Origin of the sequence: Marinobacterium nitratireducens (genome assembly GCF_014645375.1) — a bacterium.
Classification (GTDB): Bacteria; Pseudomonadota; Gammaproteobacteria; order Pseudomonadales; family Balneatricaceae; genus Marinobacterium_A; species Marinobacterium_A nitratireducens.
Window position 1 is genome coordinate 1 of sequence record NZ_BMLT01000020.1, and the last position, 53379, is coordinate 53379.

Annotated in this window: 45 protein-coding genes; 16 read left to right on the top strand and 29 right to left on the bottom strand. The window is 62.9% G+C overall.

All coding sequences use genetic code 11. The features are described from left to right. Positions 1-197: 197 nt before the first annotated feature. Positions 198-4100 carry a phosphoribosylformylglycinamidine synthase gene (purL, locus tag IEX85_RS22650; RefSeq protein WP_188862919.1) on the bottom strand — a complete coding sequence of 1301 codons (3903 nt, stop codon included), beginning with the start codon at positions 4098-4100 and terminating at the stop codon, positions 198-200. Positions 4101-4211: 111 nt separating this feature from the next. Between purL and mltF the strand changes: the two genes are divergently transcribed. Beyond that, on the top strand, positions 4212-5681 hold the full coding sequence (gene mltF, locus IEX85_RS22655) for a membrane-bound lytic murein transglycosylase MltF (protein WP_188862920.1): 1470 nt from the start codon (positions 4212-4214) through the stop codon (positions 5679-5681). A 60-nt stretch (positions 5682-5741) separates the two neighbouring features. Here the strand turns inward: mltF and tadA are convergent, their stop codons facing one another. From tadA to IEX85_RS22675, 4 genes are all read right to left on the bottom strand, one after another. Further along, positions 5742-6248: a tRNA adenosine(34) deaminase TadA gene (tadA, locus tag IEX85_RS22660; protein WP_188862921.1), complete on the bottom strand. Its 507-nt coding sequence runs from the start codon at positions 6246-6248 to the stop codon at positions 5742-5744. Between the two features lie 814 nt (positions 6249-7062). Continuing rightward, positions 7063-8814, bottom strand: coding sequence for a dihydroxy-acid dehydratase (locus tag IEX85_RS22665; RefSeq protein WP_188862922.1), 1752 nt, complete (start codon positions 8812-8814; stop codon positions 7063-7065). Positions 8815-8929: 115 nt separating this feature from the next. Continuing rightward, positions 8930-11059: a PQQ-dependent dehydrogenase, methanol/ethanol family gene (locus tag IEX85_RS22670; RefSeq protein ID WP_188862923.1), complete on the bottom strand. Its 2130-nt coding sequence runs from the start codon at positions 11057-11059 to the stop codon at positions 8930-8932. Between the two features lie 28 nt (positions 11060-11087). After that, positions 11088-12521: an aldehyde dehydrogenase family protein gene (locus IEX85_RS22675; RefSeq protein ID WP_188862924.1), complete on the bottom strand. Its 1434-nt coding sequence runs from the start codon at positions 12519-12521 to the stop codon at positions 11088-11090. A 610-nt stretch (positions 12522-13131) separates the two neighbouring features. Here IEX85_RS22675 and IEX85_RS22680 point away from each other — a divergent pair. Next, positions 13132-14628: a UxaA family hydrolase gene (locus IEX85_RS22680; protein ID WP_188862925.1), complete on the top strand. Its 1497-nt coding sequence runs from the start codon at positions 13132-13134 to the stop codon at positions 14626-14628. 102 nt (positions 14629-14730) lie between these two features. Here IEX85_RS22680 and curA read toward each other — a convergent pair whose 3' ends face one another. Beyond that, on the bottom strand, positions 14731-15774 hold the full coding sequence (curA, locus tag IEX85_RS22685) for an NADPH-dependent curcumin/dihydrocurcumin reductase (RefSeq protein ID WP_188862926.1): 1044 nt from the start codon (positions 15772-15774) through the stop codon (positions 14731-14733). 272 nt (positions 15775-16046) lie between these two features. On the opposite strand from curA, the gene IEX85_RS22690 reads away from it, so the two are divergent. Next, entirely contained in the window at positions 16047-16739 is a 693-nt protein-coding gene (locus IEX85_RS22690) for a cupin domain-containing protein (RefSeq protein ID WP_188862927.1), read from the top strand. Positions 16740-16767: 28 nt separating this feature from the next. Here the strand turns inward: IEX85_RS22690 and IEX85_RS22695 are convergent, their stop codons facing one another. Genes IEX85_RS22695 through IEX85_RS22705 form a run of 3 tightly spaced genes read right to left on the bottom strand, consistent with a single transcriptional unit; the run spans position 16768 to position 19138 of the window. Next, positions 16768-17547, bottom strand: a complete 780-nt coding sequence (locus tag IEX85_RS22695; RefSeq protein ID WP_229722074.1) for an acetoin reductase — start codon at positions 17545-17547, stop codon at positions 16768-16770. A gap of 12 nt (positions 17548-17559) precedes the next feature. Continuing rightward, on the bottom strand, positions 17560-18573 hold the full coding sequence (locus IEX85_RS22700; RefSeq protein WP_188862928.1) for a zinc-dependent alcohol dehydrogenase: 1014 nt from the start codon (positions 18571-18573) through the stop codon (positions 17560-17562). A 58-nt stretch (positions 18574-18631) separates the two neighbouring features. Continuing rightward, the gene (locus tag IEX85_RS22705) at positions 18632-19138 is read right to left on the bottom strand and encodes a 2,4'-dihydroxyacetophenone dioxygenase family protein (protein WP_188862929.1); all 507 of its coding nucleotides are present in this window, start codon (positions 19136-19138) and stop codon (positions 18632-18634) included. Positions 19139-19351: 213 nt separating this feature from the next. On the opposite strand from IEX85_RS22705, the gene IEX85_RS22710 reads away from it, so the two are divergent. After that, the gene (locus IEX85_RS22710) at positions 19352-20362 is read left to right on the top strand and encodes an AraC family transcriptional regulator (RefSeq protein ID WP_188862930.1); all 1011 of its coding nucleotides are present in this window, start codon (positions 19352-19354) and stop codon (positions 20360-20362) included. Positions 20363-20573: 211 nt separating this feature from the next. Here IEX85_RS22710 and IEX85_RS22715 read toward each other — a convergent pair whose 3' ends face one another. From IEX85_RS22715 to IEX85_RS22725, 3 genes are all read right to left on the bottom strand, one after another. Beyond that, the gene (locus IEX85_RS22715; protein WP_188862931.1) at positions 20574-21533 is read right to left on the bottom strand and encodes a SphA family protein; all 960 of its coding nucleotides are present in this window, start codon (positions 21531-21533) and stop codon (positions 20574-20576) included. Positions 21534-21955: 422 nt separating this feature from the next. Beyond that, on the bottom strand, positions 21956-23602 hold the full coding sequence (gene ilvD / locus IEX85_RS22720) for a dihydroxy-acid dehydratase (protein ID WP_229722075.1): 1647 nt from the start codon (positions 23600-23602) through the stop codon (positions 21956-21958). A gap of 17 nt (positions 23603-23619) precedes the next feature. Continuing rightward, the gene (locus IEX85_RS22725) at positions 23620-24384 is read right to left on the bottom strand and encodes an SDR family oxidoreductase (protein ID WP_188862932.1); all 765 of its coding nucleotides are present in this window, start codon (positions 24382-24384) and stop codon (positions 23620-23622) included. A gap of 237 nt (positions 24385-24621) precedes the next feature. On the opposite strand from IEX85_RS22725, the gene IEX85_RS22730 reads away from it, so the two are divergent. Then, positions 24622-25338 carry a Crp/Fnr family transcriptional regulator gene (locus tag IEX85_RS22730; RefSeq protein WP_188862933.1) on the top strand — a complete coding sequence of 239 codons (717 nt, stop codon included), beginning with the start codon at positions 24622-24624 and terminating at the stop codon, positions 25336-25338. A 110-nt stretch (positions 25339-25448) separates the two neighbouring features. Here IEX85_RS22730 and guaA read toward each other — a convergent pair whose 3' ends face one another. Both guaA and guaB read right to left on the bottom strand, forming a co-directional pair. After that, positions 25449-27029: a glutamine-hydrolyzing GMP synthase gene (gene guaA / locus IEX85_RS22735; protein ID WP_188862934.1), complete on the bottom strand. Its 1581-nt coding sequence runs from the start codon at positions 27027-27029 to the stop codon at positions 25449-25451. A 101-nt stretch (positions 27030-27130) separates the two neighbouring features. After that, complete coding sequence (gene guaB, locus IEX85_RS22740; RefSeq protein WP_188862935.1) at positions 27131-28600, bottom strand: IMP dehydrogenase; 1470 nt, start codon at positions 28598-28600, stop codon at positions 27131-27133. Between the two features lie 558 nt (positions 28601-29158). On the opposite strand from guaB, the gene xseA reads away from it, so the two are divergent. The 3 genes from xseA to IEX85_RS22755 all read left to right on the top strand — a co-directional run bounded on the left by xseA (position 29159) and on the right by IEX85_RS22755 (position 32068). Beyond that, positions 29159-30508 carry an exodeoxyribonuclease VII large subunit gene (gene xseA / locus IEX85_RS22745; RefSeq protein WP_188862936.1) on the top strand — a complete coding sequence of 450 codons (1350 nt, stop codon included), beginning with the start codon at positions 29159-29161 and terminating at the stop codon, positions 30506-30508. Between the two features lie 59 nt (positions 30509-30567). Continuing rightward, positions 30568-31191, top strand: a complete 624-nt coding sequence (gene bamJ, locus IEX85_RS22750) for a BamJ family beta-barrel-assembly machinery protein (RefSeq protein WP_188862937.1) — start codon at positions 30568-30570, stop codon at positions 31189-31191. Between the two features lie 112 nt (positions 31192-31303). Then, positions 31304-32068 carry an alpha/beta fold hydrolase gene (locus IEX85_RS22755; protein WP_188862938.1) on the top strand — a complete coding sequence of 255 codons (765 nt, stop codon included), beginning with the start codon at positions 31304-31306 and terminating at the stop codon, positions 32066-32068. 123 nt (positions 32069-32191) lie between these two features. Here IEX85_RS22755 and bioD read toward each other — a convergent pair whose 3' ends face one another. From bioD to bioB, 5 genes are all read right to left on the bottom strand, one after another. Further along, the gene (gene bioD / locus IEX85_RS22760) at positions 32192-32878 is read right to left on the bottom strand and encodes a dethiobiotin synthase (protein WP_188862939.1); all 687 of its coding nucleotides are present in this window, start codon (positions 32876-32878) and stop codon (positions 32192-32194) included. A 230-nt stretch (positions 32879-33108) separates the two neighbouring features. Continuing rightward, positions 33109-33897, bottom strand: a complete 789-nt coding sequence (gene bioC, locus IEX85_RS22765) for a malonyl-ACP O-methyltransferase BioC (RefSeq protein ID WP_188862940.1) — start codon at positions 33895-33897, stop codon at positions 33109-33111. After that, complete coding sequence (bioH, locus tag IEX85_RS22770) at positions 33894-34670, bottom strand: pimeloyl-ACP methyl ester esterase BioH (protein WP_188862941.1); 777 nt, start codon at positions 34668-34670, stop codon at positions 33894-33896. The genes bioC and bioH overlap by 4 nt, the downstream gene beginning before the upstream one ends. Beyond that, positions 34667-35833: an 8-amino-7-oxononanoate synthase gene (gene bioF, locus IEX85_RS22775; protein ID WP_188862942.1), complete on the bottom strand. Its 1167-nt coding sequence runs from the start codon at positions 35831-35833 to the stop codon at positions 34667-34669. The genes bioH and bioF overlap by 4 nt, the downstream gene beginning before the upstream one ends. 3 nt (positions 35834-35836) lie before the next feature. Further along, the gene (gene bioB / locus IEX85_RS22780; protein ID WP_188862943.1) at positions 35837-36880 is read right to left on the bottom strand and encodes a biotin synthase BioB; all 1044 of its coding nucleotides are present in this window, start codon (positions 36878-36880) and stop codon (positions 35837-35839) included. Between the two features lie 102 nt (positions 36881-36982). Between bioB and IEX85_RS22785 the strand changes: the two genes are divergently transcribed. Both IEX85_RS22785 and IEX85_RS22790 read left to right on the top strand, forming a co-directional pair. Continuing rightward, complete coding sequence (locus IEX85_RS22785; RefSeq protein WP_268238110.1) at positions 36983-37696, top strand: ComF family protein; 714 nt, start codon at positions 36983-36985, stop codon at positions 37694-37696. Between the two features lie 65 nt (positions 37697-37761). Next, positions 37762-39396: a Na/Pi cotransporter family protein gene (locus tag IEX85_RS22790; protein ID WP_188862945.1), complete on the top strand. Its 1635-nt coding sequence runs from the start codon at positions 37762-37764 to the stop codon at positions 39394-39396. A 14-nt stretch (positions 39397-39410) separates the two neighbouring features. Here IEX85_RS22790 and IEX85_RS22795 read toward each other — a convergent pair whose 3' ends face one another. Further along, positions 39411-40442 carry an NADP-dependent oxidoreductase gene (locus IEX85_RS22795; protein WP_188862946.1) on the bottom strand — a complete coding sequence of 344 codons (1032 nt, stop codon included), beginning with the start codon at positions 40440-40442 and terminating at the stop codon, positions 39411-39413. A gap of 274 nt (positions 40443-40716) precedes the next feature. Here IEX85_RS22795 and IEX85_RS22800 point away from each other — a divergent pair, with 274 nt between their 5' ends. From IEX85_RS22800 to IEX85_RS22820, 5 genes are all read left to right on the top strand, one after another. Then, positions 40717-41460 (top strand): sulfite exporter TauE/SafE family protein, encoded by a 744-nt coding sequence (locus tag IEX85_RS22800; protein WP_188862947.1) that lies wholly within the window; start codon positions 40717-40719, stop codon positions 41458-41460. Positions 41461-41576: 116 nt separating this feature from the next. Continuing rightward, positions 41577-42290 carry a tRNA (N6-threonylcarbamoyladenosine(37)-N6)-methyltransferase TrmO gene (gene tsaA, locus IEX85_RS22805; protein WP_188862948.1) on the top strand — a complete coding sequence of 238 codons (714 nt, stop codon included), beginning with the start codon at positions 41577-41579 and terminating at the stop codon, positions 42288-42290. Between the two features lie 118 nt (positions 42291-42408). Further along, positions 42409-43698, top strand: coding sequence for an adenosylmethionine--8-amino-7-oxononanoate transaminase (gene bioA, locus IEX85_RS22810; protein WP_188862949.1), 1290 nt, complete (start codon positions 42409-42411; stop codon positions 43696-43698). A gap of 180 nt (positions 43699-43878) precedes the next feature. After that, positions 43879-44406, top strand: coding sequence for a glycine zipper 2TM domain-containing protein (locus IEX85_RS22815; RefSeq protein ID WP_188862950.1), 528 nt, complete (start codon positions 43879-43881; stop codon positions 44404-44406). 244 nt (positions 44407-44650) lie between these two features. Then, complete coding sequence (locus tag IEX85_RS22820) at positions 44651-45082, top strand: acyl-CoA thioesterase (RefSeq protein ID WP_188862951.1); 432 nt, start codon at positions 44651-44653, stop codon at positions 45080-45082. Here IEX85_RS22820 and dnaB read toward each other — a convergent pair. The 9 genes from dnaB to IEX85_RS22865 all read right to left on the bottom strand — a co-directional run bounded on the left by dnaB (position 45079) and on the right by IEX85_RS22865 (position 51995). Next, positions 45079-46476: a replicative DNA helicase gene (dnaB, locus tag IEX85_RS22825; protein ID WP_188862952.1), complete on the bottom strand. Its 1398-nt coding sequence runs from the start codon at positions 46474-46476 to the stop codon at positions 45079-45081. The two genes, IEX85_RS22820 and dnaB, sit on opposite strands and share 4 nt — an antisense overlap. Positions 46477-46705: 229 nt before the next feature. After that, positions 46706-47152 (bottom strand): 50S ribosomal protein L9, encoded by a 447-nt coding sequence (gene rplI / locus IEX85_RS22830; RefSeq protein WP_188862953.1) that lies wholly within the window; start codon positions 47150-47152, stop codon positions 46706-46708. Between the two features lie 39 nt (positions 47153-47191). After that, the gene (locus tag IEX85_RS22835; RefSeq protein WP_188862954.1) at positions 47192-48040 is read right to left on the bottom strand and encodes a hypothetical protein; all 849 of its coding nucleotides are present in this window, start codon (positions 48038-48040) and stop codon (positions 47192-47194) included. An 18-nt stretch (positions 48041-48058) separates the two neighbouring features. Beyond that, positions 48059-48286, bottom strand: coding sequence for a 30S ribosomal protein S18 (gene rpsR, locus IEX85_RS22840; protein WP_188862955.1), 228 nt, complete (start codon positions 48284-48286; stop codon positions 48059-48061). 34 nt (positions 48287-48320) lie between these two features. After that, positions 48321-48737: a 30S ribosomal protein S6 gene (rpsF, locus tag IEX85_RS22845; RefSeq protein ID WP_188862956.1), complete on the bottom strand. Its 417-nt coding sequence runs from the start codon at positions 48735-48737 to the stop codon at positions 48321-48323. A 368-nt stretch (positions 48738-49105) separates the two neighbouring features. Continuing rightward, positions 49106-49516 carry an OsmC family protein gene (locus IEX85_RS22850; protein WP_373290945.1) on the bottom strand — a complete coding sequence of 137 codons (411 nt, stop codon included), beginning with the start codon at positions 49514-49516 and terminating at the stop codon, positions 49106-49108. Positions 49517-49540: 24 nt separating this feature from the next. Next, positions 49541-50350 carry an indole-3-glycerol phosphate synthase TrpC gene (gene trpC / locus IEX85_RS22855; RefSeq protein ID WP_188862958.1) on the bottom strand — a complete coding sequence of 270 codons (810 nt, stop codon included), beginning with the start codon at positions 50348-50350 and terminating at the stop codon, positions 49541-49543. Next, positions 50347-51390, bottom strand: a complete 1044-nt coding sequence (gene trpD / locus IEX85_RS22860) for an anthranilate phosphoribosyltransferase (protein ID WP_188862959.1) — start codon at positions 51388-51390, stop codon at positions 50347-50349. Before trpD ends, trpC begins: the two co-directional genes overlap by 4 nt. Before the next feature lie 11 nt (positions 51391-51401). After that, positions 51402-51995, bottom strand: a complete 594-nt coding sequence (locus IEX85_RS22865; RefSeq protein WP_188862960.1) for an aminodeoxychorismate/anthranilate synthase component II — start codon at positions 51993-51995, stop codon at positions 51402-51404. 215 nt (positions 51996-52210) lie between these two features. On the opposite strand from IEX85_RS22865, the gene IEX85_RS22870 reads away from it, so the two are divergent. Continuing rightward, positions 52211-53290, top strand: coding sequence for a zinc-binding metallopeptidase family protein (locus tag IEX85_RS22870; RefSeq protein WP_188862961.1), 1080 nt, complete (start codon positions 52211-52213; stop codon positions 53288-53290). Positions 53291-53379: the final 89 nt, after the last annotated feature.

Below are 53379 nucleotides of genomic sequence, written 5' to 3' on the forward strand. Positions count from 1 at the left end.
CACTCGCCGATGGGTTACACGACGCCCGGGACCTGCCGAAGCCGGATATCCCGTGGTAATGCGTCGTTCCACCCATCCTACGACGCGGCCGGAAGCAAAGCCTCCCTCAAGCACGCTATCTGAGTTACAGGTTACGTGTAACTCGTAACCCGCAACCCGTAACCCGTAACCCGTAACGCGTAACGCGTAACGCGACCCTACCCCACCCAGACGCGGGCGTTGCGGAACATCCGCATCCAGGCTCCGTCTTCCTGCCACTCGTCCGGCGCCCAGGAGTTCTGCACCGCGCGGAATACCCGCTCGGGGTGCGGCATCATGATGGTGACACGGCCGTCCGGCGTCGTGACACCGGTGATACCGACCGGCGAGCCGTTCGGGTTGGCCGGATAGCGTTCGGTGGTCTGACCGCGGTTATCGACATAGCGCAGCGAGACGTTGCCGGCGCCCTGCAGACCGATCAGATGCGACTCGTCACGGAACTCGGCACGTCCCTCGCCGTGGGCGATGGCGATCGGCATGCGCGAGCCTTCCATGCCCTGCAGCAGAATGGACGCACTGCGCTGCACTTCGACCATCGCCACACGGGCTTCGAACTGCTCGGACATATTGCGCACGAAGTGCGGCCAGAGCTCAGCCCCGGGGATCAGCTCGTGCAGGTTCGACAGCATCTGGCAGCCGTTGCAGACGCCCAGCGAGAAGGTGTCGTCACGGTTGAAGAAGGCCTCGAACTGCTCGCGCGCACGGGCGTTGAACAGGATCGACTTGGCCCAGCCCTCGCCGGCGCCGAGAACGTCGCCGTAGGAGAAGCCGCCGCAGGCGACCAGCCCCTTGAACTCCTCCAGGGCGCGACGACCGCTGATAATATCGCTCATGTGCACATCGACGGCGGCAAAGCCCGCGCGCTCGAAAGCCGCGGCCATCTCGACCTGACCGTTGACACCCTGCTCGCGCAGCACCGCGATGCGCGGACGGCTGCCGGTATTGATGAACGGCGCCGCGACGTCTTCGTTGATATCGAAGGTCAGCTCGGCGCCCAGACCCGGATCCTCGGCATCCAGCAGTGCGTCGAATTCCTGCTGCGCGCATTCGGAGTTGTCGCGCAGCGCCTGGATACGGTACGAGGTTTCCGCCCAGCAGCGCTGCAGCTCGACACGGGAAGCGCTGTAGACCTCCTCGTCATCGAAGTAGATGCACAGCTGATCGTCCGGATTCAGGGTACCGACCACCTTGGCGATCTCGCCAAGGCCCGCGGCGTTGAGCTCGGTCAGGACCTGCTCGGTGTCCGCACGGCGCACCTGCACGACCGCGCCCAGCTCCTCGGCGAACAGCGCCGCCAGCAACTCGGTCTCGTCGCCGGCCAGCAGATCGAGGTTGACGTCGACACCGGTATGGCCGGCGAACGCCATTTCCGCCAGGGTTGCCAGCAGACCACCGTCGGAGCGGTCGTGATAGGCCAGCAGCAGCCCCTGTTCGTTGAGCTCCTGAACGGCGGCGAAGAAGGCGGCCAGCTGTCCGGCGTCATCCACGTCCGGCACGCCCTGGCCGACTTCATTGTAAACCTGCGCCAGCGCCGACAGACCCAGACGGTTCTGGCCGTTACCCAGATCCAGCAGGATCAGGTCGGTTTCGCCCTTGTCGGTACGCAGCTGCGGCGTCAGCGTCTTGCGCGCGTCCAGCACCGGCGCGAAACCGGTGATGATCAGCGACAGCGGCGCGGTGACGCTCTTCTGCTCGCCCTCGTCCTCCCAGACGGTGCGCATCGACATCGAATCCTTGCCCACCGGCACGGTGATGCCCAGTTCCGGGCACAGCTCCATACCCACGGCACGCACGGTGTCGTAGAGCTTTTCGTCCTCACCCGGATGGCCGGCAGCGCACATCCAGTTGGCCGACAGCTTGATATCGGAGATATCGCCGATACGGGCGGCCGCCAGGTTGGTCAGGGTCTCGCCGATCGACATGCGTCCCGAAGCCGGCGCATCGATCAGGGCCAGCGGCGTGCGCTCGCCCATCGCCATGGCTTCGCCCGCACAGGTGTCGTAGGCGGCGGTGGTGACGGCGCAGTCGGCCACCGGCACCTGCCAGGGGCCGACCATCTGGTCGCGCGCGACCTGGCCGGTAATGCTGCGATCGCCGATGGTAATCAGGAAGCTCTTGGACGCGACCGCCGGCAGACGCAGCACGCGCTCGACGGCATCCGCCAGTTCGATGCGGGTGGTGTCGAAGGCGGGCACCTCGTAGGCCACGCGCTCGACGGAACGGTGCATCTTCGGCGGCTTGCCGAACAGCACGCTCATCGGCAGATCGACCGGCTTGTTCTCGAAGTGACTGTCGCCGAGGGTCAGGTGGTGTTCTTCGGTGGCTTCGCCGACCACCGCGTACGGGCAGCGCTCGCGCTCGCAGATGGCCTCGAAGCGCGCCATATCCTCCGGCTTCACCGCCAGCACGTAGCGCTCCTGGGCTTCGTTGCACCAGATCGCCAGTGGCGTCATGCCCGGCTCGTCGTTGTTGACGTTGCGCAGCTCGAAATCGCCGCCGCGACCGCCATCCTTGACCAGCTCCGGAAAGGCGTTGGACAGACCGCCGGCACCGACGTCGTGGATAAAGGCGATCGGGTTGGTATCGCCCAGCTGCCAGCACTGATCGATGACTTCCTGGCAACGGCGCTCCAGCTCCGGGTTGTCGCGCTGGACGGACGCGAAGTCCAGATCTTCCGACGAAGTGCCGGAGGACATCGACGACGCCGCGCCGCCACCCAGGCCAATCTGCATCGCCGGACCGCCGAGACAGATCAGTTTGGCACCGACCTCGATCTCGCCCTTCTCGACGTGATCGGCACGGATGTTGCCCATGCCACCGGCGATCATGATCGGCTTGTGATAACCGCGGACCTCTTCGCCCGCGGCGCCGTTGACCCGCTGCTCGAAGGTGCGGAAGTAGCCGTTCAGCGCCGGACGGCCGAATTCGTTGTTGAAGGCGGCGCCACCGATCGGGCCCTCGATCATGATGTCCAGTGCCGAGACGATGCGGTCCGGCTTGCCGTAGGCGGACTCCCAGGGCTGTTCGAAGCCGGGAATCTTCAGGTCGGAGACGGTAAAGCCGGTCAGGCCCGCCTTGGGCTTGCCGCCGCGACCGGTGGCGCCCTCGTCACGGATCTCGCCGCCGGAACCGGTCGCGGCACCCGAGTGCGGCGCGATCGCGGTCGGGTGGTTGTGGGTTTCGACCTTCATCAGGATGTGGATATCTTCCTGATGGTAGCCGTATTCGCGGGATTCCGGATTCGGGAAGAAACGCCCCGCCCGGCTGCCGGTGACGACGGCGGCGTTGTCCTTGTACGCCGACAGCACGTTCTCGCCGCCCTGCTCGTAGGTATTCTTGATCATGCCGAACAGGGACTTGTCCTGCTGCACGCCGTCGATATCCCAGCTGGCGTTGAAGATCTTGTGGCGACAGTGCTCGGAGTTGGCCTGGGCGAACATCATCAGCTCGACGTCGGTCGGGTTACGGCCGAGTTCCTCGAAGCTCTTCACCAGGTAGTCGATTTCGTCTTCGGCCAGCGCCAGGCCCAGACGACCGTTGGCCTCGACCAGGGCATCGCGACCGCCCGCCAGGATGTCGACCGTCGACAGCGGCCGCGGCGCCTCCTCGATGAACAGCGCCGACGCCGCATCGACCGAATCCAGCACCGCCTCGACCATGCGGTCGTGCAGCTCGGCGCGCACCAGATCACGCTGCGCTTGATCCAGCGCTGCCGATGCCTGAATATAGTACGCCACACCGCGCTCCAGGCGCTTGACCTCGGCCAGCCCGCAGTTGTGGGCGATGTCGGTGGCTTTCGACGACCAGGGCGAAATGGTCCCGGGCCGCGGTACGACCAGCATCAGCTCACCTTCCGGCGCACCGCTTTCGGCTTTGGGGCCGTAGCGCAGGATTCGGTCCAGCACTTCCTGCTGGGCTGCGGTCAGGTCCTGCTTGAGGTCCGCAAAGTGCACGTACTCGCCGTACAGCGCAGTGATTGCCGGAACCTTGGATTGCAGGGAGGACAGCAGCTTGTCGTGACGGAATGCAGAAAGAGCAGGCGCTCCACGCAGTACGAGCATGTCGATCTCGAGCCTCTTTGAAAGTGAGTCTGGACGTACAGGAATGACAAAACAAAAACAGGCTCCGAATTTTACCCGAAAGCGGCTGCCGTATACCAGAAAAGCCCGACAATGATGCTGAAAGTGCACCGCCGTAAACATACCCTCGCCCTGCTGTGCGCGCTGGTGCTGCTGAGCCTGCCTGCGCTGGTGAGCTACAACAGCCAGAACCGGCTCGAGATGATCCAGGAACGCGGCGTGCTGCGACTGGCCACCTTCAACACGCCCTCGGACTACTTTCTCGACAAGGGCGAGCCCGCCGGCTTCGAGTACGAACTGGTGCAGGCTTTCGCCCGCGATATCGGCGTGCGCGTCGAACTGCACCTGGCCCGCAGCCCCGAAGAGCTGATCCGCCTGGTACAGCAGCGCGACGTTCATCTCGCCGCGGCGGGGCTCACGGTAACGCCCGAGCGGCAGCAGCGCGTCGCGTTCGGCCCGAGCTACCTCGAAAGTGCAACCGCCGTCATCTACCGCGAGATCCGCGGCCGCAAGCCGCCCAAGGGCATCGAGGACCTGGTGGGCAAACGTATCCTGGTCGCCGCCGGCAGCCGCTACGGCGAGTTGTTGCAAGCCTTTCAGCAGGAGTATCCGGATCTGCACTGGGAGGAGACCGACCAGCTCGGTATCAGCGACCTGCTGTCGATGGTGGACGATGACGAAATCGACTACACCCTGGTCGACAGCATCCGCTTCGACGGTCAGTACGCTTTCTATCCCGGGGTGAAAAAAGCCTTCGAGGTGGAAGCGCCGCAGCCGCTGGCATGGATGATCGCGCGCCGGCAGGACGACGCCCTGGCCCAGGCGCTGGAGACCTTTTTCACCAAGCCCGAAACCCAGTCGCTGATCGCCGAGCTGAAAGCGCGTTACTTCCAGCGCCGCAACAGTCTCAACTACTTTGACACCCTGACCTTCAAGCGCGACCTGCGCGAGCGCTTCCCGCGCTACGAGCAGTATTTCTACATCGCCGAGCAGGAAACCGATATCGACTGGAACCTGCTCGCCTCGGTCGCCTATCAGGAATCCCACTGGGACCCCGGTGCGGTGTCACCTACCGGCGTGCGAGGGATCATGATGCTGACCCATGCCGCCGCCTCGGAAGTCGGCGTCGATGACCGCACCGACCCCGTTCAGAGCATCATCGGCGGCGCCCACTACCTGGTCAGCGTCAAGAAGAAGATCCCGGACCGCATACCGGAGCCCGACCATACCTGGTTTGCGCTGGCCGGCTACAACGTCGGCTTCGGCCACCTGGAGGACGCCCGCGTTCTCACCCAGCGCGGCGGCAAGAATCCCGACCGCTGGAACGACGTGCGCGAGTTCCTGCCGCTGCTGACCAAGGAGAAGTACTACAGCACCGTCAAACTCGGTTACGCCCGCGGCTACGAGCCGGTGCAGTACGTCGCCAACATTCAGAAGTACATCAAGCTTTTGCAGTGGGAAAAGCGGCTGGACCGCATCCGCCACAACCGCGAAAGCGACGCCTCCGGAGCAACGCCCGTACCGGAAATCCCGCTGAGCGAAACCCTGCCGCCGGCGCTATAGCAAGCTCTGCCCTTGCCCGCTCAGCAAGTCGCCAAGGGGATTGGTGGGGCAAGGGCAGAGCTAGCCACCGTCGCGCGCGCGCTTCAGCGCTTTCTGCTGCGCCCGGCGACGGCGAAAGAAGGCGCTGATGCGCTCGCTGCAGCGCTCGGCCTCGATACCGCCCGTTACCTCGACCCGGTGATTCATCCAGCTTTGCTGCAACAGTTGCCCGTTGCTCGCCACGGCGCCGGACTTGGGCTCGCTGGCGCCGTAGACCAGACGCCGGATGCGGGCATGCACGATTGCCCCGGAGCACATGGTGCAGGGTTCGATGGTGACGTACAGGTCCGCCCCCACCAGCCGGTAGTTGGCCACCGTCGCCGCGGCATCGCGCAGCGCCATGATCTCGGCGTGAGCCGTCGGGTCCTGACCGCTGATCGGGTGATTCCAGCCGCGGCCGATCACCCGCCCGTCCAGCACCACGATAGCGCCCACCGGCACCTCGTCCGCCGCCTCGGCGTGATCGGCCATGGACAGCGCCTCGCGCATCCAGTAGCGATCCTGCAGCAGCTGTTGCTCGATTGTCATGGGCAGCTCCCTTCAGCCGCCACAGCGGGGAAGACGCCATCTCCTGACCGAAAACCGCCAACGGAAAACATGCAAAGATTCACAGTGTACATAGTGGGCAATAAAAAGGTTCATCGCGCTTTAGCGGAAACACGTAAATCGTAGGATGGGTGGAGCGACGCATCGGTACGGCGTATCCGTCACTGATGCGACCAGGGCCTCGCGCAACCCACCTTGGGCGTCGGTTCGGCACGAAACTTGTAGCCGCCCCCTTGATGGGTTCCCTGATATTTGCTCCTGCAATATCAGGATTCCCACAGTCCCTGGTAGTTGCGCCGCGTCAGCCTCACGGAAAGCGTTAAGCAGGGCGCCAGTGCGGCTCCACCCATCCTACCTTTGGCACCTGGTTTCAAACTAATGTGCGAAGAAACATTAAAAAAGGCAGCTACAGCGACCTATCTTAACCCGGTAAAGGTACACCGGGGTAATTCAGTCACCATAGCTGCCTGGCAGGAGCAGCCTGAGCAGCGACAACGTCGCAGCCAGGGAACCTGCGAACAAGTCCCATTTGGTCTCTGCGGGCCCTGAAGCGTGCAGCTGCAAGGCGCAGTGTGCAGGGAATACCCTAAAGGGCACTTTGGCCGTAGTCCTTTTCAAGCGCTGCAACACAGCAGATGCATGCTTCAGGGCCCGCCCTTCGGGGCTTGCAGCGCGAACCGGACTCTTTGTTGCCGCTTCTCGACAGGCCACCAGCATGCCTTCGAAACGGCGCCTCGATTCCGGATCGCGCTGTAAGCCAGAGCCTCATTGGGACTTATTCGCAAGTTCCCTAGCCTTACTTCTCGTCTTTCAGCGCTTCGTTACGCCAGTCCACGTTGCCGGAGTGGGTCACCGCGCCCCTGGTGGCAGGTCCGACGCAGGCAACGTACTTCTGCGCGTAGCCGGCAGCCGCGATATAGGCCTTGCCGCTGCGATCGGATTCCTTGAACGCCGCCCGGCGCGCCGCCAGGACATCGTCCGCCACCTCGAGGTTGAGGGCCTTGCCTTCTACATCGACGGTGATGGTATCACCCTCCTCGACCAGCGCAATCAGGCCGCCCTTGGCGGCTTCAGGCGTCACGTAACCCACGCAGAGGCCGCGCGAGGCACCGGAGAAGCGGCCATCGGTCACCAGCGCGGTGGACTCGCCCTTGCCCATGCCGTACAGCAGCGCGGTCACGGTCACCAGCTCGCGCATGCCCGGGCCGCCGACGGGGCCTTCGTTGCGCACGACGATGACATCGCCATCCTGGATCTCGTTGGCCAGCACGCTCTGCAGGCAGTGCTCCTCGGACTCGAACACCCGTGCGGGGCCCGTGAAACGCGTCACTTCAAGGCCCGCATTCTTGATCACGGCACCGTCCGGCGCCAGATTGCCCTTGAGCACGCTCAGACCACCGCCCTGGGTCCGCGGCTCGGTGATCGGCATGACGATCTTGCCGTCCGCGTCCGGCGCATCGGCCAGCGCTTCGGCCAGGGTAGTGCCGGTGCTGGTCAGGCAGTCTCCGTGCAGGTAGCCGCCGTCCAGCAGCTGCTTGAGAATCACCGGCACACCGCCGATCTCATGCAGATCCGCGTACAGGTACGGGCCCGACGGGCTCAGGTGGGTGATCAGCGGCGTGCGCTCGAACACCGCCGCAACGTCGTCGATGGTGAACTCGATCCCGGCTTCGTTGGCGATCGCCGGAATGTGCAATGCGGCGTTGGTCGAACCGCCGGTGGCCGCCACCGCGGCACAGGCGTTTTCCAGGCTCTTGCGGGTGACGAGGTCACGCGGCAGCGGGAAGTTCGCCTCGACCGTTTTCATCAGCTGGCGTCCGGCCTGGCGCGCCATTGCGCGGCGCTGGGAGTAGACCGACGGAATGGTGCTCGAGCCCAGCGGCGCGAAACCGAAGACTTCGGCGACCATGCCCATGGTATTGGCGGTAAACTGGCCGGCGCAGCAGCCGGAGGCTGGCCAGGCCGCGCGGGATACGGCTTCGAGCTCTTCCAGGGTGCTCTGCTTGGCGATCAGCTTGCCGGTGTATTCACCCACCGTCTTGACCTCGGCGGGCTTGCCCTTGAAGCGGCCGGGCAGCGCCGGACCACCGTTGAGGAAAGCGCCTGGCACGTTAAGGCGCGTCAGCGCCATCATCATGCCGGGGAAGTTCTTGTCGCAGGCACCGATGCACAGCAGGCCATCGTACTGGTGCCCGCGCATCACGATCTCGATACTGTCGGCGATCGCCTCACGCGACATCAGGGAAAAATGCATGCCGGTGTGGCCGTTGACCAGGCCGTCGGAGACCGAAATGGTGGTGAATTCGCGCGGCGTGCCGCCTTCGCGGTAGATCCCGCGTCGCGCCTCTTCCGACACTTCCGCCAGGCGGATGTTGCAGGGGCTCATCTCGCCGTGGCTCGATACCACGCCGACGAACGGCTGGCTGATATCCTCGTCATCCAGTCCCATGCCACGCAGCATGGCGCGGGCCGCCGCCTTGACGGGGCCGGTTTTCATCACTTCGGAACGGTAGGGACGCTTCGCGGCGCCTTTGTTATCGTTTGACATTGTTTCTCTCCAGTGGGGTGAGGCACCAAAAAAAAGGTCCAGCACTACGGAAGGACCTTTTGTCGGTTTCAACTGTTCATCGTTGCAGAGGATTCATGGCAGTTGCCGGCAGAACCTAGTTCTGCTCGGCAACATGCCCGTTCTCGGCATTACGCTTGAGCAACTCATCACGCCAGTCATGACTGCGCTGGATGATGTACTGGTGGATCTTTTCCACCTGCTCCACGCTCAGAATGGACCCGAACGGCGGCATACCCTTGTCAGAACGCAGACCATAGACGATGGGCAGAAACTGCTCGTGCGTCTCCGGTGTGATGTAACGCAGGTCGGGAATGATATCCGCGCTGAGCGCCGACAGGCCGTGACAGACGCCGCAGTGGTTGGCGAAGAGCTCCTTGCCTTCGGCCAGTGTCGCGGCATCGGCGGTCACCGGCGGCGGCGACGGCAGCTCGAGCTTGCGACGCTTGACCGGCGGCATTTCCGCGTCGCCACCGAGCTTGAACACGTAGAGGCGCGAGTCCGGCACCACTCCGGTACGATAGGCCAGTGCGCCGAAGGTGATCGGGAAGGCACCACCCCAACCGGCGTTGAACGCCACGTACTGCTCACCGTCTACCTCGTAGGTGATCGGTCCTGCCACCACGCCGGTCGAAACCGGCTGCTCCCACAGCTTCTTGCCGGTGTCGGCGGTGTACGCCACCACACGACCGTCGGCGGTGCCCTGGAATACCAGGTTACCGGCCGTGCTCAGGGTGCCGCCGTTGTGGACATGCTCATAAGGCACCGTCCAGCGGGCTTCCTGCTTCACCGGGTCCCAGGCCACCAGGTTGCCGCGGTATATCTGCGCCAGGGCGTCGATATCCTTCAGCGTCTCCGGCACGTGCGGGATATGCATACCGAGATTGGGAACACCGGGCCTCGGCGCCTTGGCCTCGTCTTCCGTCAGCGGCGAGAAGTACTCCATCGTCACCTGCTGCGGAATGTAGACCAGGCCGGTATTCGGGTTATAGCTCATCGGCGGCCAGTTATGGGCGCCCTGAGATCCCGGGAAGATAGTCTTCGGCTCATTGTTGGTCCAGTAGTCCGCCGCCTCGTAGTCCACGATCGGGCGACCGGTTTCCGGATCGATACCCTTGGCCCAGGTCACGTGACCGTACTTCTCGGCGGAGATGAACTCGCCGGTGGCGGCATCCAGCACGTAGAAGAAGCCGTTCTTCGGCGCCTGCATCACGACCCGGCGCTCTTCGCCGTCGATCTCGAGCGTGGTGACGATAATGTGCTGCGTCGCGGTATAGTCCCAGGCCTCACCCGGCGTGGTCTGATAGTGCCAGACGTACTCGCCGGTCTTCGGGCGGATCGCCACGATGGACGACAGGAACAGGTTATCGCCGCGAGCCTCGGAGCGCAGCTTGTAGTTCCAGAAAGAACCGTTGCCGACGCCGATGTAGAACAGATCGAGATCCGCATCATAGGCCATGGAGTCCCAGGATGTACCGCCACCGCCCTGCTTCCAGTACTGATCGCCGAACCAGGTCTTGCGGATCATGGTGATGGTATCGGTTTCGTCACCGAGGGCGGGGTCGCCCGGAACGGTGAAGAAACGCCAGGCCTGCTTGCCGGTCTCGGCATCGTAGCCGGTCACATATCCGCGCACACCGAACTCGGCGCCACCGTTACCGATAATCACCGTGCCATTGGCCACGCGCGGCGCGCCGGAAATGGTGTAGTTGCGATCCGGATCGATCTTGGTGTTGACGGACCAGGCCAGCTCGCCGGTCTTGGCATCGAGCGCTTCGAGGCGGCCGTCGTATACACCGACGTACACCTTGTCGCCCCAGACCGCCACACCACGGTTGGCGGCATCGCAGCAGCCGCGGGCCTGATAGCCGCGCCAGACTTCCGGGTCGTACTTCCACAGCAGCTCGCCGGTCTTGGCGTCGAGCGCGAAGACCATGCTGTAGGCACCGGTGGTGTACATCACACCATCGACCACCACAGGCGTGGCTTGCACGACCCGGTCCAGCGGGTACTTGAAATTCCACGCCAGCCCCAGATCACCGACGTTATCGTCGGTGATCTGCTGCAGTGCCGAATAGCGGTCCTCGCCATAGTTGCGGCCGGTTCCCATCCAGTTACCCGGTTCGGAGTCGGCCGCCGCCATGCGCTCGGCGGTTACCGGCGCCGCCAAAGCGGCGGGCGCACAGCAGGCCAGCACAAGCGCAGGCAGAAGCTTTTTATAATTCATATTCAGACACTCTCGTTATCGTGCTGAATCACTGAGCCGGGTTGTCACCAAGGACAGCCTTGACTTCCAGGAATTCCTCAAAGCCGTGCAGGCCCCACTCACGACCGATACCGGACTGCTTGTAACCGCCGAACGGAGCGGCCGGATCAGGACCTGCGCCGTTGAGGTGAACGTTACCGGTGCGCATACGACGGGCCACCCTGCGGGCACGCTCGATATCGCCGGAAGTCACGTATCCGGACAGACCGAACGGGGTATCGTTGGCGATGCTGATCGCGTCGGCTTCGTCCTTGTACGGGATAACACAGAGAACCGGACCAAAAACTTCTTCGCGCGCGATGGTCGCCTGGTTGTCGCAGGTCAGGATCGTCGGCTTGGTGAAGTAGCCACGCTCGATCCCTTCCGGCAGCCCCGGACCACCGCAGACCAGCTTGGCGCCTTCTTCGATACCGTCCTTGATCATGCCCTGAACCTTGGCGAAGTGCGGTGCACTGGCCAGCGGTCCCATGGTGGTCGCGGCATCCATCGGATCGCCGACCACGATGGCGGCAGCGGCCTTGGCGGCGATGGCTTCGACTTCTTCCAGGCGATCGGCCGGCACCAGCAGACGGGACGGTGCGTTGCAGCTCTGGCCGGAGTTGCGCATCATGGTTTCAACGGCGTTGGTGATGGCCGATTCGAAGTCGGCATCGTCCAGGATGATGTTGGCGGACTTGCCACCCAGCTCCAGTGCCAGACGCTTGACGGTATCGGCCGCAGCCTTGGAAATCATCTGCCCGGCACGGGTGGAACCGGTGAAGGACACGATATCGATATCCGGATGCGAGGTCAGCGGCGCGCCGACGCCCGGACCGTCACCGTTGACGAGGTTGAAGACACCCGCCGGAACACCGGCTTCGTGCAGCACTTCAGCCATGATGTAGGCATCGAACGGCGCGACTTCGCTGGGCTTGAGCACCATGGTGCAGCCCGCAGCCAGGGCCGGAGCCACCTTGCAGGCAACCTGGTTGGCAGGCCAGTTCCACGGCGTGATCAGGGCGCAGACGCCGGCGGCCTCGTGAACGATGGTAGTAGTACCCTGCTGCGTTTCGAACTCGTAGTTCTTCAGCACTTCCAGGGTGGTCATGAAGTGCATCAGCGGAGCCGCCGACTGCAGCGGCTTGGACACGCTTTCCAGCGGTGCGCCCATCTCTTCGGTGATCGCGAGTGCCATTTCGCCCATGCGGGTCTGATAAACGGCGATGATCTTCTCGAGAACCGCGATACGTTCTTCGCGGGTGGTCTGGGACCAGCTGTCGAAAGCGCGACGCGCAGCGGCTACAGCCAGCTCGACATCTTCGGAAGCGCCCAGAGAAATGACGCCGGCCACTTCTTCGGTAGCGGGGTTGATAACATCAAAGTCGGCTGCTTTGACGGGGTCGACCCACTGGCCGTCGATGTAGAATTTGCGGTAATCACGCATGGCTATGATGCTCCGTTGATCCCGATGGCTGCCGGGGCACCGTCGCCCCAGGATCTACCACCTGGAATGTTATTGTTGATCGGGTGTATCCAAGACTAGACCAGAAGACGACCCTCAACCGCCTGTTGCCGGATTTGCACAGCAACATCCCAAAGCCGCTAACTGACAGGCCATTGCCCGACTCGGGGGTCTTTGGCAGGCCAGCGGAGGCAACTTTATCTGCACGCTAAAACGGGCGGTCGTCCAGAAGCCCTAATCGAGGGACCATGCTAAGTGCGGCGGGCACCTCATTCTTGACGAATTATGCCGAGAAATTGACATTTCACGCGCGCGGAATTTTCAGAGCCGGTCCCGTCGCACGGTTACAGCATTCAAAGCTCAGCCAGGCGGAGTCCGCGTCCGCTAGTTTTTTTACTCTATTTTTTTGCCATAGGCTGCAACCTTTTCGCCGGCCCTGAAACAAACTTTATCGTAGCGGTTGTTCTTCGTAGCGCAGCGTGCAATGGCGCCCGACCGCGGTGCGCTCGCACCTGTCCGGCCGGCCCAGATCCGCCATTGCAGACACAAGAACTGCACGTGTTGAGCAACGACGACTTAGAGAGCTGAAAGCATGAGCAACAACGCCTATATCGAACTCCATACCAATGACGATGTGCTGATTGCGCGCAGGGACGTCGCCAGCGGAAGCGAACTGCCGGACGGTACTCTGACCCGCGCCGACATTCCGTCGGGTCACAAGGTCGCACGCCGCGCCATCGCGAAGGGCGCTCCCGTACACCGCTACAACCAGGTGATCGGCTACGCCAGTGCAGACATCCAGCCCGGCGATCACGTGCACAGCCACAATCTGGAAATGGGTGAGGTGACGCTCGATTACGCTTTCTGCCGCGATGCGAAACCCGTCGCTCCGGATACTGAGCAGCGCACCTTTATGGGCATTCGCCGCGCCGATGGGCGTGTCGCCACGCGCAATTACATTGCCGTTATCTCCAGCGTCAACTGTTCGGCCACAGCGGCCAAGATGATCGGCGAGCACTACCGAAACGCCCTCGCCGACTTCCCCAACGTCGACGGCGTGCTGACGCTGACGCACAAGAGCGGCTGCGGCCTCGACCACCCGCTCGAAGGCATCAACTCGCTCAAGCGCGCGCTCTCCGGTTACGTTCGGCACCCGAACATCGCCCACGCCATCGTGGTCGGCCTCGGCTGCGAGATCGCCAACCTCGGTGATGTGCTGGGCGGCGCACCCGGCGATTCCTATTCCATCCAGACCGAGGGCGGCACCCAGAAGCTGGTCGAGAAAGTGATCGGCCGTATCGACGAGCTGTTGCCCCAGGTAAACGCGGTTCAGCGTGAGCCCGTGCCGCTTTCCGAGCTCAAACTCGCCATGCAGTGCGGTGGCTCGTCGGGCGTTTCCGGCATCAGCTGCAACCCGGCGCTCGGCTACGCCGTCGACCTGCTGGTGCGCCAGGGCGGCACCGCCATCCTGTCCGAAACCACGGAATGCTATGGAGCCGAGCACCTGCTGACCGCGCGCGCCGCCAGCGAGGAAGTGGGCCAGAAGCTGGTCGAGCGCATCAAGTGGTGGGAGAGCTTCTCCGCCAAGAACAATCTGGTTATCAACAACAATCCGTCGCCGGGCAACAAGGCGGGCGGTCTGACGACCATCATCGAGAAGTCCCTGGGCTCCATCGCCAAGGGGGGCACGACCAATCTCAACGAAGTCTACGGCTACGCCGAGCAGGTCGAAGCCGGCAAGGGCCTGGTGTTCATGGACGCCCCGGCCTTCGACCCCGTCGGTGCGACCGCCCAGGTCGCCGGCGGCGCCAATATCATGGTGTTCACCACCGACCGCGGCTCGGCTTTCGGCTGCAAGCCCGCGCCGTCGATCAAGCTGGCAGGCAGCAGCGGACTGTTCAACCGCATGCCGGATGACATGGACATCAACGCCGGCACCATTCTCGACGGCGACGAGTCGGTCGAGGAAGTCGGTCGTCGCATTTTCGAGCGCATCATCGAGGTCGCCTCCGGAGAGCACTCCAAGAGTGAAGCGCTGGGCTACGGTGAAGAAGAGTTCTGCCCCTGGGATATGGGCGTGATTCTCTGATTCTCACACCGTTGCGACAACCCAAACAGGCCACCAGGAGGTGGCCTGTTTGGGTTTACGTCTGTGCTGGCCGAAGATGACCGTCGGGGCTTCGCCGGTCGGTCATGCCAGTTCGTCTTCGCCGACCCGCACCACCAGCTTGCCGAAGTTCTCGCCCTCGAGCAGACCGCGCAGCCCATCGGGCGCATTCTCGAGGCCGTCGATGACCTGCTCCAGATAGTCGATCCTGCCCTCGGCGACCCACCTTGCCATCTGCCCGGCGAACTCGGGGTAGCGATCGCCGTAGTCGTCGAAAATGATGAAGCCCCTGACGGTCATGCGCTTGACCAGTATGGTGCTCATCAGCAGGCTGAGACGATCCGGCCCGTCGGGCAACGCGGTATCGTTATAGTGGGCAATCAGACCACACACCGGCACCCGGGCTCCGGTGTTCAGCAGCGGCAGCACGGCATCGAACACATGCCCCCCGACGTTCTCGTAGTACACATCGATACCGTCCGGGCAGGCCGCGGCCAGTTGCTCGGCGAAGTCCCCGGCGCTGTGATCCAGGGCGACATCGACGCCGAGGGCCTCCAGTCGCCGACGCTTTTCCTCCCCCCCTGCGATCGCCACGACCCGACATCCCTTGATCTTGCCGATCTGCGCCACGGTCGAGCCCACCGGCCCGGTCGCGGCGGCCACCACCAGCGTCTCGCCGGACTTGGGCTTGCCGATGTCCAGCAGCCCCATATAGGCGGTGAACCCCGGCATGCCCAGCACGCCCAGAGCATGGGAGACAGGCGCCATCTCCGGATCGAGCTTGAACAGCATGCTGCCGTCGGACACACCGTAGTCCTGCCAGCCGACGGTATAGCTGAGCACCCAGTCACCTTCGCTGTAGCCCGGATGTTTCGAGCTTACGACGCGGTTGATGGTGCCGCCGACCATCGGCTCGCCGATGGCGACAGGCTCGGCATAGGACTCGGCATCGCTCATGCGACCACGCATATAGGGGTCGAGACTGAGATAGACGGTACGCAGCAGCACCTCACCGTCGATGATTTCCGGTACCGCGCCAACCTTCATCGCGAAATTGTCCGCGCCGGGCGCCCCCACCGGACGCGAGGCCAGAGTCATCTGACGGTTCTCGAGCTTGCTCTGTGACATCGATAAATTCCTCGGGTAATACTGGGAAGTCAGGCGATTCCGGGACGCGCAATCCTGATGGGCGGCCAGCGGCGGCCGGCGACCTCGACGCCACCGAATGCAGCGACATGCTGTTGACAGCGGGCCCAGAAAAAGCAGACTGAGCCGATACTATCGCGCGATCGGCACGACTATCGCAACGGCAATCAACCCGGGACAGGGGCACACGCCCCGGGACTTACCAGGGCGACAGCCTGAATGCCCTGTCCGACACAGTCATCACGGAGTCAAACATGGATACGACCACGAAAGCCCCACAACAGCTGCAAAGCCCCCGCGCCGGCAGTGCGTCCTCGGATGGCTATGTCGGGGTGGCCGACGAGCCGCAGCACTATCATCGCTTCGAAAACGACTTCGTACGTGTCTACGACGTGCGCTTCGCGCCGGGCGAGTCCTCGCTCTACCACCGCCACGACGAGGACACCCTGTATGTAACCGTCCGGGACGCGACGATACATGACCAGACGTATCAGAGCGACGAATGCCAGGTTCACCGGATCCCCGCCGGCCTGTCGCTGTGCCGCCCACACAAGGGTGAACCGCTGATTCACCGGGTACGCAACGACGGCACCGGACCGATGCAGATGATCGGCGCCGAAGTCAAGAAACTGCCGGAGATCGTCGCCGCCGAGCCGCTGCAGGCCCCCTTCCACACCCTGCTGGAAAACCTCTCGGGCGCGCGCCGCCTGAGGCTCTACATGATCAAGCTGGAGCCCGGCGAAACCACGGGGCCCGTGACCTACGGCTTTTCCGGGCTGACGGTATCCATTTCAGACGCCAACGTCGAATTCGCCGACGCGACTGGCGTGCGTCGCGTGATCTCGTTCGCCCCGGGCGCCCATATCTGGCACGATGGCCCGCTTACGCAAACGCTCACCAACAGGGGCGAAACGGCCTTTGTTGCGGTACTCGGCGAGTGGTGCTGACACCCTGTCAGGGTTTGCGCCCTGACCATCAGGACATGATGATACCGCCATCCACCATCATGCACTGGCCGGTGATGTAGTCCGAACCTTCCGAGGCAAGGAAGGAAACGAAGCGGGCCACATCCTGCGGCTGCTCCAGGCGCTTGAGCGCAATCATGTCCTGCGCCTTCTCGAGCATGACACCGCGCTCCGTGCCCAGGACCTCACTGGCACGCCCGTCGATGGTCTCCCACATGCCGGTATCGACGATCCCCGGACAGTAGGCGTTTACAGTAATGCCATGGCCGGCGAATTCGCGGGCCATGACCTGGGTCAGGGCACGCACGCCGAACTTGGATGCGGTATAGGTACCGAGCAGTGGCTGTCCGGTAAAGGAAGCGACGCTGCCGGCGTTGAGGATCTTGCCACCTTCGCCCTGGGCGATCATCTGCTGTGCCGCCGCCTGCGCGCACCAGAGCACACCCTTGACGTTGATGGCGAAAATCCGGTCGAAATCCTTCTCGGTAATGGTCATCACCGGATCGACCTGCACGATACCGGCATTGCATACCATCACATCCAGACGACCCAGTTCCGTCACGGCCCGATCGACCATCGCGAAAACCTGTTCCCGGTTGCTGACATCCGCCGCAACCGCCACCGCGGTGGCGCCGCCCGCCTGCAGTTCCGCCACCGTTGCACGGGCGTTCTCTTCACTGACATCGTTGACGGCGACGGCAAAGCCGTCGCTCGCCAGACGCTGCGCGATAGCCTTGCCGATTCCCATTCCGGCCCCGGTCACCAGGGCTACTTTCTTCATATCGCTCATTGGACTGTCCTGTCAGGGCTCGATGATCGCTTTCAGCGTCTGCGTGGTGTTGATCTGCGCTTCGAAAGCCTCGGAGGCCTCCGCCAGCTTGTACCGGTGGGTGATCAGCGGCTTGCGGTCGACCCTGCCCTCGGCAATCAGATTCATCGCCTGTTCCATGGTCTCCTGGCTGTAGCCCAGGGTACCGGTAACCGACAGGTTCTTGGACACGATCTGATTGAAGTCGACTTCGGGCTTCTCCTCGTACAGCGCCACCCCGACCAGGCGACCGGTCCCGGGTCTCAGCACTTCCAGACACTGATTGAGGGGGCCGGCCAGACCGGACGCCTCGATCGCGACATCGATATGACCCGTGGTGCCGGTGCCGTAAAGCACGAATTCTTCGCCGGTGAGCGCTTTCAGGTTGCCGACCAGGTCTTCGTCGCGCACGTTTATGGTGCGCTCGGCGCCAAACTCCCGCGCCATCTCGAGACGCTTGTCCGCCACATCCGACACGATGACTTCGCAGTCAGGATAGAGGGCCTTGATCACCTGCACGCAGCCCAGGCCGATCATCCCGGCGCCGGTGATCAACACCCGTTCCCCGCCCTTGAGGCCCGCACGCTGCACCGCCACCAGCGAGACCGTCAGCGGCTCCACCGTCGCGGCTTCCTCGAAGGACACATTCTCGGGCAACTTGATGATCAGCGGCTTGTCGCCGATCAGCGGCGGCACGTTGCAGTACTCGGCATAGGCACCGATGGCGATACCCGTGACCCGGTCGCCCGGATGCAGGTCCTCGATACCGGCTTCGCAGCCGATCTCGACCACTTCTCCGGCAAATTCGTGCCCGAACAGCAGCCCCTGTTCCTGGGGCAGACACATTTCCTTGAACATGCCGAGCTTGTAGGTATGCAGATCGGTTCCGCAGACACCGACACTGCTGACGCGTACCAGCACGCTGTTGTCATCCGCCCCCGGGCGCGGAATATCGATGACCCGGAGGTCCCGATTACCGTGCAGGACGGCCGCCTTCATGGTTTCCATGGAATTGCCCTCTTTTGTTATTGTGGCCGGCGCTAAGCGCCGGCGAACCTGGCTTGCATTATTCGAAGGCCAGACCGACACCGCCGCGCGGCTTGAAGTAACGGGGCTTGCCCAGTCCCTGACGTTCGGCAGCGGCAATCACCATCTGCTCGATCCAGGTCGCGTCCATGATGTTCACGTAGTTGCCGTCGGCGTCGAAGTTGACGTTGGCGCCCTCGACGACCATGAAGCCTTCGGTGCCACCGTACTCCTCAGGCGCATGGAAGGTATGAATCGAGCCGCCCGGCTCATACAGGTAACTGCCAGCGGTCTGGGGCTGATCGGGATACTCGACGTAGTGCCAGCGTCCCCCGGTGGTAAAAAAGTGCACCGAGCCGGTGTGGTAGTGCTTCGGCAGCGTCAGGCCTGCGCTGAACTTGGCGTAAAGCACCCAGACGCCGCGTTCGCCGTCCAGATACAGCGGATAGACATCGACGCCGGGCAGTGCATCCTTGATCAGGGTTTCCTCGTTGATGTTAAGCGTCAGCAGGCTGCCCTGGTGATTGATGATTTCCGGTAGTGCCATGGTATTGACCTCGCTCTGATATCGGCGTCACTGCTGTCTTCACGTACGCCGAATGGATTGTTTTTATTCATTGCAGCAGGTCGGCAGACCTGAGCGCGAAGTTCAATTTACGCTTCAGCCCCGCACAAAACTTGATTTTTAACGAAGCAAAATTGACTATTTGTAAGCCCCACCTTTGAGCGAATAACAGAGACATGCTGACGCAGAGACAAAATGTACAGAGTTCGCAGTGGCGGGATCGCCGGATTTGTTGAGCTGGTCAGGCAACTCGGCGCCAATCCGTTCGAGCTCATCGAACAGGCAGGCCTCGGGCACGCCCAACTCAGAAATCCCGATACCTATATCCCCTACCCGAGACTTGCGGAACTGCTTGAGCTGGCCGCCCATCGCTGCCAGTCGCCTCTGTTCGGGCTGCTGCTGGCGGAACGGCAAGCCTCGGACGTGCTCGGCGAACTCATGACCGCGGTGGCCGGTTCGGGGAGTGTCGGCGAAGCGATTGCCACGGCGGCGAAGTACCTCTACCTGCATGCATCCGATGTCCTCCTCGAGCAGGAAGTCAGAAGCGACGAGGTTCGCCTCGGGATCAGGTTCGGATTCAGCGGTCATCTGGGCACGGACCAGCTGACGCTGCTCAGCGCCGGACACCTGGCCACATTCATCGCCGACCTGCTACGGGAGGACCGTTTCGGCCTGACGCTGCACTTCAGGCAAGCGCCGCCGCCGCCATTGCAGACTGAGCAGCGGACAAGATTCCGACGCCTGAAGTTCAGTCAGGAATTCGACGGTATTACGCTCAGAAAGCAGCAGCTCGATTTTCCAATCGTCCGGGACGAAGCCTTGCTGAGAAAGCATTTCCAGCAGTACCTGCACCAGTTGCAGAGCCGCTACCCCGACAGCCTCGAAGACCAGATCAGGGAAGTCATCCGTCAACTGTTGCCGACCGGCGAATGCAGGATCGAACAGGTGGCCGCAACGCTGGATCTCCACACCCGAACCCTGCAGTCCAGGCTGCGCGAACGTGGCAGCAGCTACCGGGAGATCCTCAAGGGCACCCGCCTGGAACTGGCCCTGCACCACCTGAGTCGGGGTCCGGTCAGCATTACCGACCTGGCGCTGCGCCTTGGCTACGCGGATGTGGCGATATTCAGCCGCCACTTCAAAGGCTGGACCGGAGTATCGCCCCGGGAGTGGCGCAAAATGCACAAGGACAGTTCAGGTTTGTGACGCGATACGACCGACCATTCGACAGGGTGCGTGCAGCCGGCAGAAAAGCGGTTCATCGCGCTTAAGCGGGAAGGTATCAATTGCAGGATGGGTGGAGCCGCCGCCCGCACTTACTTGCCACTTGGCAGGAAGCTGCGGGCGGCGTAACCCATCACAGTTCCCGCTGATTTCCCGCTAATCTGCGAAGAACCGGAAAAGACAGCAGGCGGGACTACAGCGGAATCGTCAGGTTCAGCAGCAGAGCGTCGCCCTCGAGACGGTTTTTGGCATCGAACTCGTGAAAATAGCGCGCCTCCAGGTTGATCGGACGCCCGCCGACGGGCCCCGCCCAGGCGACAGCCGGGCCAAAGCCGCTGACCTCGCCCTCGAAATCGCCCAGCACCGCGGCGCCGCCCTTATCTGCGCTGATCTGGTCGTAATGGTAGCCCTGCAACCCCAACGTCCAGCCCGATGCGAAGGATCTGGCAGCGGCAAGCTCGATATGGAACTCGTCACCCGACTCGTAGTTGGTATCTTCGTTCTCGCCGTTGAAAGTAATGCCCATGGCGATATCCGCCTGCCAGCCGGAAGCCTGATCGAGCCAGGTCAGCGCACCGGTCACATCGGTCGCCCAGCGGTTGAAAGACACATTGGTCGGGCGCCCTTTTTCATAGTCGCCGACCGGAAGATTGACCAGCAGATTGAGCGAGCCGAACCAGGGACCGGCCCCCCAGCCGAGCCCGGTACCGACTACCGGATCGCCAAACAGAAAGTCGTCTTCGCTGCGGGAGCCGGAGATGGTCGCGCCACCCGGCGTTCTCAGCGTGGCGCCGATATCCAGGTCCTTGTAGCCATATACCAGCGTGCCGCTGAAATAGGCTCTGCCGCCAAGGATCGGCGCCATTTCCGGCACGGCGAGAAAACTGGTCAGACCGACATAGGCATCGGCATCGAGCCCGACGTCGACTCCGCCGGAGCGGGGGATTCCTGCATCCGCCGAGCCGGAATAGACGTACAGGCTCTGCTGGAAATAGTTGCCCGGTGGCGGCACCACACCACCTGCGGTGGTGCGCGAGCCGAGAATATACATGCCGGTTGCCCCCTCAACGGCCAGCGCCGGCGGAGCAGCCACCAGCGCCCCCAGCGCACCAAGTCCCAGCGGCAATACAGTCGTCGCAAAACGATTTAGCATGCGAATCACTCCCATCCCGAAGCACCAAGAGCCGGCCGTTCGGGCGCCAGCTCTGAGCGACTGAATTATGTAAACGAATCAACAAACTCCCTATACCGCATCGAGTATAGGAGCGGATATCGCTTTTCACCAAGACAGCACGGACAACAGCAATGGCAGCGTCCCGTGCGCGACACCCTGCTCCTGCGCCTCCATGCGCCCGCAGGATAAGTATCTCCCCATACAAAAAAACGGGCCCCTCCGATACATTCGGAGGAGCCCGTCCGGACCGGCTTCGCCGACGGTGCCCGAGCGATGGTTTCAGGCTCGGAGGCTGACCATCGCAGCCCGGAGCACGTCTGTTTCCAATCTGCCGTTCATGCCCCCAAGCTATCTGATGTCATTGGCGTAGCAACAGCGTTGATGCCAGCCGCCGGCTGGGATCAGTCAAGGATCGCACCTTCGCTGGCGGAACGGACATGCCGGCGATAGCGGTCCATGAAACCGAAACCCACGTCCTTCACAACGGGCTGCCAGTACTCTCTGCGTGCGGCGATTTCTTCGTCGGTCACATCGGCATGGATGCGGCCGTCGAGCATATCGATCTCTATCATGTCGCCATCTTCGATCAGCCCGATGAGGCCACCATCGGCAGCTTCGGGGCATACATGGCCGACACAGGGGCCACTGGTCGCGCCGGAAAAACGACCATCGGTAACCAGCGCCGTTTCTGCCAGTCCCGCCGACTTCAGCGCCAGAGTGAAGCCCAGCATTTCCGGCATGCCCGGGCCGCCCTTCGGGCCCTGATAACGCAGCACCACAATATCGCCGGCTTTTATCTTTCCTTGTTTCAAGCCGGCCAGCGCCTCGTCCTCCGAATCGAAACAGACCGCAGGCCCCTTGCACTGAAGCATGTTCTCTTTTACCCCAGCGCGCTTTACCACAGATCCATCCGCGGCAAGATTACCGCGCAACACCGCGATACCGCCGGTCGGTCGATGAGGATTGTCTCGTGCGGGAATGACTCTGGGATTGAGTACAGTGGCACCGTCGATAACGTCCTGCAGCGTCCTTCCGTCAACGGTTGGGGTCGATGTATCGATATCGTGCTGCATCACTTTCAGTACGGCCGGCATGCCACCCGCCATCCACAGGTCCTGTACCCCCCAGGGACCGTTGGGGCTGATAGCCAACAGGGTGGGCATCTCCTCGGTGGCACGCTCAAAGTGCTCCAGAGTCAGCCTGGCGCCGGCCGACGCGGCAATGGCCGGGAGGTGCAAAATGCCGTTGGTGGAGCCGCCGATCGCCATCAGCATCCTGGCAGCGTTCTCCAGGGATTGCTGAGTGAGGAACTGGCGTGCATTCAGCCCTTCATGAAACATTTGCACCACGCGCTGACCGGTGGCGCGTGCCGCTTTCAACTTGTCCGAGTGCCAGCCGGGGATGTTGCCACTGCCGGGCAGGCATATGCCCAGCACTTCGGCCAGACACTGAAATGTATTGGCGGTGCCCATAATTTCACAGGCCCCACAGGTACTGCAGTGCATGGTTTCATAGGTCGCCGCTGGATCGTCTTTATAGTCGAAGTGATCTATGGAAGATGTGAACGCTGGGGCGTTGCGTATATTCATCTGTCCGGTGCCGGCGGAAAGATAAATGCTCGGCAGATCCAGGCGCCCCATGGCCATCATCATCCCCGGGTTGATCTTGTCGCAACCGGCGATAAAGACCACCGCATCAAACGGCTGCGAACGCACGTGGGTCTCCACTATGTCGGCGATGAGATCGCGCTGCGCCAGCACATAGCGCATGCCGTCATGGGCCATGGCGATACCGTCGCAGGGCGCAGGCACGTTAAACTCCGCGTACTCCCCCCCCTCTGCCAGAATCCCCTCTTTTACCTTGCTGCCCAGCTTGTCCAGGTGGCTATGACCCGCCGTCATTTCGGTGAAAGAGTTGGCGATCGCAATCAACGGCTTTTTCTTTAACTCGTTGGTATCGTAGCCTGCCCCCTTCATCAGTCCGTTGCGAAACTGATTCATCAGGTTATTGGCGCTGGAATGAATAATATCGCTGTTCTTCTTGGACATAATGCAACCTTCTATTTTTAGTTACGAACGGACCGAGCCAGGGTATACCAGCGGTTATTCGAGGGACTGATAACAAGGTCATTGATACAGGCCCGAACCGGTAATTGAGCGATAAATGCGATGGTTTCACCCACATCCTGCGGCTGCAGGGCAATATCGAATGCGCCTTCTGCCGCAGCGCCCCCTGCCCTTTGTTTGGCGAACGGTGTTGCGACCTCTCCCGGGCTGATCGCTGTGGCCCGAATACCCTGATGGCCTTCTTCCATATTGAGGGTATCGGTCAGGGTGCGCAGCGCAGCTTTCGATGTGCTATAGGCGGCACCGGACAGATAAGTGTTATGAACGGCTGCCCAAGAGGCAATGTTGATGACCAGACCATCACCGTTTTCACGCATGGCCGGCAACACGGCGCTAGTGCAGTGATAGATACCATTGATGTTCACATTGATGACATGCTCAAAGTCTCCATCTTCCATGGTTTCCCAGTGGCGTGTGGGAATATTGGTCGCCGCGTTGTTAACAAGAATATCAACCTTGCCGTAACACTCGATTATGTTTCCAGCCGCCCGATAACATTGGTGCTTATCGGCGAGATCCATTAATTCGAAGCCGGCAGATCCTCCCGCAGCTCTGATGAGATCCACGGTTTGCTGCAGAGGCTCCTGGCGGCGGCCACTGACGATGACCGTGGCCCCGGCCTTGGCCAGCTCAATCGCGGTCGCTTGTCCGATGCCTGAACCACCACCGGTCACCCAGGCCACGCAGCCCTTGATACTTCTCATTCGGATACTCCTCACCCTTTTCCGGCCACCGGTCTGATTGTGCTATGTGATGGCGCCGGCCGGGGTGTTACTCTGGCAGCATTCCCACATGGATTTCGTAACAATTCTCACAATCAGACCCTGTTTCCGCGAAAGGAGACCGCAACCTCAGCGCCCGCCACCGAAACTCCAGGGTTGCGTAGCGTCTTCGTCTCTGGAAAATGCTGATTTATAAAGCGGTTACGAGCGTCCCCGAATATGAAAAAAATCCGCGCCTTGCACAGCTGGATAGAGCATCTCCCACCTGACATCCGTGAAGCGGTGCTAGCGCGCATGCGCAGGCGTCACTATTGTGACGGCGAAGCCGTGTACAGGCTGGGTGAAGAAGGCCACGAACTCTATATGGTGGAATCCGGAAAAGTACGCTCCAGCAACTACACGCTGAAGGGCAAGGAAATTCAATATACCGTCCTGCAGGCGGGGGACTGCTTTGGCGAATTGAGCCTGATAGATGGGCTTTGCCGCGTCCACAGTACCTATGCGCAAGGCCCCGCCGATCTCCTGGTTCTCCATAAACGTGATTTCGATGACCTTTACGCCAGGTATTCCGAAATACCCATACAGATCAACAAGCTGCTTTCCTGCCGCCTGCGGATTGCGCACACCTCTGTAGATGAAGCAACGGTTCTGTCGATGCAGGATCGTCTCGCGCGCCTTCTGGGGCGCCTGGGATACAGCGTCGGCGTAGAGGACAAGCATGGAGCCATCGTGCTCGAGGGCTTTACTCACGCACATCTTGCGCGAATGCTGGGATCGAACCGTGAGGGTATCAGTCGCGAGCTGAAGAAGCTGGAAGAAGCGGGACTGCTTCGGCGCAGTTACGGCAAGATCCTGATTCCCGATATCCGGTCACTGATAGGCAGTTGTGACGGCCTTGTCGGAGGAGAGCCAATAGTGCCCGACTATCATCATTAGGCTGCGAAGCATTGGCAATCAGCGCCAGACTAAAACGAAAAAACCCAGCGATTACGCTGGGTTTGGAAGACTCTGGCACTGATGACTACCCGTTATTTCGGGTTGTTACATCACTCCCACTCGATGGTCGCCGGCGGCTTGCTCGATACGTCGTAGGTGACGCGGGAGACCTGCGATATCTCGTTGATGATACGGCTGGATACGGTTTCCAGCAGCTCGTACGGCAGGTGCGCCCAGCGCGCGGTCATGAAGTCGATGGTTTCGACGGCACGCAGCGCGATGACGTACTCGTAGCGACGGCCGTCGCCGACGACACCCACGGATTTCACCGGCAGGAAGACCGCGAACGCCTGGCTGGTCTTGTGGTACCAGTCGAAGCGATGCAGCTCTTCGATGAAGATGGCGTCCGCTTCGCGCAGGATGTCGGCGTACTCCTTCTTCACCTCGCCGAGGATACGCACGCCCAGACCCGGACCCGGGAACGGGTGACGGTAGACCATGTCGTACGGCAGGCCCAGCTCCAGGCCGATCTTGCGCACTTCGTCCTTGAACAGCTCGCGCAGCGGCTCGACCAGCTCGAACTGCATGTCTTCCGGCAGACCACCGACGTTGTGGTGCGACTTGATCACGTGTGCCTTGCCGGTCTTGGCGGCGGCGGACTCGATCACGTCCGGGTAGATGGTACCCTGGGCGAGGAAGCGGACGTCCGTCATCTTCGCCGCCTCTTCGTCGAACACTTCGATGAAGGTGTTGCCGATCAGCTTGCGCTTCTGCTCCGGATCGTTGATGCCCTCGAGGCGACCGAGGAACTTGTCCTCGGCATCGGCGCGAATCACCCGCACGCCCATGTTCTTGGCGAACATGTCCATGACGTGATCGCCCTCGTCCTTGCGCAGCAGGCCGTTGTCGACGAAGACGCAGGTCAGCTGGTCGCCGATCGCCTGGTGCAGCAGTGCCGCCACGACCGAGGAATCGACACCGCCTGAGAGGCCCAGCAGCACTTTGCTGTCACCGACCTGCTGGCGCACCTTCTCGATCAGGTCGCTGATGATGTTGGCAGCCGTCCAGAGGCCGTCGGTACCGCTGATTTCCTTGACGAAGCGCTCGAGGATACGGCCGCCCTGCTTGGTGTGGGTCACCTCGGGGTGGAACTGCACCGCGTACAGCTTGCGCTTGGGGTCGCACATCGCCGCAACCGGCGCCGAGTCAGTCGAGGCAATGACCGAGAAGCCCTCCGGCATCACGGTGACCTTGTCGCCATGGCTCATCCAGACGTCCAGCAGCAGCGCGCCGTTGTTGGCCAGATGGTCCTCGATACCCTCCAGCAGACGGCTCGGGCTGTCCGCCAGGCGCACCTTGGCGTAACCGAACTCGCGCTTGTCGGAGCTCTCGACCTTGCCGCCGAGCTGCTCGGCCATGGTCTGCATGCCGTAGCAGATACCCAGCACAGGAATGCCCATCTCGAACACCGCCTTGGGCGCGCGCGGCGAGTCGAACTCGGTCACCGATTCCGGGCCGCCTGCGAGGATAATGCCCTTGGGGGCGAACTCGCGGATTGCCGCCTCGTCCATATCCCAGGGATGGATCTCGCTGTAGACGCCAAGCTCGCGAACGCGACGCGCAATAAGCTGCGTGTACTGTGAGCCGAAGTCCAGGATCAGGATCCGTTGTGCGTGAATATCTTGTGTCATTCGTCAGTGTCTCCACCGGATGCCGGCTGCTTCTGATTGCGACCAGCAAAAAAAAAACGGAGCGGTCAGCAACCACCCCATTTATCGGAGAATGTTCGGACTCAACCGATACGATAGTTCGGCGCTTCCTTGGTGATGCTCACATCATGCACGTGGCTTTCGCTCATGCCCGCGTTGGTGATGCGAACGAATTTCGGTTTGGTGCGCATGTCGTCGACGCTGGCGCTGCCGGTATAACCCATGGACGCCCTCAGACCGCCCATCAGCTGGTGCACGACACCGGCGACCGGGCCCTTGCAGGGGACGCGACCCTCGATACCTTCCGGCACCAGCTTCTCGACGCCCTTGGAGGCATCCTGGAAGTAGCGGTCGGAGGAGCCGGTGCTCTGCGCCATGGCACCGAGCGAGCCCATGCCACGGTAGGATTTGAATGCCCGGCCCTGGAACAGCTCGACCTCGCCCGGCGCCTCATCGGTACCGGCCAGCATAGAACCGACCATGATTGCCGACGCGCCTGCGGCCACGGCCTTGGCCACGTCGCCGGAGAAGCGGATGCCGCCGTCGGCGATAACCGGCACGCCACGCTCGTTCATCGCGGCCGCCACGTTGGCGACGGCACTGATCTGCGGTACACCGATACCGGCAACGATACGGGTGGTGCAGATGGAGCCCGGGCCGATGCCGACCTTGACGCCATCGGCGCCGGCGTCGGCCAGCGCGATCGCGGCCTCTGCGGTGGCGATGTTGCCGCCCACCACCTGGACCTGCGGGAAGTTCTGCTTGACCCAGGCAACGCGATCAATCACGCCCTTGGAGTGACCGTGCGCGGTATCGACGATAATGACATCGACCCCGGCCTCGACCAGCGCCTTGACCCGGTCGGGAGTGTCGGCACCGGTGCCGACGGCGGCGCCGACCACCAGACGACCGCGATTATCCTTGGCCGCATTCGGATAGGCCTTGGCCTTGAACATGTCCTTGACGGTCATCATCCCGGTCAGCTTGCCGTTGTCGTCGACCACCAGGATGCGCTCGATGCGGTGCTTGCGCAGCAGGTTGCGTACCTTCTCGGGATCCGCGCCTTCCTTGACGGTCACCAGACGCTCCTTCGGCGTCATAATGGTGGAGACCTTTTCGTCCAGGTACTGTTCGAAACGCACATCGCGGCTGGTGACGATACCGACCAGCTCACCATCGTCGACCACCGGAAAGCCGGAATAGGTCAGACGCTCGGACAGTTCGCGAAGCTCGCCAACGGTCATGTCGGAGGTGCAGGTCACAGGGTCGTTGACGATGCCTGCTTCGAATTTCTTGACCTTGCGTACTTCATCGGCCTGCTGCTCGATGGTCATGTTCTTGTGGATGATGCCGATGCCGCCTTCCTGCGCCATGGTGATCGCCAGGCGCGCTTCGGTAACGGTATCCATCGCCGCCGATACCAGCGGAATGTTCAGCTCCAGTCCCTTGGTGAGGCGGGTTTTCAGCGACACATCCTTGGGCAGCACGTCGGAGTAGCCCGGCACCAGCAGAACATCATCAAAAGTGAGCGCTTCTTCAACGATTCGTAGCATTTTAGTGGCAGCCCATAAGGTCGTGTGGGTGAAAAATTAAACGCGACATTATACAGAAGACTATTGTGGAAGTACAAAATACTTGTTACAGATCGGGGACTGTCGGGCCGGCTTTTCGACCCGCTTTTCGTAGGTTGGGTCTAGCGGCGCAGCCGCGTAACCCAACAAGGGGAGTTTCGGGGCGGCACAATGCCGACCGACGCCAATCGATCTGTAATACGATCGATATTGCGGGTTACGCTCTCTGCGCTGTTGTAGGTTGGGTGGAGTGCCGAAGGCCCGTAACCCAACAAGGGGAGCTTCGGGCGGCACAATGCCAACCGACGCCAATCGATCTGTACTGCGATCGATATGATGGGGCCGCGATGCCCGAACGACGCGGAGGCGATGCGTCTGTGCCGATGCATCGCTTGTCCCATCCTACCTGCGATCGATATTGCGGGTTACGCGATGCCCAACCTGTCGAAGTAATTTGTCAGCTAGTGCCATTGCATCGCTAGACCCACACTCCGGTCCGTGCCTCTTTCCTTTACGGCACGACCTCCTTACTATGCCGTCATGACCATTGCTGCCCAAGCCCACGCCTTTACCGTTTCCGAGCTGAACCGCCAGGTTAAATCGCTGCTCGAAAGCTCCTTCATGCTGATCCAGGTGCAGGGGGAGATCTCCAACTTCGTCCGCCCGAGCTCCGGGCACTGGTACTTCACGCTGAAGGACGAGCGCGCCCAGGTGCGCTGCGCCATGTTTCGCAATCGCAACCAGTTCCTGAAATACCGGCCCAAGGACGGCGACCAGGTGGTGCTGCGCGCGCGGGTCTCGCTTTACGAGGGGCGCGGCGAATTCCAGCTGATCGGCGAATTCATGGAAGAAAGCGGCACCGGCCGCCTGCAGCAGGCCTTCGAGGAGCTCAAGTTCCGGCTCCAGCGCGAAGGCCTGTTCGCACCGGAGCACAAGCAACCGCTGCCGGCGCATCCGCGCCACCTCGGCGTGGTCACCTCGCCCAGCGGCGCCGCCATACACGACATCCTCAGCGTGCTGCGACGTCGCTTCCCGGGGCTGCCGGTGACCCTCTACCCCACTGCGGTACAGGGTGACGAGGCGGCACCCGGCATCGTACGCGCCCTGCATCTGGCGCAGCGTCACGCCGAATGCGATGTGCTGATCGTCGGCCGCGGCGGTGGCTCGCTGGAGGACCTCTGGCCGTTCAACGACGAGCGCGTCGCCCGCGCTATCCATGCCAGCCGCATTCCGGTGGTCAGCGCCGTGGGGCACGAAACCGATGTTTCGATCGCCGATTTCGTCGCCGATGTCCGCGCCCCCACCCCTTCCGCGGCCGCCGAACTGCTGAGTCCCGATGTCCGGGCGCTGCAGCAGCGGCTCGACCAGGCCCGCCAGCGCCTGCAGGATCGCCTGAGACTGCAGATCGGCCAGGGCCGCGAGCGGGTGCTGGCATTGCAGAGCCGGCTGCGCCATCCGGGCGACCGGCTGCGCGAGCGCAGCCAGCGCCTCGACGAACTGGAGCTGCGTCTGCGCCAGGCCACGCTACGGCTGCTCAGGGAGCGGCGTGAGCGTCTCGCGCGCCAGCAGGCGCGGCTGCGGCAGATCCGGCCGGAGCGCCAGCTGCTGCGCCAGCGCCAGCAGCTCGACGGCCTGCGCCAGCAGCTCGAGCGTCAGATGCGCCATCTGCTGCACGACAAGCGCCTGCGCAGCGCGGCGCTGGCCGGCCAGCTCAACGCCGTCAGTCCCCTCGCCACCCTGGAACGGGGCTACGCCATCGTGCAGGATACGCAGGGCCGCGTGATCGAGGACGCAAGCCAGGTCGCCGCCGGCGATATCATCGAGACCCGCCTGGCACGCGGCAGTTTGCGCAGCCAGGTCACCGAAACCCAGGCCCACGACGAGCAATGACCGGGCCCCTGTGATAGCCTGCGCTTTTTCCATTCACCCAAGCCAACACAGAGCAAACGATGTCTGAACCGAAACTCGACACTCTCGAACAACACGCCAGCTACGGCATCGGCCGTCAGATGGGCGACCAGCTCGCCCAGGGCGGCTTCGACGGCCTCGACCTCGACGCGGTCGCGGCCGGCATCAAGGATGCCTACAACAACCTGGCACTGCGCGTGCAGGTAGAAGACATCCAGACCGCCTTTACTGAAATCAACCGCCGCATCCGCGAGCAGAAGGAAGTCGAGGCCAAGGAAATGTCCGCCGCCGGCACCGCCTTTCTGGAAGAGAACGCCAAACGCGACGGCGTCGTGGTGCTGGAATCCGGCCTGCAGTACGAAGTGATCCAGGACGGCGACGGCGGCGACCGCCCGGGCCGCGACTCCAAGGTCCGGACCCACTACCACGGCACTTTCATCGACGGCAAGGTATTCGACAGCTCCTACGACCGCGGCCAGCCGGCTGAATTCCCGGTCGGCGGCGTCATCGCCGGCTGGACCGAAGCCCTGCAGCTGATGAGCAAGGGCGCCAAGTGGCGTCTGTACGTGCCGTACAACCTGGCCTACGGCGCCCAGGGATCGCCGGGCGGCATCCCGCCCTACTCGACCCTCGTCTTCGACGTCGAGCTGCTCGAAATCCTGTAACGCCGTTGTTGGGTTACGCTGCGCTCCACCCAACCTACCCACGTAGGTTGGGTGGAGGCCCGAAGGGCCGCAACCCAACACAAGGTTAATCGACCCAGATTGCGGAACTGACATGAAACTGCACCACCAGATCCAGGGTCAGGGCCGGCCGCTGCTGATCCTGCACGGCCTGTTCGGCAACCTCGACAACTGGGCCAGCCAGGCCAAGGCGCTGGCCGACGAGTACCGCGTCATCAGCGTCGACCTGCGCAATCATGGCCGCTCGCCCCACAACGACGAGATGAGCTATCCGGCAATGGCCGCAGACCTGGTCGAGCTGCTGGACGACCTGGGACTGGACCAGGTGCTGGTGCTGGGCCACTCGATGGGCGGCAAGGCGGCAATGCAGCTGGCGCTGCAGCATCCGGAGCGGGTCGAACGCCTGATCGTGGTGGATATCGCACCGGTGCAGTACCCGCACCACCACGATGATGTCTTCGCAGGACTCTTCTCCGTCGACCTCGACAGCCTTAAATCACGCAGCGACGCCGACAGGCAGCTCGCCCCGCGGGTTACGGACCCGATGGTGCGCGCCTTCCTGCTGCGCAACCTCTATCGCAACGACGCCGGCCGCTTCGCCTGGCGCATCAATCTGCAGGGTCTGCACGACGGCTACGCCGGCATCAGCGCCGCACCGCAAGGCAAGCCATTCACAGGCCCCACCCTGTTTATCAAGGGCGGCACCTCGGACTACATGCGCGCCGAGCACCGCGACGCCCTGCTCGCCCTCTTCCCGAATGCCGGCTACAAGGTCATCGACGGCGCCGGTCACTGGCCGCACGCTGAGAAGCCTGCCTTGATGACCCGCTTGATACGGAGTTTTCTGCAGGCATCGTAATAAACGGCACCTTTCGCTACCGCTCAAGGTGCCCTACGACGTCCGACGCCCTGTAGGGTGCCGGTGAGCGAAGCGAACCTCTCCGTCGTTCGCTCGCAGAGCGAGCTCCTACAGCCGCTACCGTCAATTCAGCAACGGTCTCAAGTCCAGGTAATCCGCCGCTACCGCGGCCGTGGGCTCGGCCAGGTGCGGAATCTCGCCCAGCAGCGGAGCGCGGAAGAAGCCTTCGAGGGTGGCGAGGTTCTCGGCATAGCAGCTCATGTCCGGATCGATCCGGTTGGCCACCCAGCCGGCAACCCTGAGACCGTCGCGGGCGATGGCCTCGGCTGTCAGCAGTGCGTGGTTGAGGCAGCCAAGCTTCATGCCCACCACCAGGATCACCGGAAGGTTCAGCAGCCGCGGCACGCCCGAAAGCATCTCGCGCTCGTTCAGCGGCACCCGCCAGCCGCCGGCGCCTTCCACCAGCAGCAGGTCCGCCGGTTTCATCATGCTACCGCGACAGAGTGCCGCCAGCCGGTCCGCAGACAGGCTGCGGCCGGCCTGAGCCGCGGCGATATGCGGTGCGATCGGCGGTAACAGCGCCACGGGGTTGACCTGGTCGTAGCTCAGCTCGACCGATGCCGACGCCTGCAGCAGCAGCGCATCGGAGTTGCGCAAGCCCTCCGCGGTTTCGTCGCAGCCCGCCGCCACCGGCTTGAGGCCGATGGTACGCAGCCCCTGACGATTGCCCCACTCGAGGATGCCGGTGGACACCAGGGTCTTGCCGGCGTCGGTATCGGTGCCGGCGATAAAGAAGTTTTGCTTTGCCATGAGCTGTTCGATCGTCCGTTGTAGGTTGGGTGGAGGCCCGAAGGGGTGTAACCCAACACCATTAATTTCCGTGCCGCCTGCAATCAATCGATCCGCAATACGAGCGATATGATGGGTTCCCTTAAAACTGCTCCTGCGTTTTAAGGATTTCCGCCGTCCATGGCGGTTACGCGATGCCCGTGATATCGGCAAACCGTCGAGACCGGTGCCGATGCATCGCTCCACCCATCCTACGTTTTTTCAATATCCAGGTAATACACTTCGTAGGTCGCCGGCAGCAGGCCGTCGGCAGTGCGCTGCGCCTCGTAGGCCTCGCGGAAGGCCTGTATCCGCGCCCGGCCCGTGAGACCGGTCGGCTGACCCTGGTTCATGTTGTGAGCGCCGATACCCTTGAGACTCTGGGTCAACTGGCGCAGCTCGGGGTACAGCAGCACCTGACGCTCGATATCGAAGGCGCGAACACCCAGTGCCCGGGGTATCGCACGCTCGAGGGCGGTGCGCGGCAGGAACCGGTTGACGTGGGTATGACCGTCAACCTGCGCCCAGGCATCGCGCAGCTCATGCAGAGTGTCCGGCCCCAGGGTGGCCGCCAGGAAGCGACCGCCCGGCTTGAGCACCCGGGCGATTTCGTCGAACAGCCGGTGGGGCTGCTCGCACCACTGAATCGCCAGACTCGAAAACACCAGATCCAGCGAGCCGTCCGCCAGCGGCAGCTGCTCGGCGTCGCCGCACACCCAGGCGCCGCGCGCATCCGGACGGTTGCGGCGAGCATAGTCGAGCATGCCATGCGCCAGGTCCAGGCTGACCAGGGTGCTGTCGCGATAGCGCGAGCGCAGCAGCGGCGTGAAATAGCCGGTGCCGGATCCCAGATCCAGCAATCTGCGGGGTTCGCTTCCGGGCATGCGCGCCAGCAGCCGGTGACCGACCTCGCGCTGCAACTCGGCGGCATCGTCGTAGCTCAGCGCAGCCCGGGAAAAGGAATCGGCAATACGGTGCTTGTCGAGCAGCGCGGCATTCATCGAAGGCCTCCGGCAAACTGGCGCAGATCCTCGCAAAAGCGATCCGCATGGGAATGAAACGGCAGATGTCCGGCGCCCTCGTAACAGCGCAGGCTTGCGTGCGGCAGCTGCGCGCCCAGCCGCTCGACAATCGCAGCGGGCACCAGCCGGTCTTCGGCACCGAAAACGTGCAGCATCGGCAGCTCGAGTTGCGCCAGCGTCTCCCGGCGGTCCTCGGCCAGCAGCTGCAGCGCCGGTGCCAGCGCGCTCGGTTCGAGCGATGCGATCAGCGTTTTCAGCAGGCGCAACGACGCGCGGGCGCCCAGGGCGCCCTGGGTCTGCAGCATTGCAAAACTGCCGAGGGTACGCGCGGGGTCTGCATCGAGCCGCGCAACGAAATCGTCGAAGACCTCCGGGGCCATGGCGCAGGGCCAGTCGGCACGGGCGACGAAGCAGGGATTCGAGGCCACCGTCACCAGCCCCCGCACCCGGTGCGGCGCCTGGCGGGCGGCTTCAGCCGCGACCAGTCCGCCGAGCGACCAGCCCAGCCAGATCGCCGACTCGGGCACCTGCTCCAGCACCGCAGCGGCAACGCTTTCGAGCCGGTAGGGCGTCGGAAATTCAGCCGAGCGGCCAAGGCCCGGCAGGTCGAAGCGCAGGATCTCGAAATGCGGTTGCAGCGGCTCCAGCAAAGGCGCCCAGACATCGCTGCCAAGACCCCAGCCGTGCAGCAGCACCAGTGTCGGGCCGCCGCACTCGCCGCTGCAGGCGCTGCGTTCGCTATGCAGTCTCATGCCGCAGCTCCCCGCGCACCGTCGAGTGCATCCAGCAGCCGATCGACCTGTTCTTCATTATGTTCTGCGCTCAGGGTCACGCGCAGCCGGGCGCCGCCGGCTGGGACCGTCGGCGGCCGAATCGCGGTGACGAAGATGCCCTGCTCCTCCAGCGCGGCGCTGATCGCCAGTGCCCGGTCGCTCTCGCCCACCAGTACCGGCTGGATCGGGGTCGGCGAGTCCATCAGCTCGAGCCCCAACCCGGAGCAGCCGTCGCGAAAGCGCCGGATCAGAGAAGCGAGCCGGTCGCGGCGCCAGTCCTCCCGCTCCAGCAGACGCAGGCTTGCAAGCGTCGCCCAGGCGACCGCCGGCGGCATGCTGGTGGTGTAGATGTAGGTGCGGGCGAACTGGATCAGGGTCTCGATCAGGTCGTCGGAGCCGGCGACGAAGGCGCCTGCGGTGCCGAACGCCTTGCCGAGAGTTCCGACCAGTACCGGCACCTCGTCCTGACCGAGGCCGAAATGGTCGACGATGCCGCGCCCGCCCCGGCCCAGGCAACCGAAGCCGTGAGCGTCGTCGACCATCAGCCAGCCACCGCGCTCGCGGGTGACGCTACTCAGAGCAGGCAGGTCGGCGAGGTCGCCGTCCATGCTGAAGACCCCGTCCGTGACCACCAGGCGGCGGCGGGCGGAGGTCCGTTCGAGCTTCTGCGCCAGACTGTCGGCGTCATTGTGCAGGTAACGCTGAAAACGGGCACCGCTGAGCAGGCCGGCGTCCAGCAGTGAAGCGTGATTGAGGCGGTCCTGGTAGACCGCGTCCCGCTTGTCCAGCAACGCATTGATGGCGCCGAGATTGGCCATATAACCGGTGGAGAACAGCAGCACGCGCTCGCGGCCGGTAAACTCGGCCAGCGCCTCTTCCAGCGCATGGTGCGCAGCGCTGTGGCCGTTGACCAGGTGCGAGGCGCCGCCGCCAACCCCGAAACGTTCCGCGCCCTCGTGCATGGCGCGGATCACCTCCGGGTGATTGGCAAGCCCCAGATAATCGTTGGAGCAGAACGCCAGATAACGCCGTCCGTCGACCTGCACCTCCGTCCCCTGGGCGCTTTCGAGCACCCGGCGGCGGCGATACAGGGAGGCCGACTGACGCTGTTCGAGTTCGGCCCTGAGCTCGTCGAATGACATGGATCAGGCTTCGTAGAAGCGGGCGCTGTCCTGCTCGGCCTGCAGGTCGCGCATGATCGCCTGCTCCTGGGTATCGTCGGCATCCGAGATGCGCTGCTCCGGATTGATACCCAGACGCCTGAACAGCTGCAGGTCCCGGTGGGTTTCCGGGTTCGGCGTTGTCAGCAGGCACTCGCCGTAAAAGATGGAGTTGGCGCCGGCGAAGAAGGTCATCGCCTGCATCTCGTCGCTCATCTGCTCGCGGCCGGCGGACAGGCGCACGTGGGACGCCGGCATCATGATGCGGGCGACGGCGATGGTGCGGATGAAATCGAACCTGTCGAGGTCCTCGGCATTCTCCAGCGGCGTGCCCTTGACCTTGACCAGCATGTTGATCGGCACCGACTCCGGATGCTGCGGCAGATTCGCCAGCTGGCGCAGCAGACCGATGCGGTCGGTGGCGGTTTCGCCCATGCCGAGGATACCGCCGCTGCAGATCTTCATGCCCGATTCGCGCACGTGGTGCAGGGTATCGAGACGGTCCTGGTAGCTGCGGGTGGTGATGATCTTGTCGTAGAACTCGGGCGAGGTATCGAGGTTGTGGTTGTAGTAGTCGAGACCGGCTTCGGCCAGACGTCCGGCCTTGTCCTGGTCGAGCATCCCCAGGGTCATGCAGGTCTCGAGTCCCAGCGCCTTGACGCCCTTCACCATCTCGATGACGTAGGGCATGTCCTTCTCGGCCGGGTGTTTCCAGGCGGCGCCCATGCAGAAGCGGGTGGAGCCCGACGCCTTGGCGGCGCGCGCTTTTTCCAGCACCTTCTCGACCTGCATCAGACGTTCTTTCTCGAGGCCGGTGTTGTAGTGACCGCTCTGCGGGCAGTACTTGCAGTCTTCGGGGCAGGCGCCGGTCTTGATCGACAGCAGCGTGCTGACCTGTACCTCGTTGGGGTCGAAGTGCTGGCGGTGAACCGTCTGAGCACGGAACAGCAGATCGTTGAAGGGCAGCTCGAACAGTGCCCGCACCTCATCTTCGGTCCAGTCGTGGCGAATCGCAGCCGTATCTTGCATCTTCCCGGGTTCCCGTCAAAAATTTATCGGGCGCCGCCTGACAACCGACGGATGCGGTGAACGCTGCGGCGCGCTGGTCAAAAGCCCATCATACGGTGACGGATGGAACTGTCAACTAAGGTTTTCTCACGAGAGAACTGCAGCATATTTTTTAACCAACACTGTTTTCTCTGCCGCCTGCAGTCAGCGCAGCGGGCCGGACTCTGCTCCGGCTGTCTGCGGGACCTGCCGCGGATCGCTCCGGCATGCCGACGCTGCGCGCTGCCGCTGACAGGCGTCGAATCGCTGGTGTGCGGGCGCTGCCTGAAGAAACCGCCGCCGTTCGAACGCTGCATAACGGCCTTTGCCTACGCTTTCCCGATCAACCAGTTGCTGCCGCGCATCAAGTACGACAGCCGCCCAGAGAACCTTGGCTGGCTGGCGGATGCCATGGCGCTGGAGCTTGGCGAGGCGCCGCGCCCCGAGATTCTGGTGCCGGTGCCGCTGGCGCCGGCGCGATTGCGACGGCGCGGCTACAACCAGGCCGAGCTGCTGGCACGCCGGCTCGGACGTCGTCTGGACATCGCGGTGGACCGGCAGAGCCTCGGCAAACCCCGGGACACGCCCCACCAGATGACGCTTGCCGGCGCCGAGCGGCGGCGCAACCTGAAAGGCGCCTTTTGCTGGAACGGCCCGGCGTACCGACACCTGGCTCTGGTCGACGACGTCATGACCACTGGCACCACCGTCAGCGAAATTGCCAACCTGCTGCTGCGCCAGGGCGTTGCCCGAATCGACGTCTGGGTACTGGCCCGCACTCCGGCCCCGGGCGACTGAGCGGCGGCGCCTTCGCAGCGGGGATCCTGCTAATCTTACGAAGTGTCAGTGGTCGGGAGCAGTACATGGAGTTCACCCTTTTCGGCGACCTGGTCGGGGGAATCGGTCTTTTTCTTCTCGGCATGCACCTGATGACCCAGGGCCTGCGCAAGGCCGCGGGCCCCGCCCTGAAGCAGATCCTGCGCTCGGCGACACGGTCGCACTGGCGCGGACTGGCCTCCGGCACGCTGATCACCGCTCTGGTGCAGTCCTCCTCGGCGGTCACGGTAGCGACCATTGGCTTCGTCAACGCAGGCCTTCTGAGCCTGTCCCAGTCCGTTGCCGTGATCTACGGATGCAATATCGGCACCACCATGACCGGCTGGCTGATCGCGCTTATAGGCTTTCGCGTTCAGATCAGTGCTTTTGCACTGCCGCTGATCGGACTGGGCATGCTGCTGCAACTGGTCGGCGACCGGCGCCGCCTCGGTCACCTGGGCTTCGCCCTGACCGGCTTCGGCGTCTTCTTTATCGGCCTTGGCATTCTCAAGGATGCCTTCGCTGGTCTCGAGCAGCACATAGACCTCAGCGGCTTCGATTACGAAGGTATCGGGCTGCTGCTGTTTCTGCTGGCGGGCTTCGCGCTGACCACCCTGATGCAGGCCTCGGCCGCCGCCATGGCCGTGACTCTGTCGCTGACCGCTTCCGGGGTCATCCCGCTGGCCCCGGCCGCCGCCATGATCATCGGCGCCAACGTCGGCACCACCTCGACCGCGATGATCGCGGTGATCGGCGCCACGGCCAACGCCAAGCGTATCGCCGGCGCCCATGTGCTGTTCAACCTGCTTACCGGCGCGGTCGGCGTGTTACTGCTGATGCTGCTGTCGTCCTGGCTCAACCGTATCGACGCCACCCGCTTCGACCTGGTGATACTGCTGGCCGTGTTCCACTCGACCTTCAACCTGATGGGGGTGGCGCTGCTCTGGCCGCTGACCGACCGCCTGGTCGCCTTCCTCAAGCAACGTTTCCGCACCCAGGAGGAGGACGAGGGGCGCGCACGCTTTCTCGACGACACCCTGCTGCAGACGCCGACCCTCGCGGTGGAGGCGGTGGCACGGGAGATTCAACGCCTGGATACCATCTGCAGCCGCATGGCGCGGGAAGCCGTCGGCCCCGGCGGCAACACCGAGCGCCTCCAGGCCGAGCAGCTGAGCGTCGACAGACTGGTCGGTAAGATCGGCGGATACTGCCAGAAGATCGCCGAAAACGACCTCAGCAGCGAAGTCAGCATCATCCTGCCCACCTCGCTGCGCATCGCCCGCTACCTCAATGAGGTCAGTCGACTGGCGTGCCGGTTGCCGGAGTATTGGGACGCGCTGACCGACATCGCCGACCCGACGGTACGACAGCAGGTTCTGGAGTATCGCCAGGCCAGCGTATCGCTGATCGATGCCTGCGAAATCAGCGCAGCCGCCGATACCGATGCCAGCGATGCCCACCGGCAGCTGAACGAAATCGAGGAACAGTATCAAAGTCTCAAGGGGACGATTCTGCAAGCCACCACCGCTCGGCGTCTGAAGCCAGACGACGCGGTGGCCCTGCTCGACGCCCTCAGTCATATCCACCGCCTCGACGAACAGGCCGGCAAGGTTTCGAGCTACTGGAGTGGCATGATTCCGCTGCAACGCCGCCAGCCGTCGGTAGCGGCCGGACATGCCTGATCGCGTCTGCGGACTCAGCGGCAGTCGATCACCAGCTTGCCCAGGTGGTCGCCTGAAAAAAGCCGCGGCAGTGCCGCCTGGGCGTTTTCCAGTCCCTGCACCAGGGTATTGCGATACCTGAGCGCCCCCGACAGCAACCAGGACTCGAGCTGCGGCATGAACTCACCGGTCCGGTCCAGGTAGTCAAGAATCAGGAACCCCTCCATGCGCAACCGTTTGCTGGCCAGCATGAAGGTGTTCCTGACGCCGTAAAGCTTCTCCCGATCACCATGTGACTGGTACTGCGAAATGCTGCCCGAGATAACGATACGTCCGCGCAGCGCCATGTTCTCGAGAGCAGCATCGAGCATCGGTCCTCCGACGTTATCGAAGTACAGGTCGATCCCGTCCGGAAATGCCCGGGCCATGGCTGCGGACAGATCATCGGTGGCCTTGTAGTCGATGCAGCCGTCGATGCCGAGTTCCTGCTGCAGCATGGCGCACTTTTTCTCGCCGCCGGCCACACCGACGACCCGCGCACCGCAGGCTTTGGCGATCTGGCAGGCCTGCAGACCGGTCGCCCCGGCCGCACCGGACACCAGTACCGCATCCCCTTCCCCGACCTCGCCGACCAGCCGCATCCCGACGTAAGCGCTCCAACCGGTCGGCCCCAGGGCCGATACGTAGGCCTCCAGCGGGATGTCCGGGTGTGGGTGGAAGGAAACCGCCCCCTCCACCGGCGTCAAGGCCTCTCCCCTCACCACCGCGTACTGCTGCCAGCCAAGCAGGGCAAACACCAGGTCGCCGACCTTGTGGCCGGGGTGGCGCGACTGCTCCACGCGACCGAGCACCAGCCCCCGCATCACATCGCCGATCTCGAGTTGCGGCAGGTAATCGGGCTCCTCGCTGAGCCACAGCAGGTTGGACGGATCCAGCGTCAGCATCAGCGTCCGGATCAGCACGTCACCCGGCTGCAGATCCGGAACGGAACGCTCGACCCACTCGAGTTCGGTGCCCTCGAGCCTGCCCTGCGCAAAATGGTTGATGATCCAGGCATGTTGTTGCATCGTCTTTCTGTCTCCAGTGGGAGGAACAAGCGGTTGTCGGGACCCAACAGCGAATCGAACGACAGGCAGGGGACTCCCCGGCCCGGTTCGGGCGCGCACCAGGCAACAGGAAATGCGCCGGCGCCGGACAGGCTCCGTGAAGCATACTCGCTGCGTCAGTGCACAAAGGTAACCCGAGCGCCGTCTCCGGGGGCTATCCAAAAGGATGGATCCTGCTTTCAGGCTGCAGCGAATAGCCCAACGGCCTTCGAGGCCACCGAACACGGACGCCACCATGATCCAGGACCCTTTTTTCTATCTCGTCTCGATACCCGCGGTACTGATTGTCGGCATCTCCAAAGGGGGCCTCGGCGGCGGACTCGGTCTGATCGCGGTGCCGCTGATGGCGCTGGCCGTGCCGCCGACCACCGCCGCAGCGATCATGCTGCCGATCCTGTGCCTGATGGACCTGGTGGGACTTTGGAAATATCGCGGTCTGGGCGACAAAAGCAGCCTCGGGGTGCTGCTGCCCGCGGCAGTGGTCGGTATCATTCTCGGCGCGCTGACGTTCCGCTATCTCAGCGACGACCATATCCGCCTTATCGTCGGTACCATCGCCATCCTCTTCACGCTCAACTATTACCTGCGCAGCCGCGGTCGCGGGGCCCGGGCTCCCAGCAGAATTCGCGGCAGCCTCTGGGGTTCGCTGGCCGGTTTCACCAGCTTCAGCGTGCACGCCGGCGGTGCGCCACTGAACATCTACCTGCTACCCCTGCGGCTGGAAAAGGCGGACTATATCGCCACCACCATCGTCTTCTTCGCTGCCGTCAATTACATCAAGCTGGTGCCCTATACCCTGCTCGGACAATTCAACAGCGATCTGTTGCTGACCTCCGCCGTGCTGGCGATATTCGCACCGGTGGGTGTGCTCAGCGGCGCCTGGCTGCAGCACCGCATCAATCAGCAGCTGTTTTATCACCTCTGTTACGGCTTTCTGCTGCTGGCCGGCATCAAGCTTTACTACGACGCCCTCGGCTAAGGAGCCTATGAAGAAGTCCCAATCAGACTCCGGGACCGGTTCACAGGCTCCCCAACCGTTTGGGCCCCGGTCTCCGCTGCGGCTATAATCGGGCGCTTTGACAGCAGGGCGCCCCGATGCAAGCGATAGAACTCGAGCCGATCGGCCTGATCCACAGCGGCTACAAGGAAAAATTCGGCATCCCGCGCCAGCCGGGGCTGGTGCATTCGGTACGCTCGACGCTGGAGTTGCTGCCGCCCTACGGCAGCCGCGAGGCGGTCAGCGGCCTGGAAATGGCCAGTCATATCTGGTTGCTGTTCCTGTTCAGCGAGTGCGTCGGCAAAGGCTGGAAACCGCGGGTGCGACCGCCGCGCCTCGGGGGCAACCAGCGCCTCGGCGTTTTCGCCACCCGCTCGCCGTTTCGCCCCAACCCCATTGGCCTGTCGCCGGTGCGGCTCGATGCCATTCGCTTCGATGGTGACCGGGTGCTGCTGGACATCAGCGGCGCCGATCTGCTGGACCAGACCCCGGTACTGGACATCAAGCCCTACCTGCCCTACTCCGACCGTATCGACGACGCCACCTTTGCACTGGCCGAGCAGATCGAACTGCTGGACCTGCCGGTGATTTTCGCGCCCGCGGCCGAGCGGCGCTGCGACGACTACGGACACCGTCTCGGCGAACCGCTGCGCCGCCAGATCGAGGAACTGCTGCGCTGCGACCCGCGACCGGCCTACCAGAAGCAGCAGCACGACCGGGAATACGGCATCCGTCTGCACGATCTCAATATCCGCTGGCGCATCGACGCCGAGCGCATCGAGGTACTTTCGATCACGCCGGCGGAAGACTGAGGCAACCGCTATTATCGGCACGTTTCGCTGCGCTCAAGGTGCCCTACGGCTGCCACACGCATGGGATTTTGCGGTACCCTAGCCGCTTTCATCTTCGCCACAGGGAGCCTTGCAAGCCATGCCTCAGTTGACAGCCGAACAGATTGCGTACGATCAGCAGCATATCTGGCACCCCTATTCGTCGATGATCAACCCGCCGCCGGCCTATCCGGTGGTGGCGGCCAGCGGCGTGCGGCTGCAACTGGACGACGGGCGCGAGCTGATCGACGGCATGGCATCCTGGTGGTCGGTGATCCACGGCTACAACCACCCCGAACTCAACGCCGCCGCCCACGCCCAGATCGACCGCATGGCCCACGTGATGTTCGGCGGCATTACCCATGCCCCCGCGATCGAGCTGGCACAACGGCTGGTCGAGATGACCCCTGACGGCCTCGACCGGGTGTTCATCGCCGATTCCGGCTCGGTGTCGGTCGAGGTGGCCATCAAGATGGCGATCCAGTACTGGCACGCCCGCGGCCAGACACGCAAGCACCGTCTGCTCACCATTCGCGGCGGCTACCACGGCGACACCTTCGGCGCCATGGCGGTCTGCGACCCGGTCACCGGGATGCACGAAATCTTCAGCGGGGTATTGCCGGAGCAGTTATTCGCGCCGCGCCCCGAAACCGCCTTCGACGGCGACTGGAACGACCGGGATATCGAAGGTCTGGAGCAGCTGCTGGCCGACCACCACCAGGAAGTCGCCGCGCTGATCCTCGAGCCGATCGTGCAGGGCGCCGGCGGCATGCGCTTTTACCATCCCGAATACCTGCGTCGCGCCCGGGAGCTGTGCAACCGCTACCATGTGCTGCTGATCGCCGACGAGATCGCCACCGGCTTCGGCCGTACCGGCAAGCTGTTCGCCTGCGAGCATGCCGGCATCACCCCCGATATCCTCTGCGTCGGCAAGGCGCTGACCGGCGGCTACATGACCCTTGCCGCGACCCTGACCCGTGCCGAGATCGGCGAAACCATCTCCGCCGGTGGCGCGGGATGCTTCATGCACGGCCCGACCTTCATGGCCAACCCGCTGGCCTGCTCGGTAGCGGCCACCAGCCTGCGTCTGCTGCAGGAGCAGGACTGGGCCGGCAACGTCGCACGGCTGGAGCAGGGGCTGAAACGCGGCCTGGCGCCGGCTGCAGCACTCGACAGCGTCGCCCAGGTGCGGGTACTCGGCGCCATCGGCGTGGTGGAGATGAAAGAGCCGGTCAGCACCGTCGGGATCCAGAAGGCATTCGTTGCCGAAGGCCTGTGGATAAGGCCCTTCGGCAAGCTGGTTTACGTGATGCCGCCGTACGTGATGAGCGATGAGGATCTGGCAACGCTTACCGGCGGTATGGTCAGGGTACTTGCGCACCATCGTTGACAGGTCAACTGTAGGAGCCCACTCCGTGGGCGAAGCTTTTCAAGCGGCGTCATGATTCGCTCGCAGAGCGAGCTCCTACAACAGAACAGCGCACGCCGATCGCCGTTCAACTGCGGTACAGGCACCGGGCTTTAGCATGGCGACACACTGAACGGAAAACCGTTTACTCAGGAAAGAGCCATGAACAAATCCATGCTGGTCGGCGCCCTTTTCGGCGTCGGCATCGCTACCGCCGGCGCGGGCGTCGCCGGCTACCAGATGATGAACGCTGCCCCGACCGAAGCCGAGGTGCTCAAGGTCAGCGAAGCCTACAAGACGACCCAGGTTCCGCGCGAAGTCTGCGAAGACCGCGTGGTAACGCACCAGAAGCCGGTGCAGGACCAGAACCGGATTGCCGGGTCGGCACTCGGCGCCGTCGTCGGCGGTCTGCTCGGCAATCAGGTCGGTGGCGGCAGCGGCAAGAAGCTGGCCACCATCGCCGGCGCCGCGGCCGGCGGCTACGCCGGCAACCAGGTACAGAAATCGATGCAGGAAAAGGACACCTACACCACCACCGAGCGCCAGTGCCATACCGTCACCGATACCCGCAAGGACCTGGTCGGTTACGATGTCCGCTACCGTCTCGGCGAACAGGTCGCCACGGTGCGGATGGAGCGCAAGCCCGGCGCGACTCTGCCGGTGCGCGACGGCCAGGTCGTTATCGACTGATATTGTCCAGGGCCTCACCTAGCAGGCTGCTGAAAATCTATCTGCGTTGCCGAATGCTTCGTTAAAAACAGGCTCAAAATGCTCATTTAGTGCACTAAACTGCGCTTTTTCGCCTGTTTTTGCCTTGCCTAGGCGGCCTCGAAAACGATTTTCAATACCCTGCTTGGGGGCCCTTTACCCTTTCGCCAAGCGCGACGGGGCATTATCCTTTGTGACTTCGTTTCAGCCGTTTTCAGGAGTCGCAATGCCAAGACGCAAGCTTGAGATGCCTGCGCATTTCACCTTCACCACCGAGTTGCCGGTACGGATCAGCGATATCAACTACGGCGGCCACCTCAGCAACGATGCGATGCTGTCGCTGATTCACGAAGCCCGGGTACGTTTTCTGAATCAGTACCACTACAGCGAACTCGATATCGAGGGCATAGGCCTGGTGATGACCGACTCGACCATTATCTACAAGGCGGAAGGCTTTCACGGTGATGTGCTGCAGGTCGATGTTACCGTCAGCGACCTGGAGAAGTACGGCTTCGACTTCTACTACCTGCTGAGCAACAAGAAGAGCGCGGTGGAAGTCGCCCACGCCCGCACCGGCATGGTGTTCTTCGACTACAGCCGGCGCAAGGTGCAGGAGATCCCGCAGGGATTTCGCGATCGCATGGTCAAGACGGCCTAGCCGCCGTCGAAACCGCCGTACTGCTCGTAGTGCTGGGCCGCCAGGTTCTCGAAACGGGTGTACTGGCCGATAAAGGCCAGCCGCACGGTACCGATAGGACCGTTACGCTGCTTGCCGATGATGATCTCGGCGATGCCCTTGGTCTCGCTGTCCTCGTTGTAGACCTCGTCCCGGTAGATGAACATGATGACGTCGGCGTCCTGCTCGATGGCGCCGGATTCACGCAGGTCCGAGTTCACCGGGCGCTTGTTGGGGCGCTGCTCGAGGCTTCGGTTGAGCTGCGACAGCGCCACCACCGGGCACTCCATCTCCTTGGCCAGCGCCTTGAGCGAGCGTGAGATCTCCGAGATCTCGTGGGTGCGGCTCTCCATCTTGGTGCCCTTGACCTGCATCAGCTGCAGATAGTCCACCATGATCAGGCCGAGATCGCCATGCTCGCGCTTGATGCGCCGCGCCCGGGCACGCATTTCGTTGGGGCTGATGCCCGAGGTGTCGTCGATGTAGAGCGGCTTGTCGCGCAGCATGTTGACCGCCGTGGTCAGGCGGGGCCAGTCCTCCTCCTCCAGCTGACCGGTACGCACCTTGGTCTGGTTGATGCGCCCGAGGGACGACAGCATACGGGTGACCAGCTGCTCGGCGGGCATCTCGAGGCTGAATACCAGACAGGGGCGCCCGGTTCCCATCAGCGCGTTCTCCACCAGGTTCATGGCGAAGGTGGTCTTGCCCATCGACGGACGCGCGGCAACGATGATCAGGTCCGAAGGCTGCAGGCCCGCGGTGCTTTCGTCGAGATCGTCGAAACCGGTGGTGGTGCCCGTCATCGCGTCCGAGTTGTTGAACAGGAAGTCGATCTTCTCGACCGCCTTCTTCAGCAGCGGGTTGACCGCCTCGGGGCCGCCCTCGTTGGGCCGGCTCTCGGCGATCTGGAAGATCTTGCGCTCGGCGTCGTTGAGCAGGTCCTCGGGCGATACGCCTTCGGGGTTGAAGGCGCTGTCGGAAATCTCCTGGGCCACCGAGATCATCTGGCGCAGCAGCGCCCGGTCGCGCACGATTTCCGAATAGGCGCGAATGTTGGATGCGCTGGGCGTATTGCGCGCCAGCGCCACCAGGTAATCCAGCCCCCCGGCCGATTCCAGCTCGCCGGTCCGGTCCAGCTCCTCGGATACGGTCACCACGTCGAGCGGCTGAGCGGCGTTGACGAGCTTCTCCATGGTCCGGTAGATCAGCCGGTGGTCGCGGCGATAGAACAGGTCCTCGGTCACCACCTCGGACACCGTGTCCCAGGCGCCGTTGTCCAGCATCAGGCCGCCGAGCACGGACTGTTCGGCTTCGATCGAGTGCGGTGGCAGCTTGATGCTCGCCACGTCGTCGTCATGCAGTTCAGCGATATCCATGGAAAAACCAGTTAAGAGTTAACAGATTACAGTTAACAGGGTTGGCGCTTGTCATTGCAGGGTGCCGGTAAGCGAAGCGCACCGCACCAAAGTTACGGGTTACGGGTGACGCGTAACCTGTCACACGTAACGCATCACCCGTCACAAAAACAAAAGGCACCGCGCAGTATTCTACGCGGTGCCTTTTTTCACGACAATTGCCAGGGAGCCCCGAGGGGCTCCGGCAAGCTTACTCGCCTACGACGTTAAGCTTGATGGTCGCGGAAACTTCCGGGTGCAGCTGAACGCTGATTTCGAACTCGCCAGTGGTGCGGATAGCACCTTCCGGCAGACGAACTTCGCTCTTGGCCACTTCGATACCGGCACCGCTGATAGCGTCAGCGATGTCCTTGGTGCCGATGGAACCGAACAGCTTGCCTTCGTCACCGGCTTTGGCAACGACGGACAGTTCCAGTTCGTTCAGCTTGTCGGCGCGAACCTGAGCATCGGACAGCTTGGAAGCAGCAGCCTGTTCCAGTTCGGCGCGACGCTCTTCGAACTTCGCAATGTTGTCAGCGGTAGCGGATACAGCCTTGCCCTGCGGAACCAGGTAGTTGCGGCCGAAACCTGCCTTGACCTTGACCTTGTCGCCCAGGCCGCCCAGCTTGCCTACTTTCTCGAGCAGAATAACTTCCATCTCGTAAACCTCTTTCGTTCTGCAACGCGCGTTGCAGTCCTAAGTCTTGGCCGGTATGCGGCGGCGTATATCGACGAGGCTGTCGATAACGGCCAGCAGTACCAGCAGCGTAATCACGTAAGGGCCCAGTATCACGACCGCCATGTAGAACATGAACAGCCAGGTACCGCCCAATTCCCGTTTGGCCACACTGCCGTGGACCAGTGCCAGACCGGCGAACGCCAGCGGCAACAGCAGCAGAGGCAACCAGCGCACCGGATCGAGACCAAACTGCGGTCCCAGCGCCAGCACCGCCATGATCGGCAGCGCCAGCCCCGGCGAAAGTCTCAGCTGATGAAACTCCTGACGGAAACCGCCAGGGTTGTACAGCGTCGACTGCCACCAGCGGGCCAGAACCAGACTGGCCAGCATCATTGCCGCATGAGCGGCGCCGAGGCCGCCGGCATACAGCTGAAACCACCAGTCGGCATCCAGTGCCACGCCCCCTATGGTCGATGGCGTGTCCGCTGTCATCTCCTGGGTGACCTGAACCAGTTCGTTCAAGAGGTCACCGAGCATCTGCTCCAGAGCGATGCCGGCGACCACACCCACCGGCAGCAGCACGGCAAGGGTCTGCGGCCAGGAGACGGTTTGCCTCAGGATCACCGCCAGCACATAGGTGCCCACGATGATCAGCAACGGGGTCGGATCCCCGTTCAGTGCCCAGGCTCCCGACGGGAGCAGACTCCAGAAAAGGAGCCCCGCGCCCGCTGTCGGGCCGCGCCGGAGTGTCACCAGTCCAACGGCTGCCGCGCTCAGCCAATACAGCAGCGGCAGCATGGCGGCGATGGTCGCCACCACAATCGCCTGCGTGCGGCCGCGCATGATCAGCTCAGCCAGCTTACGCATGACGTTTACACCAACGGCTTACTGGTGGCTGTCGGTGTACGGCAGCAGTGCGACGAAACGTGCACGCTTGATCGCGGTCGCCAGCTGGCGCTGGTAGCGCGCCTTGGTGCCGGTGATGCGGCTCGGTACGATTTTACCGGTTTCGGTGATGTAGCTTTTCAGGGTGTCCAGATCCTTGTAATCGATCTCTTTGACACCTTCAGCCGTGAAACGGCAGAACTTGCGGCGGCGGAAAAAACGAGCCATGTTGATCTCTCCTCAAACAAATATCAGCTGGGGGTTACTCGGCGGTAGCTTCTTCTTGATTAGCTTCGGCCGGCTTCTCGTCCTGCTTGTCAGACTTCGGCTCTTCGCGACGCGGCTTGCGCTCTTCGCGGGCTTCAGAAGCCTTGATCGGAGAGACATCAGTGATCGCTTCTTTGCGACGGATAACCATGTTACGCAGAACGGCGTCGTTGTAGCGGAACATGTTTTCCAGCTCGTCCAGGGTTTCCTGGGCGCACTCGACGTTCATCAGAACGTAGTGTGCTTTGTGAGCGTTGTTGATCGGGTAAGCCAGCTGGCGGCGACCCCAGTCTTCCATGCGGTGGATAGTACCGTTAGCACCTTCGATCAGACCGGTGTAACGCTCAACCATCGCGGGAACCTGCTCGCTCTGGTTCGGGTGAACCAGAAAGACGATTTCGTAATGACGCATTGTAGCTCCTTTCGGTTTTGCAGCCTTCGATCGCCCGGTTCATGCCGATGCGACGAAAGCAAGGAGGTTAAAATGTACATATGCCCTATGTACAAAAGGACGCGGCATTCTACGCTTATCGAAGCGCAGCTGCAATAGAGAGGATAGCACTCGTGGTGAGTGGGCTGTAGGAGCCCGGTCTCCGGGCGAACACCTCATACCAAAGATATTCGCCCACGGAGTGGGCTCCTGCACCAGACAGTATCGCCGCGCCCCGCGACGAACATTCCCCGTAGGAGTCGCGCCCCGCGACGAAGCTTTTTACCGCAGGCGGATGGATATTCGCGGCGGGGAAGTGCTCGTAAGTTTGGGTACGCCGCTCCCACATATCAGGCGTCGGCTTCGACGATCTCGTAGCTGTGGCTCATCTCGACGCCGCCCTTCTCCAGCATCAGCGACACCGAGCAGTACTGTTCGGCGGACAGCTGCACCGCGCGGCGTACGTGGGCTTCCTTGAGCTTGCGGCCGGTGACGATGAACTTGACGTGGATGGCGGTGAACACCGCCGGCACGGCATCGGCGCGCTCACCGGATACCTCGACCACGCAGCTGACGACGTCCTGGCGGCTCTTGCGCAGGATCGCCATCACGTCGACGCTGCTGCAACTGCCGAGGCTCGCCAGCAGCAGTTCCATCGGACGGCCGCCTTCCTTGAGGTCGCGGTCGATCATGACGTCGAAACCGGAACCGGTGGTGGCCTTGTAACGGTCGTCCCCAACCCACTCTACGGTGGCGTGCATTGTCATCTTGAGCTTGTTCCTTGATCAGTCGAAAAGTTCGGCGAGTTTCCGGCCCGGGTCGTCGGCGCGCATGAACGCCTCGCCCACCAGGAAGGCATTGACGTCTCGGTCGCGCATGGCGGCAACGTCATCGCGGCTCAGGATGCCGCTTTCGGTTACGACGATGCGGTCATCCGGAATCTGGTCGAGCAGGCGATAGGTGTTGTCCAGCGACACCTCGAAGGTATGCAGGTCGCGGTTGTTGATGCCGACCAGTCGGTTACCGAAGCCCAGGGAACGATGCAGTTCCGCTTCGTTGTGCACCTCGATCAGCACGTCCATGCCCAGCTCCAGCGCCAGTGCATTGAGCTCCGCCATCCGGGCATCGTCGAGCGCCGCGACGATCAGCAGAATACAGTCGGCGCCCAGCGCACGGGCTTCGTATATCTGGTAGGGGTCGACGATGAAATCCTTGCGGATCACCGGCAGCGAGCAGGCGGCGCGGGCCTCCTGCAGATAGGCGTCGCCCCCCTGAAAGAAGTCCACATCGGTAAGCACCGACAGGCAGCTGGCGCCGCCGCGCTCATAGGAACGGGCGATGTCGGCCGGCTCGAAGGGGTCGCGCAACAGACCCTTGGACGGGCTGGCCTTCTTCACCTCGGCGATCACCGCGGCGCGGCCTTCTGCTATGGTGCGGGCCAGGCTGTCGGCAAAACCGCGTGGGTCGGTGTCGCTGCCCGCCTGTGCGGCGATACGCGCTTCGAGGTCCGCGACCGTCACCTGCGCACAACGCTCGGCGACCTCCTCGGCCTTGCGTGCAAGGATCTTCTTCAGAACCGTGGGGGTATCGCTCATGCCTGCTCCTTCGCTACCTGCTGGCTGAAGGCCGCCAGCTCTTTCATCTTGGCCAGCGCCTGGCCGTTCTCGAGTTGCTTGCGCGCCAGGGCGACGCCGTCAGCCAGCGTCGATGCCAGACCGGCAACGTAGATCGCGGCCCCGGCGTTGAGCGAGATCATCGATCGGGCCTTGCCGGCGACGCTGCTGTCTTCATTGTTGAAAGCAGCCATGATCAGGCGCAGCGACTCCTCCGCGCTCGAGACCTCGAGTCCGATCAGGCTCTGGCTCTCGATGCCGACGTCTTCCGGCGTCAGCGTGTATTCCTGGATATCGCCATTCCACAGCTCGGCGATCTTGGTCTGGGTCGCAAGGCTGATCTCGTCAAGGCCGTCATTGGCGTGCACCACCAGTACATGCTCGGCGCCGAGCTCGCGCAAAACTTCGGCCATAGGACGGCACAGGGCCTCGCTGAACACGCCGATCACCAGACGCTGCGCGCCGGCCGGATTGGTCATCGGCCCCAGAATATTGAACAGGGTGCGCATGCCCAGTTCACGACGCGGGCCGATGGCATGTTTCATGGCGCTGTGATGACCCGGCGCGAACATGAAGCCGACGCCGGTGTTCTCGACGCAGCGAGCCACCTGCTGACCGGACAGCGAAAGATCGACGCCACAGGCCTCGAGCAGGTCGGCGCTGCCGCTGGAAGACGAAACCGCGCGGTTGCCATGCTTGGCAACCTTGGCGCCCGCCGCCGCGGCCACGAAGGCGCTGGCGCTTGAAACGTTGAACAGGTTGGCGCCGTCACCGCCGGTGCCGACGATATCCACCAGCGGACCTGCGTTGATCACAACCGGCGTCGCCAGTTCACGCATGACCTCGGCCGCGCCGGTGATCTCTTCGATCGACTCGCTTTTCATCCTGAGCGCCACCAGGAAGCCCGCGATCTGGGCATCGGTGCACTGGCCGGTCATCACCTGACGCATGATATCGGTCATTTCCGCGCGGCTCAGGTCCAGGTGATCCACCACCTTGCTGATCGCCTGTTGAATATTCATAGTCGCTCTCCTTAGGCCGCCTCGGCGCGGCGTTTGAGAAAGTTGGCCAGCAGTTCGTGACCCTGCTCGGTGAGAATGGACTCCGGGTGGAACTGCACGCCCTCGATATCCAGCGTTTTATGACGCACACCCATGATCTCGTCGAGGCTGCCGTCATCGTTCTGGGTCCAGGCGGTGACCTCGAGGCAGTCCGGCAGACTGGCCTGCTCGATCACCAGCGAATGGTAACGGGTCACCTCAACCGGATTGGGCAGGCCTTCGAACACGCCGACACCCTTGTGATAGACCTTGGACGTCTTGCCGTGCATCACCTGTTTGGCGCGCACGATGCGGCCGCCGAACGCCTGGCCGATGCTCTGATGACCCAGACAGATACCGAATATCGGCAGCTTGCCGGCGAAGTGTTCGATCGCCGGCACCGAAATACCGGCCTCGTTCGGAGTACAGGGGCCCGGCGATATCACCAGCTGCTCGGGCGCCAGGGCCTCGATCTGCTCGATGCTGATCTCATCGTTGCGGTATACCTGCACGTCGGCGCCGAGTTCGCCCAGATATTGCACGACGTTGTAGGTAAAGCTGTCGTAGTTGTCGACCATCAGCAGCATATTGCGCCCAACCCCTTTAAAATCTGTCGTTACATGAGGGTGCCTGCGAAAAACACCCGGGTGCCCCTGCCCCGCCGTGGCTGACGGCATTTCTGAACAGACTCGAAATAATACACGAGTTGGCCGGCAAATCCTCATCGGAAACAGGCTGTTGCAGCAAGACACCGATTCCCGCACCATCGACGCAAACCCGGCAGCGAAGAGAGACGTGAAGGATGAAGATCTTTACCTGCGACAGCTGCGGCCAGACGCTCTATTTCGACAACGTCCAGTGCACCCGCTGCGGGCACCGGCTGGGGTTTCTGCCGGACCGGCTCGACCTGGCAGCTCTCGACCCGGCCGGCAACGACGAGTGGTACACCAGTGACGGGGCGGAGCACCGCTACCGCCAGTGCGCCAACTACGCCGAGTCCGGCGCCTGCAACTGGATGCTGCCGGCCGCCGACCCTGAGGCGTTCTGTATCGCCTGCCGGCTCAACCACACCATTCCCGACCTCCGCACCCCGGGCAACCGACAGCTATGGCAACGGCTGGAAGCGGAAAAGCGGCGACTGATCTACAGCCTGCTGCGACTCGGGCTGCCGCTGCTCAGCAAGCAGCAGGATGCAGAAGGCGGTCTCGCCTTCGATTTTCTGGCCGACGACCCCGCCGGCGCCTTCAACGAGACAGGACGCGTACTCACCGGCCACGAAGCGGGCCTCATCACGCTTAACATCGCCGAGGCGGATGATGCCGTACGCGAACAGTTGCGACAGCAGATGGCCGAGCCCTACCGCACCCTGCTCGGGCACTTTCGCCACGAGTCCGGCCACTATTACTGGGACCGGCTGGTGCGGGACGGCCAATGGCTCGGGGAGTTCCGAGCCCTGTTCGGCGACGAGTCTCTGGACTACGGCCAGGCAATGCAGCGCCACTACCGCCAGGGCCCGCCCGCCGGCTGGCAGACCCGCTTCGTCAGCGCCTACGCCAGCAGCCATCCCTGGGAGGACTGGGCCGAGACCTGGGCCCACTACCTGCACATCGCCGACACCCTGGAAACCGCCCGCGCCTTCGGGCTGAGGGTCAGTCCCCGTGCGGAGGGCAGCGAGGATAACAGCGCGGGCGTGCACTTCGACCCTTACGACTGCGAAGACTTCGCGCTGCTGATCGAACAGTGGTTGCCCATCACCTACGCGCTGAACAGCCTGAACCAGAGCATGGGCCAGGCGGACATTTACCCCTTTATTCTGGCGCCGAAGGCGATCGAGAAGCTGTCCTTCGTGCATCGGGTAGTGCGGGCAAACGGTGACGGGTGACCCATCCGGTCCGTGCATTTGATATACGATGTGCCGACTCGTAGGTTGGGTCTAGGTCCGAAGGACCGTAACCCAACACGGGCCTATCC

Excerpts from the sequence above, each read along its gene's own strand:
- IEX85_RS22710 (WP_188862930.1), top strand. The coding sequence starts at position 19,352 with ATGTACAGAGTTCGCAGTGGCGGGATCGCCGGATTTGTTGAGCTGGTC.
- IEX85_RS22690 (WP_188862927.1), top strand. The coding sequence starts at position 16,047 with ATGGATACGACCACGAAAGCCCCACAACAGCTGCAAAGCCCCCGCGCC.
- guaB (WP_188862935.1), bottom strand. The coding sequence starts at position 28,600 with ATGCTACGAATCGTTGAAGAAGCGCTCACTTTTGATGATGTTCTGCTG.
- IEX85_RS22815 (WP_188862950.1), top strand. The coding sequence starts at position 43,879 with ATGAACAAATCCATGCTGGTCGGCGCCCTTTTCGGCGTCGGCATCGCT.
- IEX85_RS22800 (WP_188862947.1), top strand. The coding sequence starts at position 40,717 with ATGATCCAGGACCCTTTTTTCTATCTCGTCTCGATACCCGCGGTACTG.
- IEX85_RS22730 (WP_188862933.1), top strand. The coding sequence starts at position 24,622 with ATGAAAAAAATCCGCGCCTTGCACAGCTGGATAGAGCATCTCCCACCT.
- bioH (WP_188862941.1), bottom strand. The coding sequence starts at position 34,670 with ATGAGACTGCATAGCGAACGCAGCGCCTGCAGCGGCGAGTGCGGCGGC.
- guaA (WP_188862934.1), bottom strand. The coding sequence starts at position 27,029 with ATGACACAAGATATTCACGCACAACGGATCCTGATCCTGGACTTCGGC.
- mltF (WP_188862920.1), top strand. The coding sequence starts at position 4,212 with ATGATGCTGAAAGTGCACCGCCGTAAACATACCCTCGCCCTGCTGTGC.
- rpsF (WP_188862956.1), bottom strand. The coding sequence starts at position 48,737 with ATGCGTCATTACGAAATCGTCTTTCTGGTTCACCCGAACCAGAGCGAG.
- ilvD (WP_229722075.1), bottom strand. The coding sequence starts at position 23,602 with ATGTCCAAGAAGAACAGCGATATTATTCATTCCAGCGCCAATAACCTG.
- IEX85_RS22755 (WP_188862938.1), top strand. The coding sequence starts at position 31,304 with ATGAAACTGCACCACCAGATCCAGGGTCAGGGCCGGCCGCTGCTGATC.
- IEX85_RS22725 (WP_188862932.1), bottom strand. The coding sequence starts at position 24,384 with ATGAGAAGTATCAAGGGCTGCGTGGCCTGGGTGACCGGTGGTGGTTCA.
- bioC (WP_188862940.1), bottom strand. The coding sequence starts at position 33,897 with ATGAATGCCGCGCTGCTCGACAAGCACCGTATTGCCGATTCCTTTTCC.
- IEX85_RS22865 (WP_188862960.1), bottom strand. The coding sequence starts at position 51,995 with ATGCTGCTGATGGTCGACAACTACGACAGCTTTACCTACAACGTCGTG.
- bioD (WP_188862939.1), bottom strand. The coding sequence starts at position 32,878 with ATGGCAAAGCAAAACTTCTTTATCGCCGGCACCGATACCGACGCCGGC.
- IEX85_RS22670 (WP_188862923.1), bottom strand. The coding sequence starts at position 11,059 with ATGAATTATAAAAAGCTTCTGCCTGCGCTTGTGCTGGCCTGCTGTGCG.
- IEX85_RS22850 (WP_373290945.1), bottom strand. The coding sequence starts at position 49,516 with ATGCACGCCACCGTAGAGTGGGTTGGGGACGACCGTTACAAGGCCACC.
- IEX85_RS22695 (WP_229722074.1), bottom strand. The coding sequence starts at position 17,547 with ATGAGCGATATGAAGAAAGTAGCCCTGGTGACCGGGGCCGGAATGGGA.
- tsaA (WP_188862948.1), top strand. The coding sequence starts at position 41,577 with ATGCAAGCGATAGAACTCGAGCCGATCGGCCTGATCCACAGCGGCTAC.
- IEX85_RS22680 (WP_188862925.1), top strand. The coding sequence starts at position 13,132 with ATGAGCAACAACGCCTATATCGAACTCCATACCAATGACGATGTGCTG.
- dnaB (WP_188862952.1), bottom strand. The coding sequence starts at position 46,476 with ATGGATATCGCTGAACTGCATGACGACGACGTGGCGAGCATCAAGCTG.
- rpsR (WP_188862955.1), bottom strand. The coding sequence starts at position 48,286 with ATGGCTCGTTTTTTCCGCCGCCGCAAGTTCTGCCGTTTCACGGCTGAA.
- xseA (WP_188862936.1), top strand. The coding sequence starts at position 29,159 with ATGACCATTGCTGCCCAAGCCCACGCCTTTACCGTTTCCGAGCTGAAC.
- IEX85_RS22665 (WP_188862922.1), bottom strand. The coding sequence starts at position 8,814 with ATGTCAAACGATAACAAAGGCGCCGCGAAGCGTCCCTACCGTTCCGAA.
- curA (WP_188862926.1), bottom strand. The coding sequence starts at position 15,774 with ATGTCACAGAGCAAGCTCGAGAACCGTCAGATGACTCTGGCCTCGCGT.
- bioB (WP_188862943.1), bottom strand. The coding sequence starts at position 36,880 with ATGCAAGATACGGCTGCGATTCGCCACGACTGGACCGAAGATGAGGTG.
- purL (WP_188862919.1), bottom strand. The coding sequence starts at position 4,100 with ATGCTCGTACTGCGTGGAGCGCCTGCTCTTTCTGCATTCCGTCACGAC.
- IEX85_RS22795 (WP_188862946.1), bottom strand. The coding sequence starts at position 40,442 with ATGCAACAACATGCCTGGATCATCAACCATTTTGCGCAGGGCAGGCTC.
- IEX85_RS22820 (WP_188862951.1), top strand. The coding sequence starts at position 44,651 with ATGCCAAGACGCAAGCTTGAGATGCCTGCGCATTTCACCTTCACCACC.
- IEX85_RS22790 (WP_188862945.1), top strand. The coding sequence starts at position 37,762 with ATGGAGTTCACCCTTTTCGGCGACCTGGTCGGGGGAATCGGTCTTTTT.
- IEX85_RS22705 (WP_188862929.1), bottom strand. The coding sequence starts at position 19,138 with ATGGCACTACCGGAAATCATCAATCACCAGGGCAGCCTGCTGACGCTT.
- bamJ (WP_188862937.1), top strand. The coding sequence starts at position 30,568 with ATGTCTGAACCGAAACTCGACACTCTCGAACAACACGCCAGCTACGGC.
- IEX85_RS22870 (WP_188862961.1), top strand. The coding sequence starts at position 52,211 with ATGAAGATCTTTACCTGCGACAGCTGCGGCCAGACGCTCTATTTCGAC.
- IEX85_RS22715 (WP_188862931.1), bottom strand. The coding sequence starts at position 21,533 with ATGCTAAATCGTTTTGCGACGACTGTATTGCCGCTGGGACTTGGTGCG.
- rplI (WP_188862953.1), bottom strand. The coding sequence starts at position 47,152 with ATGGAAGTTATTCTGCTCGAGAAAGTAGGCAAGCTGGGCGGCCTGGGC.
- IEX85_RS22700 (WP_188862928.1), bottom strand. The coding sequence starts at position 18,573 with ATGGAAACCATGAAGGCGGCCGTCCTGCACGGTAATCGGGACCTCCGG.
- bioF (WP_188862942.1), bottom strand. The coding sequence starts at position 35,833 with ATGTCATTCGACGAGCTCAGGGCCGAACTCGAACAGCGTCAGTCGGCC.
- trpD (WP_188862959.1), bottom strand. The coding sequence starts at position 51,390 with ATGAATATTCAACAGGCGATCAGCAAGGTGGTGGATCACCTGGACCTG.
- tadA (WP_188862921.1), bottom strand. The coding sequence starts at position 6,248 with ATGACAATCGAGCAACAGCTGCTGCAGGATCGCTACTGGATGCGCGAG.
- IEX85_RS22835 (WP_188862954.1), bottom strand. The coding sequence starts at position 48,040 with ATGCGTAAGCTGGCTGAGCTGATCATGCGCGGCCGCACGCAGGCGATT.
- IEX85_RS22675 (WP_188862924.1), bottom strand. The coding sequence starts at position 12,521 with ATGCGTGATTACCGCAAATTCTACATCGACGGCCAGTGGGTCGACCCC.
- IEX85_RS22785 (WP_268238110.1), top strand. The coding sequence starts at position 36,983 with ATGGAACTGTCAACTAAGGTTTTCTCACGAGAGAACTGCAGCATATTT.
- bioA (WP_188862949.1), top strand. The coding sequence starts at position 42,409 with ATGCCTCAGTTGACAGCCGAACAGATTGCGTACGATCAGCAGCATATC.
- trpC (WP_188862958.1), bottom strand. The coding sequence starts at position 50,350 with ATGAGCGATACCCCCACGGTTCTGAAGAAGATCCTTGCACGCAAGGCC.